This window comes from Pseudomonas sp. CCI4.2 (assembly GCF_034350045.1).
GTDB lineage: Bacteria > Pseudomonadota > Gammaproteobacteria > Pseudomonadales > Pseudomonadaceae > Aquipseudomonas.
Genome location: NZ_CP133781.1, coordinates 2,767,780 through 2,822,932 on the forward strand (window position 1 = coordinate 2,767,780; position 55,153 = coordinate 2,822,932).

The 55,153-nt window shown below is 57.8% G+C and carries 58 protein-coding genes and 1 riboswitch (2 of these 59 running past the window's edge); of the genes, 34 read left to right on the plus strand and 24 right to left on the minus strand.

Annotated elements, in window-relative coordinates:
• Positions 1-438 carry the 3' end of an ATP-binding protein gene (locus RHM65_RS12550; RefSeq protein ID WP_322165656.1) on the plus strand. The gene continues 909 nt to the left of window position 1, outside the view, so only the last 438 of its 1,347 coding nucleotides appear in the window; the start codon falls outside the window, past its left edge; its stop codon occupies positions 436-438.
• 73 nt (positions 439-511) lie between these two features.
• Here the strand turns inward: RHM65_RS12550 and RHM65_RS12555 are convergent, their stop codons facing one another.
• Positions 512-1,510: an AraC family transcriptional regulator gene (locus tag RHM65_RS12555; protein ID WP_322165655.1), complete on the minus strand. Its 999-nt coding sequence runs from the start codon at positions 1,508-1,510 to the stop codon at positions 512-514.
• Positions 1,511-1,850: 340 nt separating this feature from the next.
• Between RHM65_RS12555 and RHM65_RS12560 the strand changes: the two genes are divergently transcribed.
• Positions 1,851-3,200, plus strand: a complete 1,350-nt coding sequence (locus RHM65_RS12560) for a dicarboxylate/amino acid:cation symporter (protein WP_322185242.1) — start codon at positions 1,851-1,853, stop codon at positions 3,198-3,200.
• A 70-nt stretch (positions 3,201-3,270) separates the two neighbouring features.
• On the opposite strand, the gene RHM65_RS12565 is transcribed toward RHM65_RS12560, so the two are convergent.
• Together RHM65_RS12565 and RHM65_RS12570 are read right to left on the minus strand one after the other, a co-directional pair.
• Positions 3,271-3,765, minus strand: a complete 495-nt coding sequence (locus tag RHM65_RS12565; protein WP_322165653.1) for a SprT family zinc-dependent metalloprotease — start codon at positions 3,763-3,765, stop codon at positions 3,271-3,273.
• 142 nt (positions 3,766-3,907) lie between these two features.
• Positions 3,908-4,510, minus strand: coding sequence for a Yip1 family protein (locus RHM65_RS12570; RefSeq protein ID WP_322165652.1), 603 nt, complete (start codon positions 4,508-4,510; stop codon positions 3,908-3,910).
• Between the two features lie 347 nt (positions 4,511-4,857).
• On the opposite strand from RHM65_RS12570, the gene ttcA reads away from it, so the two are divergent.
• Together ttcA and RHM65_RS12580 are read left to right on the plus strand one after the other, a co-directional pair.
• On the plus strand, positions 4,858-5,682 hold the full coding sequence (gene ttcA / locus RHM65_RS12575) for a tRNA 2-thiocytidine(32) synthetase TtcA (RefSeq protein WP_322165651.1): 825 nt from the start codon (positions 4,858-4,860) through the stop codon (positions 5,680-5,682).
• A 7-nt stretch (positions 5,683-5,689) separates the two neighbouring features.
• Positions 5,690-6,361 (plus strand): DNA-3-methyladenine glycosylase I, encoded by a 672-nt coding sequence (locus tag RHM65_RS12580; RefSeq protein WP_322165650.1) that lies wholly within the window; start codon positions 5,690-5,692, stop codon positions 6,359-6,361.
• A 126-nt stretch (positions 6,362-6,487) separates the two neighbouring features.
• Here RHM65_RS12580 and RHM65_RS12585 read toward each other — a convergent pair whose 3' ends face one another.
• From RHM65_RS12585 to arsC, 3 genes are read right to left on the minus strand one after another with little or no spacing between them, the layout of a single operon-like run.
• Entirely contained in the window at positions 6,488-6,904 is a 417-nt protein-coding gene (locus RHM65_RS12585; RefSeq protein ID WP_322165649.1) for a DUF2069 domain-containing protein, read from the minus strand.
• The gene (gene wrbA / locus RHM65_RS12590) at positions 6,897-7,502 is read right to left on the minus strand and encodes an NAD(P)H:quinone oxidoreductase (RefSeq protein WP_322165648.1); all 606 of its coding nucleotides are present in this window, start codon (positions 7,500-7,502) and stop codon (positions 6,897-6,899) included. Before wrbA ends, RHM65_RS12585 begins: the two co-directional genes overlap by 8 nt.
• Positions 7,499-7,852: an arsenate reductase (glutaredoxin) gene (gene arsC / locus RHM65_RS12595; protein ID WP_322165647.1), complete on the minus strand. Its 354-nt coding sequence runs from the start codon at positions 7,850-7,852 to the stop codon at positions 7,499-7,501. Before arsC ends, wrbA begins: the two co-directional genes overlap by 4 nt.
• Before the next feature lie 126 nt (positions 7,853-7,978).
• On the opposite strand from arsC, the gene RHM65_RS12600 reads away from it, so the two are divergent.
• Positions 7,979-8,446: a TlpA disulfide reductase family protein gene (locus RHM65_RS12600; protein WP_322165646.1), complete on the plus strand. Its 468-nt coding sequence runs from the start codon at positions 7,979-7,981 to the stop codon at positions 8,444-8,446.
• A 151-nt stretch (positions 8,447-8,597) separates the two neighbouring features.
• Here the strand turns inward: RHM65_RS12600 and RHM65_RS12605 are convergent, their stop codons facing one another.
• The 4 genes from RHM65_RS12605 to RHM65_RS12620 all read right to left on the minus strand — a co-directional run bounded on the left by RHM65_RS12605 (position 8,598) and on the right by RHM65_RS12620 (position 13,346).
• Complete coding sequence (locus RHM65_RS12605; protein WP_322165645.1) at positions 8,598-9,002, minus strand: META domain-containing protein; 405 nt, start codon at positions 9,000-9,002, stop codon at positions 8,598-8,600.
• A complete protein-coding gene (locus tag RHM65_RS12610; protein ID WP_322165644.1) occupies positions 8,999-9,436 on the minus strand; it encodes a hypothetical protein in 438 nt (145 codons plus the stop codon). Before RHM65_RS12610 ends, RHM65_RS12605 begins: the two co-directional genes overlap by 4 nt.
• A 34-nt stretch (positions 9,437-9,470) precedes the next feature.
• Positions 9,471-10,460 (minus strand): 2-hydroxyacid dehydrogenase, encoded by a 990-nt coding sequence (locus RHM65_RS12615; protein WP_322165643.1) that lies wholly within the window; start codon positions 10,458-10,460, stop codon positions 9,471-9,473.
• 132 nt (positions 10,461-10,592) lie between these two features.
• Positions 10,593-13,346, minus strand: coding sequence for a response regulator (locus RHM65_RS12620; RefSeq protein ID WP_322165642.1), 2,754 nt, complete (start codon positions 13,344-13,346; stop codon positions 10,593-10,595).
• 199 nt (positions 13,347-13,545) lie between these two features.
• Here RHM65_RS12620 and cysM point away from each other — a divergent pair, with 199 nt between their 5' ends.
• The 5 genes from cysM to RHM65_RS12645 all read left to right on the plus strand — a co-directional run bounded on the left by cysM (position 13,546) and on the right by RHM65_RS12645 (position 20,246).
• On the plus strand, positions 13,546-14,448 hold the full coding sequence (gene cysM, locus RHM65_RS12625; RefSeq protein WP_322165641.1) for a cysteine synthase CysM: 903 nt from the start codon (positions 13,546-13,548) through the stop codon (positions 14,446-14,448).
• Positions 14,448-15,803 carry a 23S rRNA (uracil(1939)-C(5))-methyltransferase RlmD gene (gene rlmD / locus RHM65_RS12630; protein WP_322185245.1) on the plus strand — a complete coding sequence of 452 codons (1,356 nt, stop codon included), beginning with the start codon at positions 14,448-14,450 and terminating at the stop codon, positions 15,801-15,803. The genes cysM and rlmD overlap by 1 nt, the downstream gene beginning before the upstream one ends.
• 160 nt (positions 15,804-15,963) lie before the next feature.
• Positions 15,964-18,207 carry a GTP diphosphokinase gene (gene relA / locus RHM65_RS12635; protein WP_322165639.1) on the plus strand — a complete coding sequence of 748 codons (2,244 nt, stop codon included), beginning with the start codon at positions 15,964-15,966 and terminating at the stop codon, positions 18,205-18,207.
• A gap of 678 nt (positions 18,208-18,885) precedes the next feature.
• On the plus strand, positions 18,886-19,710 hold the full coding sequence (mazG, locus tag RHM65_RS12640) for a nucleoside triphosphate pyrophosphohydrolase (protein WP_322165638.1): 825 nt from the start codon (positions 18,886-18,888) through the stop codon (positions 19,708-19,710).
• Positions 19,707-20,246 (plus strand): DUF2058 domain-containing protein, encoded by a 540-nt coding sequence (locus tag RHM65_RS12645; RefSeq protein WP_322165637.1) that lies wholly within the window; start codon positions 19,707-19,709, stop codon positions 20,244-20,246. The genes mazG and RHM65_RS12645 overlap by 4 nt, the downstream gene beginning before the upstream one ends.
• Before the next feature lie 69 nt (positions 20,247-20,315).
• On the opposite strand, the gene RHM65_RS12650 is transcribed toward RHM65_RS12645, so the two are convergent.
• From RHM65_RS12650 to purM, 4 genes are all read right to left on the minus strand, one after another.
• On the minus strand, positions 20,316-20,495 hold the full coding sequence (locus tag RHM65_RS12650) for a hypothetical protein (protein ID WP_322165636.1): 180 nt from the start codon (positions 20,493-20,495) through the stop codon (positions 20,316-20,318).
• Positions 20,496-21,097: 602 nt separating this feature from the next.
• Complete coding sequence (locus RHM65_RS12655) at positions 21,098-21,814, minus strand: DUF3108 domain-containing protein (RefSeq protein WP_322165635.1); 717 nt, start codon at positions 21,812-21,814, stop codon at positions 21,098-21,100.
• A gap of 8 nt (positions 21,815-21,822) precedes the next feature.
• Complete coding sequence (gene purN, locus RHM65_RS12660; RefSeq protein WP_322171071.1) at positions 21,823-22,473, minus strand: phosphoribosylglycinamide formyltransferase; 651 nt, start codon at positions 22,471-22,473, stop codon at positions 21,823-21,825.
• Complete coding sequence (gene purM, locus RHM65_RS12665) at positions 22,470-23,528, minus strand: phosphoribosylformylglycinamidine cyclo-ligase (RefSeq protein ID WP_322165634.1); 1,059 nt, start codon at positions 23,526-23,528, stop codon at positions 22,470-22,472. The genes purN and purM overlap by 4 nt, the downstream gene beginning before the upstream one ends.
• Positions 23,529-23,876: 348 nt before the next feature.
• On the opposite strand from purM, the gene RHM65_RS12670 reads away from it, so the two are divergent.
• From RHM65_RS12670 to RHM65_RS12695, 6 genes are all read left to right on the plus strand, one after another.
• Positions 23,877-24,953 (plus strand): DUF2066 domain-containing protein, encoded by a 1,077-nt coding sequence (locus RHM65_RS12670; RefSeq protein ID WP_322165633.1) that lies wholly within the window; start codon positions 23,877-23,879, stop codon positions 24,951-24,953.
• 52 nt (positions 24,954-25,005) lie between these two features.
• Positions 25,006-26,079 carry an AI-2E family transporter gene (locus RHM65_RS12675; RefSeq protein ID WP_322183434.1) on the plus strand — a complete coding sequence of 358 codons (1,074 nt, stop codon included), beginning with the start codon at positions 25,006-25,008 and terminating at the stop codon, positions 26,077-26,079.
• Positions 26,080-26,201: 122 nt separating this feature from the next.
• A complete protein-coding gene (gene hda, locus RHM65_RS12680; RefSeq protein ID WP_322165631.1) occupies positions 26,202-26,906 on the plus strand; it encodes a DnaA regulatory inactivator Hda in 705 nt (234 codons plus the stop codon).
• Positions 26,907-26,934: 28 nt separating this feature from the next.
• Entirely contained in the window at positions 26,935-27,678 is a 744-nt protein-coding gene (locus RHM65_RS12685; protein ID WP_416194716.1) for an NAD-dependent deacylase, read from the plus strand.
• A 75-nt stretch (positions 27,679-27,753) separates the two neighbouring features.
• Complete coding sequence (locus tag RHM65_RS12690; RefSeq protein WP_322165629.1) at positions 27,754-28,419, plus strand: C40 family peptidase; 666 nt, start codon at positions 27,754-27,756, stop codon at positions 28,417-28,419.
• An 88-nt stretch (positions 28,420-28,507) separates the two neighbouring features.
• A complete protein-coding gene (locus RHM65_RS12695; protein WP_322165628.1) occupies positions 28,508-29,050 on the plus strand; it encodes a C40 family peptidase in 543 nt (180 codons plus the stop codon).
• Between the two features lie 35 nt (positions 29,051-29,085).
• Here RHM65_RS12695 and RHM65_RS12700 read toward each other — a convergent pair whose 3' ends face one another.
• Together RHM65_RS12700 and RHM65_RS12705 are read right to left on the minus strand one after the other, a co-directional pair.
• Positions 29,086-30,405: a sorbosone dehydrogenase family protein gene (locus RHM65_RS12700; RefSeq protein WP_322183436.1), complete on the minus strand. Its 1,320-nt coding sequence runs from the start codon at positions 30,403-30,405 to the stop codon at positions 29,086-29,088.
• A gap of 165 nt (positions 30,406-30,570) precedes the next feature.
• Complete coding sequence (locus tag RHM65_RS12705; protein WP_322183438.1) at positions 30,571-31,149, minus strand: hypothetical protein; 579 nt, start codon at positions 31,147-31,149, stop codon at positions 30,571-30,573.
• A gap of 147 nt (positions 31,150-31,296) precedes the next feature.
• Positions 31,297-31,518, plus strand: a riboswitch (cobalamin riboswitch).
• Positions 31,519-31,623: 105 nt separating this feature from the next.
• On the opposite strand from RHM65_RS12705, the gene cobO reads away from it, so the two are divergent.
• The 13 genes from cobO to RHM65_RS12770 all read left to right on the plus strand — a co-directional run bounded on the left by cobO (position 31,624) and on the right by RHM65_RS12770 (position 42,743).
• Positions 31,624-32,235, plus strand: coding sequence for a cob(I)yrinic acid a,c-diamide adenosyltransferase (gene cobO, locus RHM65_RS12710; protein ID WP_322183440.1), 612 nt, complete (start codon positions 31,624-31,626; stop codon positions 32,233-32,235).
• Between the two features lie 10 nt (positions 32,236-32,245).
• Positions 32,246-33,541, plus strand: coding sequence for a cobyrinate a,c-diamide synthase (locus RHM65_RS12715; protein WP_322165624.1), 1,296 nt, complete (start codon positions 32,246-32,248; stop codon positions 33,539-33,541).
• The gene (gene bluB, locus RHM65_RS12720) at positions 33,538-34,188 is read left to right on the plus strand and encodes a 5,6-dimethylbenzimidazole synthase (protein ID WP_322183442.1); all 651 of its coding nucleotides are present in this window, start codon (positions 33,538-33,540) and stop codon (positions 34,186-34,188) included. The genes RHM65_RS12715 and bluB overlap by 4 nt, the downstream gene beginning before the upstream one ends.
• Positions 34,185-35,093 carry an adenosylcobinamide-phosphate synthase CbiB gene (gene cbiB / locus RHM65_RS12725; RefSeq protein ID WP_322183444.1) on the plus strand — a complete coding sequence of 303 codons (909 nt, stop codon included), beginning with the start codon at positions 34,185-34,187 and terminating at the stop codon, positions 35,091-35,093. The genes bluB and cbiB overlap by 4 nt, the downstream gene beginning before the upstream one ends.
• Complete coding sequence (gene cobD / locus RHM65_RS12730; RefSeq protein WP_322183446.1) at positions 35,086-36,093, plus strand: threonine-phosphate decarboxylase CobD; 1,008 nt, start codon at positions 35,086-35,088, stop codon at positions 36,091-36,093. Before cbiB ends, cobD begins: the two co-directional genes overlap by 8 nt.
• The gene (locus RHM65_RS12735; RefSeq protein WP_322165618.1) at positions 36,090-37,565 is read left to right on the plus strand and encodes a cobyric acid synthase; all 1,476 of its coding nucleotides are present in this window, start codon (positions 36,090-36,092) and stop codon (positions 37,563-37,565) included. Before cobD ends, RHM65_RS12735 begins: the two co-directional genes overlap by 4 nt.
• A gap of 1 nt (position 37,566) precedes the next feature.
• The gene (gene cobU, locus RHM65_RS12740) at positions 37,567-38,088 is read left to right on the plus strand and encodes a bifunctional adenosylcobinamide kinase/adenosylcobinamide-phosphate guanylyltransferase (RefSeq protein ID WP_322165617.1); all 522 of its coding nucleotides are present in this window, start codon (positions 37,567-37,569) and stop codon (positions 38,086-38,088) included.
• Positions 38,085-39,137: a nicotinate-nucleotide--dimethylbenzimidazole phosphoribosyltransferase gene (cobT, locus tag RHM65_RS12745; protein WP_322183448.1), complete on the plus strand. Its 1,053-nt coding sequence runs from the start codon at positions 38,085-38,087 to the stop codon at positions 39,135-39,137. The genes cobU and cobT overlap by 4 nt, the downstream gene beginning before the upstream one ends.
• Positions 39,134-39,703: an alpha-ribazole phosphatase family protein gene (gene cobC / locus RHM65_RS12750; RefSeq protein ID WP_322165615.1), complete on the plus strand. Its 570-nt coding sequence runs from the start codon at positions 39,134-39,136 to the stop codon at positions 39,701-39,703. Before cobT ends, cobC begins: the two co-directional genes overlap by 4 nt.
• A 2-nt stretch (positions 39,704-39,705) precedes the next feature.
• Positions 39,706-40,437 carry an adenosylcobinamide-GDP ribazoletransferase gene (locus tag RHM65_RS12755; RefSeq protein WP_322185324.1) on the plus strand — a complete coding sequence of 244 codons (732 nt, stop codon included), beginning with the start codon at positions 39,706-39,708 and terminating at the stop codon, positions 40,435-40,437.
• Between the two features lie 358 nt (positions 40,438-40,795).
• The gene (locus RHM65_RS12760) at positions 40,796-42,004 is read left to right on the plus strand and encodes an MFS transporter (RefSeq protein WP_322183450.1); all 1,209 of its coding nucleotides are present in this window, start codon (positions 40,796-40,798) and stop codon (positions 42,002-42,004) included.
• Positions 42,001-42,123 (plus strand): hypothetical protein, encoded by a 123-nt coding sequence (locus RHM65_RS12765; RefSeq protein WP_322183452.1) that lies wholly within the window; start codon positions 42,001-42,003, stop codon positions 42,121-42,123. Before RHM65_RS12760 ends, RHM65_RS12765 begins: the two co-directional genes overlap by 4 nt.
• A 68-nt stretch (positions 42,124-42,191) precedes the next feature.
• Positions 42,192-42,743: a glutathione peroxidase gene (locus tag RHM65_RS12770; RefSeq protein ID WP_322183454.1), complete on the plus strand. Its 552-nt coding sequence runs from the start codon at positions 42,192-42,194 to the stop codon at positions 42,741-42,743.
• A gap of 99 nt (positions 42,744-42,842) precedes the next feature.
• Here RHM65_RS12770 and RHM65_RS12775 read toward each other — a convergent pair whose 3' ends face one another.
• From RHM65_RS12775 to RHM65_RS12785, 3 genes are all read right to left on the minus strand, one after another.
• Complete coding sequence (locus RHM65_RS12775; RefSeq protein ID WP_322165611.1) at positions 42,843-44,108, minus strand: OmpP1/FadL family transporter; 1,266 nt, start codon at positions 44,106-44,108, stop codon at positions 42,843-42,845.
• 150 nt (positions 44,109-44,258) lie between these two features.
• On the minus strand, positions 44,259-44,738 hold the full coding sequence (locus tag RHM65_RS12780) for a hypothetical protein (protein WP_322165610.1): 480 nt from the start codon (positions 44,736-44,738) through the stop codon (positions 44,259-44,261).
• Between the two features lie 331 nt (positions 44,739-45,069).
• A complete protein-coding gene (locus tag RHM65_RS12785; RefSeq protein WP_322165609.1) occupies positions 45,070-45,294 on the minus strand; it encodes a hypothetical protein in 225 nt (74 codons plus the stop codon).
• Between the two features lie 1,222 nt (positions 45,295-46,516).
• Here RHM65_RS12785 and rmuC point away from each other — a divergent pair.
• Both rmuC and RHM65_RS12795 read left to right on the plus strand, forming a co-directional pair.
• Positions 46,517-47,881: a DNA recombination protein RmuC gene (gene rmuC, locus RHM65_RS12790; RefSeq protein WP_322185326.1), complete on the plus strand. Its 1,365-nt coding sequence runs from the start codon at positions 46,517-46,519 to the stop codon at positions 47,879-47,881.
• A 181-nt stretch (positions 47,882-48,062) separates the two neighbouring features.
• On the plus strand, positions 48,063-48,185 hold the full coding sequence (locus tag RHM65_RS12795) for a PA1414 family protein (RefSeq protein ID WP_322165608.1): 123 nt from the start codon (positions 48,063-48,065) through the stop codon (positions 48,183-48,185).
• A gap of 11 nt (positions 48,186-48,196) precedes the next feature.
• Here RHM65_RS12795 and RHM65_RS12800 read toward each other — a convergent pair whose 3' ends face one another.
• From RHM65_RS12800 to speB, 3 genes are all read right to left on the minus strand, one after another.
• On the minus strand, positions 48,197-48,457 hold the full coding sequence (locus tag RHM65_RS12800) for a hypothetical protein (RefSeq protein ID WP_322165607.1): 261 nt from the start codon (positions 48,455-48,457) through the stop codon (positions 48,197-48,199).
• A 105-nt stretch (positions 48,458-48,562) separates the two neighbouring features.
• Positions 48,563-49,942, minus strand: a complete 1,380-nt coding sequence (locus RHM65_RS12805; protein WP_322165606.1) for a sodium:solute symporter — start codon at positions 49,940-49,942, stop codon at positions 48,563-48,565.
• Between the two features lie 143 nt (positions 49,943-50,085).
• Positions 50,086-51,036 carry an agmatinase gene (speB, locus tag RHM65_RS12810; RefSeq protein ID WP_322183456.1) on the minus strand — a complete coding sequence of 317 codons (951 nt, stop codon included), beginning with the start codon at positions 51,034-51,036 and terminating at the stop codon, positions 50,086-50,088.
• A gap of 168 nt (positions 51,037-51,204) precedes the next feature.
• Here speB and RHM65_RS12815 point away from each other — a divergent pair, with 168 nt between their 5' ends.
• On the plus strand, positions 51,205-52,104 hold the full coding sequence (locus RHM65_RS12815; protein ID WP_322165604.1) for a LysR family transcriptional regulator: 900 nt from the start codon (positions 51,205-51,207) through the stop codon (positions 52,102-52,104).
• Positions 52,105-52,113: 9 nt separating this feature from the next.
• Positions 52,114-52,719 (plus strand): tRNA-uridine aminocarboxypropyltransferase, encoded by a 606-nt coding sequence (locus tag RHM65_RS12820; protein ID WP_322183458.1) that lies wholly within the window; start codon positions 52,114-52,116, stop codon positions 52,717-52,719.
• A 2-nt stretch (positions 52,720-52,721) separates the two neighbouring features.
• On the opposite strand, the gene RHM65_RS12825 is transcribed toward RHM65_RS12820, so the two are convergent.
• Positions 52,722-52,934: a DUF6316 family protein gene (locus RHM65_RS12825; protein WP_322165602.1), complete on the minus strand. Its 213-nt coding sequence runs from the start codon at positions 52,932-52,934 to the stop codon at positions 52,722-52,724.
• Positions 52,935-53,167: 233 nt separating this feature from the next.
• Between RHM65_RS12825 and RHM65_RS12830 the strand changes: the two genes are divergently transcribed.
• Complete coding sequence (locus RHM65_RS12830) at positions 53,168-54,127, plus strand: DMT family transporter (RefSeq protein ID WP_322165601.1); 960 nt, start codon at positions 53,168-53,170, stop codon at positions 54,125-54,127.
• Positions 54,128-54,294: 167 nt separating this feature from the next.
• On the opposite strand, the gene RHM65_RS12835 is transcribed toward RHM65_RS12830, so the two are convergent.
• Positions 54,295-55,153 carry the 3' portion of a class II fumarate hydratase gene (locus tag RHM65_RS12835; RefSeq protein ID WP_322183460.1) on the minus strand. Its footprint extends 533 nt past the window's final position, so only the last 859 of its 1,392 coding nucleotides appear in the window; its start codon lies beyond the right edge, outside the window; its stop codon occupies positions 54,295-54,297.

Here is a 55,153-nt window from a genome sequence, read left to right on the forward strand (position 1 = left end):
CGGCACCACGTCAGCTTAAGACCGGTGGTGGAGAGCTTGTGTAATACCTTGGATAAGGTCTATCGCGACAAGCAGGTGAACGTCATTGTCGATCTACCAGATGATTATCTGGTGCCGATGGAGCAGGGCGCTTTGCTGGAAATGCTCGGTAATCTGCTGGAAAACGCTTATCGGCTGTGCCTCAGCCGGGTACGCATCAGCCTGCGTCCGTCGATGAGTGGCGATGAACTGTGCATCGAGGACGACGGCCCCGGTGTTCCCGAAAGCCAGCGGGCGCGCATTCTGCAACGCGGTGAACGCCTGGATCGGCAGAACCCAGGCCAAGGCATCGGTCTGGCCGTGGTCAAAGACATCATCGAGAGCTACAACGCACGCTTGACCCTCAGCGACTCATCTCTGGGCGGCGCGGCCTTTTATATTCACTTTCTTGCCAAGTAAATATTGTAGGCGATCAATGCGCAGCACCCGTAATGTGAACTGCGCCCCAAAAGTTCGACAGTGACTGACTAAGCTACGCCTCCTGCGTGCGGTATGCGCCTGGGGTCAGGCCGGTCCACTTTTTGAATGCGCGGTGAAAGGCAGAGGGCTCGGAAAAGCCAAGCTGTTCGGCGATCTGTTGCAACGACAGCTCGGCGCGGCTCAGGTGATAAATCGCCATGTCGCGGCGCAGTTGGTCCTTCAAACCCTGAAAACTGGTGCCTTCTTCCCGCAAGTGCCGACGCAAGGTCTGTGGGCTGATGTGCAGGTGTTCAGCGACGTTCTCCAGGTCCGGCCAGCGGCTGCAATCACGGCTGAGCAGGTGCCGCAATTGGTTGCTCAAACTATCGCCATCATCCGGGCGGGCCAGCAGGTCGGCGGGAGAGCGTTCGAGGAAGCGCTTAAGGGTGCGTTCGTCTTGCAGCAGCGGCAGGCTCAAGTACCTTGCATGAAACAGCAGGCTGGTGCTTTGGGCATCAAACACAATCGGGCAGGGAAACAACAGGTCGTATTCGCTGGCATGCTGCGGTTTCCCGTAGCGGAATGTCGCCTGTTCCAGACGAATCCGCTGGCCGATCAGCCAACTGCCAAGTCGATGCCAGATCACCAGCAGACACTCGCTCAAAAAGTGCTCCGGGTCCCGGAGGGTTGAGTCATCCAGACTCAATCGTGCCCAGTCGCCCTCCCGGCGCAAACTCAAACGCGGGGCGTGCGGGAATAAGCTATAAAACAATAAGCCCCGTGCGAGTGATTTCTCCAGGCTGCGGCAGTGGATCAAGGCATGGCACATCATGGCGAACGTCCCACGTTTGCTCGGACCCTGACCGAATCCCATGTACTCATCATCCATCGCCTGCCAAAGCAGCTGAATCAGGCGAGCAAACTGTTCGGGCGCGATGCGGGCACGGCGCTCGCCTAACCATTCAGGCTGGATACCGGATTGCAGCAGCAGCTGCGAACATTCCATACCTTGGCGTTGAGCACCACCGAGGGCCGCGCGGGCGAAATGACTGGCAATAGTGCGTTGGCGCATAGGTGGCTCATCCGTGGACTGGCCAGATAGTAGTCATCGTTCTGACAGTGAACAAGGCGGATATCCGCCAATGCGAGTGCTATATTTGCTTCGTTCGGCGGAAAACCGCCACGTTTTCAGTTGATAACAGCGGCCAATGGCTAGGTTTTCCCCGAGTTCATTGGCGTGTAGGGCAGTTTCAAAAGATGGCATACGCTTTGCGATAGGGCGGAGAGGTTTGCGAACGGTCTGCCCCCGCAACTCGACAAAACAAATCCCTCCAGTGCAGGAGGGTTAAGCGGTTTAAGTGTCGCGCGCATCAGATGGATGATGCCCAGCGGTGCTCTTGAGGAACTTCGCAATGACGACTCGTCAGCCCTTGTATAAATCCCTGTATTTTCAGGTAATCGTAGCCATTGTTATCGGTGTGCTGATCGGTCACTTCTACCCTCAGACCGGCGTTGCGCTCAAGCCGCTGGGTGACGGGTTCATCAAACTGATCAAAATGATCATCGCCCCAATCATCTTCTGTACGGTCGTCAGCGGTATTGCCGGCATGCAGACCATGAAGTCGGTGGGCAAAACCGGCGGTTATGCGCTGCTTTACTTCGAAGTTGTCTCCACCATCGCCCTGCTGGTGGGCCTGGTAGTGGTCAACGTCGTGCAGCCGGGTGCTGGCATGCACATCGACCCTTCCAAGCTGGATGCTTCCAAAGTTGCGGCTTATGTCGCGGCCGGTGCGGATCAAAGCGTTATCAGCTTCATCCTGAACATCATTCCAAACACCATCTTCAGTGCGTTCGCCACCGGCGACATTCTGCAGGTCCTGATGTTCTCGGTTATCTTCGGCTTCGCCCTTCACCGCTTGGGTGCCTACGGCAAACCGCTGCTGGACTTCATTGATCGCTTCGCCCACGTGATGTTCAACATCATCAACATGATCATGAAGCTCGCGCCACTGGGTGCCTTTGGTGCCATGGCCTTCACCATCGGTGCCTACGGTGTCGGTTCGTTGGTGCAGCTCGGTCAGTTGATGCTGTGCTTCTACATCACCTGCGTTCTGTTCGTACTGGTCGTGCTGGGCGCCATCGCTCGCGCACACGGCTTCAGCGTCATCAAAGTCATCCGTTACATCCGTGAAGAACTGCTGATCGTACTCGGCACCTCTTCGTCGGAATCCGCCTTGCCGCGCATGCTGGTGAAGATGGAGCGCCTGGGCGCCAAGAAGTCGGTCGTGGGCCTGGTCATTCCGACCGGTTACTCGTTCAACCTCGACGGCACCGCGATCTACCTGACCATGGCGGCCGTGTTCATCGCTCAGGCGACTGACACCCACATGGACATCACCCACCAGATCACCTTGCTGGTGGTGTTGTTGCTGTCCTCCAAAGGCGCCGCCGGTGTAACCGGTAGTGGCTTCATCGTGTTGGCCGCAACGCTGTCCGCAGTGGGCACCTTGCCAGTTGCCGGTCTGGCGCTGATTCTCGGCATCGACCGTTTCATGTCGGAAGCCCGCGCGTTGACCAACCTGGTCGGTAACGCCGTAGCGACACTGGTCGTGGCCAAGTGGGTCGGTGAGCTGGACGAAACCCAGATGCACACTGAGCTGGCTTCCGGTGGTCGTCCGATCACCAATACCGGGCCAGAAGACGATCTGGGTGTGACCGAAGGTAAGATCCCAACGCCTGCTGCATCGCGTGAAACTGTCTAACACTCAGTAGCAACGCAATAAAAACCCATCTTCGGATGGGTTTTTTTATGGGTAGAAATTAGATAAGGCTTTACTCAACGCGCATCTCGCCACTGAACACCAGCGTCTCTCGACAGCGCCGACACAAATACCGCCGGCCTTGCCGAACCAGCGAATGACGTTGCGCGGAAAACGCAAAGTCGCTGTTGATGCACGGGCAGCGATAAATGTAGCGCGTTACGCTGCGACGCTTGATGGCGTAGGTGTGGCAGCGGTTAGGCGGCAACTCATACACGCCTCGCATAATCAGTTGCCACTCTTCGCCATGGGGCTGGATACGCTCGCCGAACAACTGATGGGCGATCAAGTGCGCCACTTCGTGGGCAACCGTTTGCTTGAGAAAATCGTCGCGGTTTTCTCGGTAAAGCTGGGGGTTGAAGCGCAGCAAATTCTCATGCAGATGGGCCACGCCGGCTTTTTGACCGCGCAGTTTGAGGCTGACCACCGGGCGTTTGAAGGTGCGCTTGAAAAAAGTTTCGGCTTGCTGATAACAGACTTCAACGCGGGATGTAATGTGCTCGGGCATTCTTAAGGGCTCTCCAGAGGTGGCAAGTATGCCGCAAAGCCCCGGCTGGCCGAAAACTGAAGCCGCCCAATGGTCATCAAAAACAACTGAGCCGCCTAAAAGGGCGGCTCATCATCTCGTGTTATGCAGGCTTGCAATGTCATCAGTTGGTGTATTCGGGCCCTACCCCGATACCCCACAACACGACGGTGAACGCCATGATCGCGACCAGTACCACCAAACCAACGGCCAGTACCGAGGTAGAGAACATAAAACCTTCATCCGAGTGGATGTTCATGAATGTCGGCAAACCGACGTACAGCAGATAGACCGTGTAGCAGATTGCTGCTACACCGATGACCATTCCCAGCCACATGTGCGGATAAATTGCCGCTAATCCGCCGATAAACAGTGGTGACGCGGTGTACGTCGCAAAGGCGACGCAGCGCGCGGGGCTCGGGTTGGCGTCATAGGTACGTGCCATCCAGTGTATGAAACCACCCATCACCGCCACGCCCAAGAGCATCGCGATGTAGGACATTACCGTCATCCACAGTGCGCTTTCATGGGTCAGCATCACCGGCGCTCGACTGCCAATGACCCAACCTACCTGAGTAGTGCCTATATAAGCGGCTACAGCGGGAATCGCCGCAAGTATTAAAGTGTGAGTCAGGTACATGTGGCTGATGGTTTCTTCCTTATCGCCACGTATGTGTTGCCACTCGCGATCGGGATGGGTAAACAATCCCAAAACGTGATTTATCATGCCGTCACTCCTTTTATTATTGACCGTCGCCCCCCAGCGGAGCGCCTGTCGGGCCAAGCGCTCGGCAGGTGTAAGGCCACAGCCTTGACGCAGCAACGGATGCGACCTTATGTCGCAGTATAGGGACGCTAGTTGCATTGCTTTAGAGCAATTCGCGCTCTAAGCAGTGCTGTTAATCGCGACGCGCTATTAAGTTTGTGCGCCAAATTAGATGCGGTGCTAACGATGTTGCGCGACGTTACGGGTGGAAGCGAAGTGTCGGATAAAACAAATCCGGCATGCATCCGCTTGGGGTGTCGCGTAAAATGCCGGCCTTTTCCGAGTAACCAGTAGCGGATATCAGCACCATGGGCATCCTTTCAGTTCACCAGAATAAAGTGCAGAAGCGCCTGCGCCGCCTCGCTGGCGAAGCCGTGGCTGATTTCAAGATGATTGAACCGGGCGACAAGGTGATGGTGTGCCTGTCGGGCGGTAAAGACAGTTACACCCTGCTCGACGTGCTGATGCATTTTCAAAAAGTCGCTCCGGTGCGCTTCGATATCGTCGCGGTGAACATGGATCAAAAGCAGCCGGGCTTCCCCGAGCACGTGCTGCCTGCTTATTTTGAGGCCTTGGGCGTCGAGTACCACATCATCGAGAAAGACACCTATTCGGTGGTCAAGGAACTGATCCCGGAAGGTAAGACCACGTGTTCGCTGTGCTCACGCTTGCGCCGTGGGACGCTGTACACCTATGCCGATGAAATCGGCGCGACCAAGATGGCGCTGGGGCATCATCGCGATGACATCATTGAAACGTTCTTCCTGAACCTGTTCTTCAACGGTACGCTCAAGGCCATGCCGCCCAAGCTGCGGGCCGATGACGGGCGTAACGTGGTGATTCGGCCGTTGGCGTACTGCGCTGAAAAAGATATTCAGGCATTTGCCGACTTCAAGGGTTTCCCGATCATCCCCTGTAACTTGTGTGGCTCCCAGGAGAACCTTCAGCGCCAAGTGGTCAAGGACATGCTGGCGGACTGGGAAAGCAAAACCCCGGGCCGTACTGAAAGTATCTTTAGTGCGCTACAAAACGTCCAGCCGTCGCAACTGGCGGACCGTAACCTGTTCGACTTCACCCAACTGCGTATCGATGAAACCGCAGCTTCGCGCTTCGTCAACGTTACGAACCTTTAGGAACGGCATGCGCGACTACAAATGGCTTCTCGAATATAACCTGAACCGCTTTGGCTCGACCGCCGCCCTCGAAGCCCATTTACCCGACCCGAGATCCGCCGCGCAATTGCGCAAAATCGGCAATGACCGTTACCTGTCGGCGTTGGCACAGAGGGTGTTCCGTGCAGGGCTCAAGCACAGCCTGGTCGATGCCAAATGGCCGACGTTCGAGGAGGTATTTTTTCGTTTTGATCCGGAAAAAGTAGTGTTGATGGGCGCTGAGCACCTTGAGCGATTAATGCAAGACGCGCGGATCATTCGGCACCTGGGCAAATTGAAGAGCGTGCCGCGTAATGCTCAGATGATTCTGGACATCAGCAAAGAACATGGCAGCTTCGGTAATTTCATCGCCGATTGGCCGGTGACCGATATCGTGGGCTTGTGGAAGTACCTGTCCAAACACGGTTACCAACTGGGCGGCATGTCGGCGCCGAGTTTCTTGCGGATGGTGGGCAAAGACACCTTCATCCCGACCTACGACATGGTGGCGGGACTCAACGCTCAGGGCATCATCGACCGCGTGCCCACCAGTCTCAAAGACTTGGCTGCGGTGCAGGGCGCCTTTAACCAGTGGCACGCCGAGAGCGGGCGGCCGATGTGTCAGCTGTCGATGATGCTGGCGTATACGGTGAATCATTGATGGGCTGAGGATTGAAGATGTTTTGATTTCTGTGGGAGCGAATTTATTCGCGAAAGCGTCGGTACATTCGGCACCGTCTTCGCGAATGAATTTGCCTCAGCAGAGAGAGAGATTTGCCAGCTGCCTTCAAACCGCTCCTTCACCCGCCAACTTGCGGTTGTACTGAAAGCGCCACCTGACGTACAGCAACGCGCTGGTGAACACTGCCACGCTAACGAGCATTTCCAGGGCGCCAAATACGCTGCGGTGTGGGTCATAGACCGCCAATGCGCCTTTGATGAAGTACAGATTCACCACAAAGCACGTCCACGAATGGCCACGTGCACTGCCCGTGAGCATGCCCGGTAACAGCAGAAGCAACGGCACCAGCTCAATGGTCAGGATCACCCACGGGCGGGCGCCATGCAGGTCGGCAAAGATCAGGTAATACCCGGCCAGCAGCAGCATCAGAGCAAAAAAGCAGATCAGGCTGACAACCCGTGTCAGCCGAACCCGCGGCTCCAGCCATTCCAGCGCGGGTAAGACTTTAGGTGCTTTAGCCACGAGGCGTCTCCAGCAGTACGGCGGTTTTAGCCAAGCGTTGGCCCAAGGCCCTACACAAGGTGATTTCGTGCGGGTCCAGTGCGCGTTTGCCGTCGGCACCGGCATGGTGGCTTGCGCCATACGGCGTTCCGCCGCCGCTGGTTTCCAGTAAGGCGGCTTCGCTGTAAGGCAAGCCGGTCACGAGCATGCCGTGGTGCAGCAGCGGCAGCAGCATCGACATCAACGTGGTTTCCTGGCCGCCGTGCAGGCTGGCGGTGGAGGTGAACACGCTGGCAGGCTTACCGACCAACGCGCCGGTCAGCCACAAGGTGCTGGTGCCGTCGAGAAAGTATTTGAGCGGCGCGGCCATATTGCCGAAGCGTGTCGGGCTGCCTAACGCCAATCCGGAGCAGTTTTTCAGGTCGTCGAGGCTGGCATACAACGCGCCGGTCTCTGGGATGCTCGGTGCGACGGCTTCTATCTCCGAAGAAATCGCCGGCACGGTGCGCAGCCGCGCCTCCATGCCGCCCAGCTCGATTCCGCGGCCGATTTGCCGAGCCATCTCGCTGGTCGAGCCATTGCGGCTGTAATACAGAACCAAAATGTAGGGTGCGCTCACGAGAGAATCTCCAGCACGTTTTCTGGCGGCCGGCCAATGACGGCTTTTTCACCGACCACCAGAATCGGCCGTTCTATCAATTTGGGATGGGCTGCCATGGCCGCGATCAACTGCTCGTCTGTCAGGCTGGAATCGGCCAGGTTGAAGGTTTTATAGTCGTCTTCGCCGGTACGCAGTAACGCCCGGGCGTTGATGCCCAGCTTGCGCAGCAGATCGCGCAGTTGCGCGGCGTCCGGCGGCGTTTCCAGGTAACGGATGATGGTCGGCGTAAGGCCGCGCGCTTCGAGCAGTTCCAGCGCCCCGCGGGATTTCGAACAGCGCGGGTTGTGATAAAGCGTCATGTCGGTCATTTGCGGGTCGCATCTTGCGTAAGGTGGCGGCTATTCTACATCCGTGACGACCGCTGCTGAACCTTGAGGTGACCGGGGCGGTTATTGGTCGCAGTTAACCTGAATATTTTGGTGAAGGAGGGTCACATGGTAAGGCGATGGGTAGCAGCAGTGACGCTTCTCGGCAGTGTGTTGCTCAGCGGTTGTGGCGTGGACCTGGGGCCTGATCAGAACGGGCACAAGGTCGCCAGCGAGCAGGTCGACAAGCATTGGCTGGTTATCAACTATTGGGCAGAGTGGTGCGGTCCGTGTCGCACCGAGATCCCCGAGCTGAATGCATTGGCGAAACAGCTTAAAGACCAAAAAGTGAGCGTCTTCGGGGTTAATTTTGACGGCTTGCAAGGCGATGACTTGAAGTCAGCCAGCGCCGCGCTGGGCATTGGCTTTACCGTATTGGCCCAAGATCCGGCCGATCATTACGATTTGCCCCACAGCGAAGCGTTGCCGGTCACTTACATCATCGACGACAAGGGCAAGGTGCGCGAAACGTTACTGGGTGAGCAGACGGCAGCGGGTGTCAGCCAGCGGTTGGCGGCGTTGCGCGGAGAGGGGTGAGTGTTTGGCAGGTAAACCGCGAGATGGCCTTCGCGAACAAGTTCGCTCCCACAGAAGTATCGACATTCAGTGAGAGCCTATTTCCTGTCAGCAATTTCAGGCTGGTGGGAGCGAACGTGTTCGCGAAGGCGACAGGTCAAACGCCACTGGATCAGCTGTCTTCTAACCAAAACCGCAGCGGTTTGCCTTCTTCTGGCCATAGGCGCAGTTGTTCGATGGGGGAGATATCCCAGCGTTGGACTTTGGTCAGGGCGTCGAGGAAGCGTTGTTCCTGTTCCATCAATGCCGGCGAGCAGACCCGGCGGGTGCTGCCGACCATGCCAAAGTGAAATCTCTCGCCGTCTTGCGCATACGGCGCAAACCAATGGTTGCAGCCGGCGTTGCCATAGGCGCGGCCGTCTTTGCCTAAGGTCATGGTCAGGTGGCTACGGTCTACCAGGGGGCGTTCGCCAATCCATTCCAGCAAATAGCTGTGATCGTGCTGCACCCCCGGTGGCTCGGCGGCGCAGCCCAACAGGGTGCTGCCCAGCAGACCCAGCAGGACAGCACGCCTCATGCTGCTTGCTCTTGGCATTTGCGGCAAAAGTGCCTGTCGCCCTCAGTTTTCCACCCCAGCTCGGCAACGCGAGCGGCGGCTGCCGGCTTTTGCGCCTTGGTACCGAGCTTGGCGTCGACGGCAAATTCGAACTTCAACTCGACCTGGCATCCGTTGCAGTTGATCTGCCACTGGTGAATCGCCAGTTCTGCGAATGCCGGGCCTTGGGCCACCGCGACCCATTGGCCACGAGGGTTGATCAAGTGACGAACCTTTTCGACGGTCAGGCGCATGGACAAGTCCTTGCTGCCTTTGAGTGTGACCAAAAGCACATCATCGGCGTGAATCGAGCCGCCGTTGCCGGTGACTTGATAGCGTCCAGGCGCCAGCGCGCGGACTTCGGTCAAGGTGTGTTGTGGGTTAAGCAGGCTGTAGCGGAAATCGTGTTCGACCATGGGTCCTCCAAATCTGCGCGCATCCTACCAGTTTTTAGCCCTCTACCAGATTCTGTGGTGACCCCTGCGCCCAGCGGGCAATGTTGTCTAGGGTTGTCTGGGCAATAGCGCCCAGTGCCTCCCGGGTCAAGAACGCCTGATGTGCAGTGATGATCACATTCGGGAACGTCAACAGCCGCGCCAACACGTCATCTTGCAACGGCTGGTCAGAGCGGTCTTCGAAGAACAGTTTTGCCTCTTCTTCATAGACATCTAGCCCGAGGTAACCAAGTTGCCCGCTTTTCAGCGCTTCAATCAAGGCCGGCGTATCAACCAGCGCCCCGCGTCCGGTGTTGATCAACATTGCGCCAGGCTGCATCTGCGCCAACGTCGCGCTGTTAATAAGGTGCTTGCTTTGAGTGGTCAGCGGACAGTGCAGGCTGATGATCTGTGACTGCGCCAACAACTCTGGCAGGCTCAGATAACGTGCGCCGAGCGCTTCGACAACCGGATTTGGATAAGGGTCGTAGGCGAGCAGGCTGCAGCCAAACCCGGCCATGATTCGGGCGAAGGTCGCGCCAATCTGGCCGGTGCCGACGATGCCGACGGTCTTACCCACCAGGTCGAAACCGGTCAGTCCATGCAAGCTGAAGTCGCCATCGCGGGTGCGGTTATACGCGCGGTGCAAGTGCCGGTTCAACGCCAGAATCAAGGCCACGGCGTGTTCGGCCACGGCATGGGGAGAGTAGGCGGGGACTCGCACCACGCTGAGCCCGAGCGTGTGCGCAGCCGGCAAATCGACGTGGTTGTAACCCGCCGAGCGCAGGGCGATCAAGCGTGTACCGCCCGCCGCCAGATGCTCCAACACCGGCGCACTGAGGTCGTCATTGATAAAGGCGCACACCACCGGATGGCGGTCGGCCAGCGCAACAGTGTCGAGATTCAAGCGTGCAGGTTGGAAGTGCAGGTCTACGCCGCTGGGCAAGGTGGCGGCGAGGAAGCTTTCGCGGTCGTAGTTCTGGCTGCTGAAGACGAGGGTACGCATAACAAAACCTTATTGGCGGTGATGCTTAATGAGGTGTGCCTGAAAAACCGCCTTCGTCGGCAAGCCTACTCCCACAAGTATTCGTTCGACACAAGATATAACCGATTCATTTGAAGCCGTTATTGCTTTGGATCAAGCACTCACGCGGGCTTCCATGGCCAGCCGATTGATGGCCATGGCCAGTTCGTCTAGGGCTGCGTCGGCTTCCGGTGCGTCTTTCTTGAGCAAGGTTTCGCTGCGTTGGCAGGCCGCGCGCAATTGCGGGACGCCGCAATAGCGGGTCGCGCCGTGCAAGCGATGCACGCGTTCGATCAGTGCCGACGTGTCCCCGGCTTCCCGGGCGTTGCGGATGGCTTCGCGGTCGGTGTCCAGCGATGCAAGGAGCATGGCCAGCATGTCCGCCGCTAAATCCGCTTTGCCCGCCGCCAGACGCAAACCTTCCTCATGGTCAAGCACGTGCAGGTCGACGCTGTTTCGCGCCTGTTCGTTTTGCCGCTCGGGGGCGTGGTTGCGCAGTGCGAGGCCGGTCCACTTGAGCACCACCTGGGCCAATTGCCGCTCGCTAATCGGCTTGGTGAGGTAATCGTCCATGCCGCTTTGCAGCAGTGCGCGTTTTTCATTGGCCATGGCGTGGGCGGTGAGGGCGACGATGGGCAGCGAAGTGCTTTGGCGCTCGACTTCCCAGGCGCGAATCGCTTCAGTGGCCTGGCGCCCGTCCATGCCCGGCATCTGCACGTCCATCAGCACCAAGTCGAAGGCTTCCTTCTGCACCGCATTCACCGCGGCGTAACCGCTGTCGACTGCCACGACGTCAGCGCCCATGTCTTCGAGTAGTGTTTGCACGAGCAACAGGTTGGCGGGGTTGTCGTCGACACACAGCAGGCGCGGCGCCCGGCTCGATAACGGTTCGGCGGTATCGCTGCGTTGCTGTCTGGGCTGGATCAGTTCCGACAAGGCGCGACGTAATTTACGCGTACACGCGGGCTTGGCCTGCAACTGGCTCTGGGCGTTGGGCACGGCCAGCTGGAATTGCGCCTGTTCGGTGGTTGGGCAGAGCACCAACACCTTACAACCGAGGTTCTCCAAGTCCCAAATATGCTGACGCAAACGTTCAGGCGGCAATTCATGGGCGGTGATGCCCAGCACGGCCAAATCGATCGCTTGCGGCGTTTCGTGGGCGGCGGTGACGCCGTTGATCAGGCTTTCGAGGTTGTTGAACGTAACGGCTTCAAGGCCACAATCTTCCAATTGATGCTGCAGGGCCTGGCGCGCCAATTCGTGATTTTCCAGCACCGCGACCCGCCGGCCGAGCAGCGGCGCAGACGGTAAGTCCTCCAGGTCGCCTCGAGTTTTTGGCAGGTTCAAGCTGATCCAGAATTCCGAGCCTTCGCCCGGCGTACTGTCGACGCCGATTTCGCCGCCCATCTGTTCGATCAAGCGCTTGGAGATCACCAGCCCCAGCCCGGTGCCGCCCGGTTGCCGGGACAGCGAGTTATCCGCCTGACTGAACGCTTGAAACAGCGCGCGGACGTCCTGGCTGGAGAGGCCGATGCCGGTGTCCTGCACACTGATTCGCAGTTGCACGCTGTCTTCTTGCTCATCTTCGAGCATGGCGCGGGCGACGATGGTCCCTTCGCGGGTGAACTTGATCGCGTTGCTTACCAGGTTGGTGAGAATTTGCTTGAGCCGCAGCGGATCACCCAGCAACGCCAAGGGCGTGTCGCGGTACACCAGACTCACCAGTTCCAGCTGTTTGGCGTGGGCGGCCGGGGCGAGAATGGTCAGCGTGTCTTGGAGCAGATCCCGCAGATTGAAAGGGATGCTGTCGAGGACCAACTTGCCGGCTTCGATTTTCGAGAAGTCGAGAATCTCGTTGATGATACTCAACAGGCTGTCGGCAGACTTTTCGATGGTGCCCAGATAATCCAACTGACGCGGAGTCATTTCACTTTTTTGGAGTAAATGGGTGAACCCGAGAATTCCGTTAAGCGGCGTTCGAATCTCATGACTCATGTTGGCGAGGAATTCAGATTTGATGCGGCTGGCTTCCAACGCTTCTTTGCGCGCAAGGTCCAGTTCGATGTTCTGGATTTCGATGGTTTCCAGATTTTGCCGAACGTCTTCCGTGGCTTGATCAATGCTGTGTTGCAGTTCTTCCTGGGCATTTTGCAGGGTGGCCGCCATACGATTGATGCCCGAGGCCAGCTCGTCCAGCTCCAGGCTGCCCAAGGGTGGCAGTCGAACTTCCAAATTGCCGTCTTTCAGTTGCGCCACGGCGACTTTGACACGGCTGATGGGCACGCTGATGGTGCGACTCATGCGCAGCGCCACGATCGCCGTCAGAATCAGCCCGGTGGCGATCAGCAACAAACTGGCGAACAGGCTGCGATAGCCGCGTAGCAGCGTGCCGGTGTGGGACAGTTCAATTTCGACCCAACCCAACAGGCGGTCGGCTTCCTCGGGAATTATCTCGCCGGTCAGGTGGCGTTGACGACCAAATACCGGCAATAAAAAGCGCGTGGCGTCGTTGCCCGAGCGTTGCAGCAGGTGCGTACTGTTTCCGACAGGCTGTTGGTTGATCATGCTGGGTCCGGCATGGGACAGCATGGTGCGGTCCGCGTCCAGAAACGAGACGGATCGCACGTCACCGAACTCCAATGCTTGCCCGGCAATACGCTCGAGCAACACATGGTCATTGCGGCCCATTGCGGGGGCCGCCAGCGGTGCCAGCTCTTCGGCGATCATTTCGCCGCGCTGTAGCAACTGAGCTTGCAGGTCTGACAGTTGCATCCACGTAAAATAGCCGCCAAGAACTCCGGCCATCAGCAACGCTGGAACCAGGGTCAACAACAATACGCGGCCTTTAATACCCAGCTTGTTCAGCACGCTATCTCTCCAGCATCCAAGCCAACATGTTCAAGACCGCAGTGTAGCGAGTTGCTTACGCGCGATCACCCTCCCTGTAGGAGACGGCGTTTAAGTCCCGATATAGCCTTCAGTTATAGCCCGCGCATTTTGCGTGATATGGGGTTTTGACGTTTGCCGTTATGATAGGCGCCCCCGCAGTCTGGATTGCGAAAACGCCATGACCTTGCAGTATCAAACCATCGCCGATTGCGTCGGCAACACCCCTCTGGTGCGTTTACAACGCCTGGCCGGTGACACCACCAATACCCTGCTGTTGAAGCTTGAGGGCAACAACCCGGCTGGCTCGGTGAAAGACCGCCCGGCGCTGTCGATGATTACCCGCGCCGAGTTGCGTGGGCAAATCCACCAGGGCGACACCCTGATCGAAGCGACCTCTGGCAACACCGGCATTGCACTGGCCATGGCCGCTGCGATCAAAGGCTACCGGATGATTTTGATCATGCCGGACAACTCCAGCGCCGAGCGCAAGGCGGCGATGACTGCCTATGGCGCCGAGCTGATTCTGGTCAGCAAGGAGCAGGGCATGGAAGGCGCCCGCGACCTTGCCCAGAGGATGCAGACCGAAGGCCGCGGCAAGGTACTCGATCAATTCGCCAACGGTGATAACCCCCAAGCGCATTACACCAGCACAGGCCCGGAAATCTGGCGGCAGACCGGTGGCACCATCACGCACTTCATCAGCTCTATGGGCACCACCGGCACCATCATGGGTGTCTCGCGGTACCTCAAGGAGCAGAATTGCGCCGTACAGATCATCGGCTTGCAGCCCATGGACGGTGCGTCTATTCCGGGTATTCGGCGCTGGCCGCAAGAGTACCTGCCGAAGATCTACCAAGCAGACCGCGTGGACCGAATCGTCGACATGGCCCAGGCCGAAGCCGAAGACGTCATGCGCCGGCTGGCTCGCGAAGAAGGCATCTTCTGTGGCGTGTCCTCAGGCGGGGCGGTAGCCGGTATGTTGCGCCTATCCCAAGAAGTCGAGAACGCGGTCATGGTCGCTATCATTTGTGACCGAGGCGACCGTTACCTGTCGACCGGCGTTTACGACGAACCTAACTGATGGCCAAGCAAGAGCGTGGCCTGCGATTTCAGCCCACCGGCGGCACCAAAGCGCCGCAAGTGCCCACCGGTAAAAAACAACGTCTGACCATTGAGCGACTAGCCAATGACGGCCGGGGCATTGCCTTTGTTGAAGGCCGTACCTGGTTTGTCGCCGGCAGCCTGGCCGGTGAAGAGGTGGAAGCCCGCGTGCTGAACGCCCACGGTAAAGTTGTCGAAGCGCGCACTGAACGGATATTTCAAGCCAGCGCCATGCGTCGACCGGCACCCTGTGTGCATTTCGGTCGATGCGGTGGTTGCAGCGTTCAGCATATTTCCCATGACGATCAGCTTGCCCTGAAACAGCGCATGCTCGCCGACCAATTGACGCGTGTCGCAGGGGTCGAGCCCGATGAGTGGGCGCCGCCGTTGACCGGCCCTGAATTTGCCTACCGTCGCCGGGCGCGGGTCGCTGTACGTTGGGACGCCAAAGCCAAACGTCTGGACGTAGGGTTCCGTGCCGCGTCGAGTCAAGACATCGTGGGCGTCGATGAATGCCCGGTGCTGGTACAGGCTTTGCAGCCAATCATGGCGCAATTGCCAGCCATGTTGCGGCAGTTCAGCAAACCGCAGGTGTTGGGCCACGTTGAACTGTTCAGTGGTTCATCGACCGCCGTATTGTTACGTCATACCGCGCCGTTGACCGAGGCCGATCTGGCGTTGCTGCAAGGATTTTGCGCTGCGCACCATGCGCAACTGTGGCTGCACGGTGAGGGTGAACCGCAACCGGTGGACCCGACGCAGGCCTTGGGTTATCGACTTGAGCAGTGGAACTTGCAGTTGGCGTACCGACCTGGCGATTTCATACAGGTCAACGCCGCCGTCAACGCGGCGATGATTGGCCAGGCAATGGAATGGCTGGCGCCGCAGGCCGATGAGCGTATTCTCGATCTGTTCTGCGGGCTCGGTAATTTTGCGTTGCCGCTGGCCAAGCAGGCCCGCGAAGTGGTGGCGGTGGAGGGTGTTGCGACCATGGTCGAACGTGCCTCGGCCAATGCAATGAGTAATGATCTGCATAATGTGAAGTTCGTTCAGGCGGATTTGTCACAGCCCTTGGCAGACGTGGGCTGGGCCGCAGAGCGTTTTTCTGCGGTGCTCTTGGACCCGCCACGCGACGGTGCTTTTGAGGTTGTACGCAAGGTTTCTGCGTTAGGTGCCGAACGGTTGCTGTATGTGTCATGCAACCCGGCAACTTTAGCGCGCGACACTGTCGAATTGATCAAACAGGGCTACCGATTAAAACGTGCCGGTATCCTCGATATGTTTCCGCAGACGGCGCATGTCGAGGCTATGGCGTTATTTGAGGCGAGTAAGTAAGCAGTACGGCTCAAGAAATGAGCCGGCCGTTTACAGGGAATCTCGTTTAATCCGACTGGCCCGCGAACGCACAGCCCTTGCCTGCCCAGCAAGAGGCGTTTGCTCAAGAAGGCCAGCGACTGAAGGCGCTTTTTATCGCGCCGTAGGGAAGGTAAGCAACATGGTACAGGTGAGAGCGCACCAGCCGATCAACACCGATGGCAGTATCAATCTCGATGCATGGCTCGATCATGTCGTCAGTGTCGACCTCGTATTAGACCGACAAGCATTGAAAGAAGCGTGCGAATTTGCCCGCCACGCTGAGCAACAAGACAATGCCTCAAAGAATTTATGGGCAGAAGGGACCTCAAGTTTCCAGGCTGGCCTGGAAATCGCCGAGATCCTTGCTGACCTCAAGCTCGATCAAGACTCCTTGGTGGCGGCGGTTATTTACCGGGGCGTACGCGAAGGCAAGATTCAGCTTCCAGAGGTCACCCAACGCTTCGGCCCGACGGTCTCCAAACTGATCGACGGCGTGCTGCGTATGGCCGCGATCAGCGCCAGTCTCAGCCCGCGCCAGTCGTTGGTGCTGGGCAGCCAGGCGCAGGTGGAAAACCTGCGCAAGATGCTCGTGGCCATGGTCGATGACGTACGCGTCGCCCTGATCAAACTGGCGGAACGCACCTGCGCGATCCGTGCGGTGAAGAACGCCGCAGAGGAAAAGCGCAACCGGGTCGCCCGGGAAGTGTTCGACATCTACGCGCCACTGGCTCATCGCCTAGGTATTGGTCATATCAAATGGGAATTGGAGGACCTGTCCTTCCGCTACCTAGAGCCCGATCAGTACAAGCAAATCGCCAAATTGCTCCATGAACGTCGCCTCGACCGAGAGCGGTTTATCAGCGATGTCATGGGGCAGTTGGAGCACGAACTGCTGGCCACCGGTGTGAAATCCAACATCAGCGGCCGCGCCAAACACATCTATTCGATCTGGCGCAAAATGCAGCGCAAAGGTCTGGAATTCAGCCAGATCTATGACGTGCGTGCGTTGCGCGTGCTGGTTCCCGAAGTCCGCGACTGCTACACCGCGCTGGGTATCGTGCATACCTTATGGCGGCACATTCCCAAGGAATTCGACGACTACATCGCTAACCCCAAGGAAAACGGCTACCGCTCGCTGCACACGGCGGTCATCGGTCCCGAAGGCAAAGTGCTGGAAGTGCAGATCCGTACCCACGCCATGCACGAAGAGGCGGAGCTGGGGGTGTGCGCGCACTGGCGCTATAAAGGCACTGACGTCAAATCTGGCTCGAATCACTACGAAGAGAAAATCTCTTGGCTGCGTCAGGTGCTCGAGTGGCATGAAGAGCTGGGCGACATCGGTGGGCTGGCGGATCAGTTGCGGGTCGATATCGAGCCGGATCGGGTTTACGTGTTCACCCCGGATGGTCACGCCATTGACTTGCCCAGAGGCTCGACGCCGCTGGATTTCGCCTATCGCGTGCACACCGAGATTGGCCACAACTGCCGTGGGGCGAAGATCAACGGGCGCATCGTGCCGCTCAACTACAGCCTGCAGACCGGTGAACAGGTCGAGATCATCACCAGCAAGCACGGCACGCCAAGCCGCGACTGGCTGAACTCGAACCTGGGTTACATCACCACGTCACGGGCGCGGGCGAAGATCGTCCATTGGTTCAAATTGCAGGCCCGCGATCAAAACGTCGCCGCCGGTAAAACCTTGCTGGAACGTGAACTCGCACGGTTGGCACTGCCGCAGGTGGACTTTGATAAGTTGGCGGAAAAAGCCAACCTCAAAATTGCCGATGACATGTTTGCCGCTCTTGGCGCTGGCGACCTGCGTTTGGCGCAACTGGTGAACCTGGCGCAGCAACTGGTCGAGCCGGAGCGTGGTAACGAACAACTGGAACTGATCCCGCGCAAAGCCACGGGGTACAAGCCGGGCAAGCGCGGCGATATTCAGATTCAGGGCGTCGGCAACCTGATGACGCAAATGGCTGGCTGTTGCCAACCGCTGCCGGGCGACGCGATTGTCGGCTACATCACCCAGGGCCGAGGCGTCAGTATCCACCGTCAGGATTGCGCGTCAGTGCTGCAGTTGGGTGGTCGCGAACCAGAGCGAATCATTCAGGTCAGTTGGGGGCCGGTACCGGTGCTCACTTACCCGGTGGATATCGTGATCCGAGCCTACGACCGCTCCGGCTTGTTGCGTGACGTTTCCCAGGTCCTGCTCAACGAGCGGATCAACGTACTGGCGGTCAACACCCGCTCGAACAAAGAAGACAACACCGCGCTCATGTCGCTGACCATCGAGATTCCGGGGCTGGATGCATTGGGGCGTTTGTTGGGACGAATTTCCCAGCTGCCGAACATCATCGAAACCCGGCGTAATAGAACGCCTTGAGTACCTGTAGGAGGGTCCGCCACGTCTTCGACGCCGCGCTGTCTCGCAGCAAACTGGGCGGTACTTTGTATGGCTTGAGGTTGCAGCGTGTCAGGACTGGCGCCTTCCCGAATAAATTCGGTCCCACAGTTTTTCGCGCAATGCACACATTTGTAGACGCTGCCGAAGGCTGCGACAAGGGCCGAAGGACCTTCGCCAACAAGTTGGCTCTACAGATGGCCGCCTCCCTGTAGATCGCCGGTGAATTGAATATCAAATTACGGAAAGAGGCCCCGTGAAACCATGCGGCCGAACGTAGGCGTTGCGCAGGGGGGAACGAGGCATGGACGCCGAGTTAGCCGCACGGGGCCAGGGACGGCCCCTTGCGGCGACCCCCGGAGCAACGCCGGAGTGAGGGAAGACCGAGCCTAAGCGAGGTCCTGCATGGTGGGGCAAGCGTTTTGGGTTACCTTTTTGGCGGTTGAAAAAGGTGACTCGCTGTAAAAGCGAAACCATAAGCTCAGCAACTACAAAGGCCGGATAAACACACGTAACCTAGCGCCAACCCGTTGTTTTTAAAAGATTAAAAAGTAGTTTGATAAGAGCCAACGTGTTGGCGAAGGTTGGAGGCGGTGTCATTTTTACAACCGCTTCGCCAACACGTTGGCTCCTACAAAGTAATGTTTAACGAGACTTCCCATGCATACTCTCCAAGACCTACTGCACCTCATGGCCCGGCTGCGCGATCCGCAGTTCGGCTGCCCGTGGGATATCAAACAGACCTACGCCAGCATCGTTCCGCATACCCTGGAAGAAGCGTATGAAGTCGCCGATGCCATTGAGCGCGGTGACTTTGATCATCTACAGGGCGAGTTGGGTGATTTGCTGTTTCAAGTGGTGTATTACAGCCAACTGGCCCGTGAAGAAGGCCGCTTCGAATTCGACGGTGTGGTCGACAGCATCACTCGCAAACTGATACGTCGTCACCCGCATGTGTTTCCGACGGGCGATTTATACGCGCCGTTGGAAACCCCGCGTTTGGACGAGGCCCAGGTCAAGCAGCGCTGGGAAGAAATCAAGGCTGAAGAACGCGCGGAAAAGGCCGAGGCGCCGGAGCAGTTGTCGCTGCTCGATGACGTGCCAAACGCCTTGCCGGCCTTGTCTCGGTCGGTAAAACTGCAAAAGCGTGCGGCGCAGGTCGGATTCGATTGGCCCGATGCCCTTCCGGTGCTCGACAAGGTTCGCGAAGAACTCGACGAAGTGCTGGAGTCCATGGCCGATGACGATGCTGAGGCGGTTGCCGAAGAGATCGGCGACTTGCTGTTCTCGGTGGTCAATCTGGCCCGCCACCTTAAAGTTGATCCAGAAACGGCTTTGCGCGCCGCCAATGCTAAATTCGAAAGACGCTTTCGATTCATCGAACAGGTATTGCGCGAAACCCACCGTCCCATAGAAAATTGCACCCTCGAAGAATTGGACGCTCTGTGGGGCGAAGCCAAACGTCAGGAAAAGAACGCGCCATGAGTATTTCCCTCCGCGACCAGTTGCTCAAAGCAGGCTTGGTCAATCAAAAGCAGGCCAAGCAGGTCGGCAAAGACAAGCAGAAAGAACAGCGTCTGGTGCACAAGGGCCAGATAGAAGCTGATGATTCCCAGAAGCGCGCTGCCCAAGAGGTCATGGCCGAGAAGGCTAAGCGTGATCAGGAGCTCAATCGTCAGCAGCAGGAGAAGGTCGAGCAGAAAGCCCGCGCCGCGCAGGTCAAGCAATTGATCGAAGTGTCGCGCTTGCCCAAGCTGACGACCGAGGATTACTACAATTTCGTCGACGACAAGAAGGTCAAGCGTATCTCGGTCAACGCGTTGATGCGTAACAAGCTCAGCGCCGGGTCGTTAGCCATTGTTAACCACGCGGGCGGCTACGAGATCATTCCCCGTGAAGCAGCACTGAAGATCCAGGAGCGCGACCCGCGCCGGATCGTGTTGCTTAACGTGCCAACTGAAGCGCCGGATGCTGATGACCCGTACGCGGCGTATCAGGTGCCTGATGACCTGATGTGGTAAACCTCTGCGCCAGATAAACAAAACCCGCCGAGGCGGGTTTTGTTTTTACTGCGATTCCGAAATGACGTCTTACGAGGTGCGCTGGCTTTCCAGGTCTTCAAGCTCAGCTTTGTATTGGTGAGCTTCCGTCTCGTTATGGAACATCCCGACCAACAAGTCCTGTTGATGTACATCCCAAACTTGCTGACCAGAAGCCTGGCTTTCATGGGAGAGGTGGGAAAAGTCGCGTTCAGTAACTTTTACGGTCATCTAGAAGACTCCTGACACTGGTGTCTGCGACAACGCGTCGCAGGCGTCTTTTATAATTTTGTTAGCAGACTAAGTAAATAGCTTTTATTTGCAATTCACCTTTACTAGAACCGAAAAAATGGCTCTGGGTCACGGGTTGTAAGGGCGCGAGCCAGAACGGATCAATATGAAGAATAATTTACCCAGACAGCTCGCGTTCAGCTTGCCTTGTAGGAGGGTCCGCCACGTCATCGATGCCGCGCTGTCGCGCAGCACATTCTGCGGGAGCAGGCTTGCCTGCGAAGAGGCCCGTACTCGCGCAGCTGATGTCGACTTGAAACCTGGGTCGCCTACGATGACGCTTTCGTTGGCAAGCCAATCTCCCACAAGGACTTCGGCAGATTTGGAATAGTAAGCACCAATATTCTTCGCGGCCTTCGGCAGTCCTTAAAATTATCTTCTGAATTCAAAAAGGTTATCCGGTGTTTGATAAGAGCCAACGTATTGGCGAAGCGCTGTGTCAGTGATGCCGTCTCGCCAATAGCTTGGCTCCTAGGAGAGTTACGGGCGTAAAAAAGCCCCGCTAAAAAGCGGGGCCTTGGGGTTTCGCGTCATCAGGCCAATCAGCTTCCTTTCACGGTCCGGCCGTTGACGGTGCCGTCTTGCAGCATGATGTTGTATTCCTTGCCGTCGTTCTCAACCTGTTGCAGGCGAACCAGCAGGTAGTCCCAATCTTTGGCGAACCACATCACGGTGATGCGTTTGCTTTGGGTTGGATCACGGACGCGTTCAACTTTGATGGCTTCGACTTGGCCCGCTTTAGTGGAAACCTTTTCCAGGCCCAGAACGCGGAAGTCATAAGTGTCGACCTCATCGCCATCGACAACTTGGTAGCTCATGCTTTTTTTGCCAGCGGCAACGTCGTTCTGCAATGCCAGCTGATACGTCGATTTGTCGAGGATGCCGCGATTCAGTGGCACGGTGAACGCGGTGCCGCGGTCAGAACCATTGATGATTTTGGCTGCCCAGTCGAAGGTCATGTCGACTTTCTTGGATTTACCCAAACCACCACGTTCGAAGTTGTAGGTCTGTGGCAGCAGGGCGTCTTTGTCGACTTTCAGCGTACTGACTTCGGTCAGGCTGGCGATCATCATGGAAGCCTTGAAACTCAGGGTCCAGGTGTCGTTGGCATCTTTTACGAGGCTGCGTTGAGCTGTGCCGCCGCTGATGGGCAGTTGCTTCCAGTCAGCGGTATATGAAGCAGAATAGGGTTGCAGGTCAGCGGCCTGAACAGCAGGCAGTGCGAGCAAAGCGAAAGCGAACAGCAAAGCGCGACGCATAGTATCTCCTAGGTTCGAATCAAGTGGCCACGGGCCCCAAGTAACTGGCCGTCCAGCGAAGCGCCGTGTTCGTCAAGGCTCAATCGTCCTTCGGCAAACCAGCGAATCGCCAGCGGATAAATCTGGTGTTCCTGAGCATGAACGCGTTGCGCCAGGCTGCTTGGCGAATCATCTGACTCAACCGAAACGACTGCCTGTACGACCAGAGGACCTCCATCGAGTTCCTCGGTCACGAAATGCACGCTGCAACCATGCTCACTGTCACCAGCTTCCAGTACCCGTTGGTGAGTGTGCAAGCCTTTATATCGCGGCAGCAGGGAAGGGTGGATGTTGATCAAGCGTCCCTGATAATGCCGAACGAACGCCGCACTCAAGATTCGCATGAATCCGGCGAGCACCACCAGCCTGGGTTTGAACGTATCGATCAGCTCGATCAGCGCAGCATCGAAGGCCTCGCGGCCTTCAAACGCGGTATGGTCCAACACCCGGGTTTCGATGCCGGCAGCCTTGGCCCGCTGGAGGCCGAAAGCATCGGCGCGGTTGGAAATTACCGCGCAGATCCGGGCCGGTTGATCGACGCCGTGGAGGCGCTCGATCATGGCTTGCAAATTACTACCGGTACCGGACAGCAGCACCACTACATCACACGCTGACATCAGTGTGCCTTGAGGTTTTTCAGCTCGACCTGCGCATCGCCTTCAACGGCTTTCGCGATCCGACCAATAACCCACGGCTGCTCGCCGGCTTCACGCAGCACGTTCAGCGCGATGTCGACGTGTTCCTGAGCAACGCAAATAACCATGCCGACGCCGCAGTTGAGGACACGGTGCATTTCTGTTTCGGCAACGTTGCCTTGCTGCTGTAACCAATCGAACACTGCCGGGCGCTGCCAACTGGCGACGTCGACCACGGCTTGAGTGCCTGCGGGCAGTACGCGCGGAATGTTGTCCACCAGGCCGCCGCCGGTGATGTGCGCCATGGCCTTGACCGCGCCGGTGTCCTTGATCAGCTTGAGCACCTGCTTGACGTAGATACGGGTCGGTGCCATCAGCAGGTCGGTCAACGGCTTGCCGTCGAGCTGGATGGTTTCGATATCGGCGCCAGCGACTTCGATGATTTTGCGGATCAGCGAGTAACCGTTTGAGTGCGGGCCAGAAGACGGCAGGGCTAGCAGTGCGTCACCGACCGCGACTTTCGAGCCGTCGATGATGTCGGCTTTTTCCACAACGCCGACGCAGAAGCCCGCCAGGTCGTAGTCTTCGCCTTCGTACATGCCCGGCATTTCAGCTGTTTCGCCGCCTACCAGCGAGCACCCTGCCAGTTCACAGCCTGCGCCAATGCCGGTCACGACCTGGGTCGCGGTTTCGACGTTGAGCTTGCCGGTGGCGTAGTAGTCGAGAAAGAACAGCGGCTCTGCACCACACACGATCAGGTCGTTGACGCACATGGCCACCAAATCGATGCCGATGGTGTCGTGCTTGTTCAGGTTCAGCGCCAGACGCAGCTTGGTGCCCACGCCGTCGGTGCCGGAAACCAGCACGGGTTGCTTGTAGCCAGCCGGGATTTCGCAAAGGGCGCCGAAGCCACCCAGGCCGCCCATGACTTCCGGACGCTTGGTGCGCTTGGCAACGCTTTTAATGCGTTCAACCAATGCTTCACCGGCGTCGATGTCTACACCGGCGTCTTTGTAGCTCAGGGAGGGTTGCTTGCTCATAATCCAGGCCTTTAGGGGGGATTCGGGGGATCGACTGCTAAAGCAGGGCCGTTCAAAAAACATCGCGAGGGTAATAACGCGTCGTTTCAGGGGCCGCTGCCATCGTCAGTCTGTGAAGGCGCGCGATTTTATCAGGCTTACAGGGCAGCGGCCATCCTTAGGCCGACCGGTAGGCTGTTGAGGAGAAAATAATTCACCAGTGTGCTCGCGCTGGCTCGTTCGTCGGCGCCTGTATAAGGTGTAGCTCTGATTATTTGTGAATGATTCGACCCGATGTGTGGTCTCAACCGCATCAGTTGTGTCATGCGTTCTTTTTTTTGTGTCATTTTTGGCCTTCGGGAATCCTTAATGCGTCTTTCTACCCAGCGTTTTTCTAAATTATTATTCGTGGGCTGCCTCTCACTTGTCAGCTTGCCCAGCTTCGCGGAAACCGTCAGCAACCTGTACCAAGTGCGTGAGCCCGTTACTGGGCAATCGCCTGACGAGCGTACGCAGGCGACCCAGCGCGCCCTCGAAACCTTGGTCCTGCGTCTGACCGGTGATCCAAAGGCTATGCAAAGCGCGGGCTTGTCTGAGGTGCGCAAAGACCCGCAGCAGATCATCAGTAAATATGGCTACGAGGCTGGTCCGCCGGAAACCTTGCTGGTGGATTTCGACCCGGTCAGCGCCGACAACTCGTTGCGAAAGGCCGGCCTGCCGTTGTGGGGCACCAATCGCCCGGCCATTTTGGGCTGGTGGTTGAACGATGCTACTGACGGTTCAAATCTGGTGGGCGACGGTCAGGCGCTGGCCGAACCGTTGCGCCGCGCGGCTCAGCACCGTGGCTTGCCGTTACGGTTGCCGCTGGCGGACTTAAGTGAGCAAATCGTCGCCACCGCGAAGAATCTAGAAGGCTCGGACCCTGCGCCCTTAAAAGAGGCCTCTGATCGATATGGCGCCGATGCTTTGCTGGCCGTGCATGCCCATCAAGACGGCGGACAATGGCAAGCCACGTGGCGTTTATGGCTCGGTGCTCAGCGTGAGCAGGGCACCGCCACTGGCACGGATACTGCGGCATTGGCTGATGCGGTGATGTTGGCAGTCAGCGAGCGCCTGGCGCCGCATTTCGTGGTCAGGCCCGGCGCGTCCACCGGTCTGGTATTGCACGTGCAAGGCATGACCTTGGAGCGCTACGCGCAGTTGGGTCGTTTGCTTGATCCGTTTGGCGCAAAATTGAAAAGCGTGGAAGGGGATTCCATCACTTATGACCTCAGTGGCAGCGCTGACCAATTGCGGTCGCAGTTGTCCCTGGCCAAGTTGCAGGAAGTTCCGGTCAGCGAGGTAGCGCCTGAGGCGCCGACCCAGCCAGCCGCCGTTGGCGGGGTGGCGCCTGTTGCGCCAGCACGGCAAACGCCTTCGTCGCCGCAGTTGAATTTCCGCTGGTAGACATGGAATGCTTGTATACGGTTTTTAATTTTCGGGTGTTAAAGGGGCAGTAATGGCTGGTTCACGTCGTTTGTTCTGGATTGGCGGGGTTGCCCTGCTGTGCGTGTTCGTGTTTTTGCTGCACCCGATCCTGACACCGTTTTTGATTGCATTGCTGTTGGCGTACATGGCCGACCCGTTGGTTGACCGGCTGGAGGCCGTCGGGTCATCGCGCACGCTGGGCGTGGTTGTGGTGTTCGGTATGTTCACACTGGTATTCATGACTTTGTTATTGGTGTTGGTGCCGATGCTCGCCAAGCAATTGTTCCGCTTGTATGAGCTTGCACCGCAAATACTCGATTGGTTGCAACACACGGCATTGCCGTGGACCCAGGCAAAGCTGGGCCTGGCAGAAGGTTTCTGGAAGTTTGACAAGGTCAAGGCCGCTATTTCTGAGCACATGGGCCAGACCAGCGACATCGTTGGCATCGTATTGGCCCAGGCCACGGCCTCAAGCCTGGCGCTGATTGGTTTGCTGACCAATCTGATATTGATCCCGGTGGTGTGCTTCTACCTGCTGCGTGACTGGGACGTGATGATGGCGAAGGTGCGTAACCTCTTGCCGCGCCATCGCGAAGGACAAATCGTCAAGTTGGCTGGCGAATGCCACGAAGTGTTAGGCGCATTTATTCGCGGGCAGTTGTTGGTCATGGTCGCCCTGGGGTTCATCTACGCGGCGGGCCTGATGTTGGTGGGTCTGGAGCTGGGCCTGTTGATCGGAGTAATTGCCGGTCTCGCCGCCATCGTTCCGTACATGGGGTTTGTGATAGGCATTGGCGCGGCGATTATTGCCGGCCTGTTTCAGTTTGGTGGTGATCTGTACCCGATGATGGGCATTGTCGCGGTGTTCATGATTGGTCAGGCGCTGGAAGGCATGGTGCTGACGCCATTGCTGGTGGGCGACCGAATCGGCTTGCACCCGGTGGCAGTGATTTTTGCAATTCTGGCCGGGGGTGAGCTCTTTGGCTTCACCGGCGTGTTGTTGGCGCTCCCGGTAGCAGCCGTGATCATGGTGGTCCTGCGCCATGCCCATGACGTCTATAAAGAGTCAGATATCTATGGCGGAACGGAAGATCCTGATTTGTAGCTTCTACAGGCCGTCTCAAACCTTTGATTTTGCTACCGCATTGTGTGCCCAGCGCCACCGGTATAAACTTTGCACACTTTACACAGAGGCCCCTAGCGGTTCGCCTGAACCGCTCAGCCAGCATGAAACCGATTCAGCTGCCCTTGGGTGTGCGTCTGCGCGATGACGCCACTTTCATCAATTACTATCCCGGCGCTAATGCTGCAGCACTCGGCTATGTCGAGCGGCTGTGTGAGGCCGATGCTGGCTGGACCGAAAGCCTGATTTATCTCTGGGGCAAGGACGGCGTCGGTCGCACTCATCTGTTGCAAGCTGCTTGCTTGCGCTTGGAGCAAATGGGTGAGCCTGCGGTATACCTGCCGCTGGCCGATCTCTTAAGTGAAGGGGTCAAACTCCTCGACAATCTTGAGCGGTACGAACTGGTGTGCCTGGACGACCTGCAAGCGGTGGTCGGTAAGCCGGAGTGGGAAGAAGCCTTATTTCATCTATTCAATCGCCTGCGCGACAGCGGTCGCCGTTTATTGATTGCGGCGTCGCAATCGCCCCGGGAGTTGCCGGTCAAGCTGCTCGATCTTAAATCGCGCCTGACCATGGCCTTGGTGTTCCAGATGCGCGGGCTGTCTGACGAAGACAAGCTGCGCGCCCTCCAACTTCGGGCTTCACGCCGTGGCTTGCACCTGACCGATGAAGTCGGCCATTTTATTCTGACCCGTGGCACCCGCAGCATGAGCGCATTGTTCGAGCTGTTGGAGCGCCTCGACCAAGCGTCGTTGCAGGCACAACGCAAGCTGACCATTCCGTTTTTGAAAGAGACGCTGGGTTGGTAATTCCGTCGTGATAGCCCCGGATCTGCTGATGCAAACGGCGGCGGCGCTACGCCACGCTCAGCGCATTTTAGTGATTACCGGTGCTGGCCTGTCGGCCGATTCAGGTTTGCCCACCTATCGCGGGGTCGGCGGTCTCTATAACGGCACAACGGTGGACGGTCTGCCCATCGAAATGGCGTTGTCAGGGCCGATGCTGCGCCGCGATCCCGCACTGTGCTGGAAATACATCGCCGAGTTGGGAAAAGCGTGTCTGGGGGCGCAACCGAATGCAGCGCATTACGCCATCGCTCAATTGCAGCGAATCAAGCCTGACTGTTGGGTGTTGACGCAGAACGTCGATGGCTATCACCGAGCAGCGGGCAGTCCACCTGAGCGCTTGATCGAAATTCACGGGCAGCTGTCACCTTTGTTCTGTCAGTCCTGCGGCGCGGTTGATCCGCAGTTGAGCGAGCATCTGCAGCGGCCATTACCGCCACTGTGCAAAACATGCCAGGGGATATTGCGCCCGCCGGTGGTGTTGTTTCAGGAAATGCTGCCCGAGCGGGCGATGGAGACGCTGCACGAGGAGATGGCCAAGGGTTTTGATGCCGTATTGACGATCGGCACCACGGCCAGTTTTCCGTACATTCATGAGCCCGTGCTGCGTGCGCGTGTGGCTGGGGGCTTTACCGCAGAGATAAATCCGCAGCGCACCGATCATAGCGCGGCGATGGATGTGTTTCTGGGCTGTAGAGCCTTAGAGGTTATGGAGTTGCTGATAAGTCACATCTAGATCGATTGAATTTGCAAATGAGGATGATAGAGGGCATAGTCTCGACTTCTTTACATATCAGCCACGGTCGTGCACATGTTCACTCGGTTCGCACCCCTCGTGCCTCTCGCACTGGTTACATTCCTTTTTGGTTGCGCGGCACAGATGCCCGTCTCGCAACAACAGCAACACTCTCCGGTTTTTCAGAACTCCATGACGGCGCAATCTGCGCGTATCTCGCAGATAACCGATGGGTCTGATGATGCTGACGCTCTGTTCTCGGATGAGCTGATCACCGAGAAAGAGTTGGCCGATTTTGGAAGCAGCAAGCCGTATCGCATGCCCGTTCTCGCAGACAGCATCCTTGAGCGCGGCATGTCCTTGATCGGTACCCGGTACCGTGCAGGCGGCACCTCCGAATCTGGTTTCGATTGCAGCGGTTTCATCGGCTACCTGTTCCGCGAGCAAGCGGGCATGACTCTGCCGCGTTCCACGCGTGAAATGATCAACGTAGACGCACCCCTGGTGGCGCGTAACGACCTCAAGCCCGGTGATCTTTTGTTCTTCAGCACCAAGGGCCGTGGTCGTGTGAGCCATGCGGGTATCTATCTGGGCGATGATCAATTCATCCACTCCAGCAGTACGCGCAGCGGCGGTGTTCGGGTTGATAGCCTGGACGACAGCTACTGGAAAAAGACCTTTATCGAAGCCAAACGTGCATTAGCGATGGCTCCGACTACAATTCAGACTCAACACCAGTAAATAGCCGGGGCGTGTAAGCCGTCATCGGCTTATACGTGCTTGCGGCTCTCGGCACAGTAAGCCGCATCCAGATCAGGTTGTTGTGTTTATGTCGATTACGTTACGTCTTGGCTCAATAGGCATGCTGGTCGCGTTGCTCAGTGCATGCGCCGGCCATACTCCCTCGCCTCAAAGCTCTCGGGTTATTCAACCCGTGGTTTATGCTCCCTCCGATTATTCCTCACCGGCTGCCGAAGATGTGCTTATTCGTGCGCTGGGATTGGTCGGCACGCCCTATCATTGGGGCGGCAACACGCCGGACTCCGGGTTTGATTGCAGTGGTCTGATTGGCTACGTTTACCGAAACTCGGCCGGCATCGCGCTGCCGCGTTCGACCCACGACATGCTGAGCATGCGTGCGCCCAATGTGGATCGCGACGCGTTGCAGTCGGGAGATTTGCTGTTTTTCGCTACTGGTGGTGGTTCAACCGTGAGCCACGCCGGCATCTACGTCGGAGAAGGGCGCTTCGTTCACGCCCCCGCCACAGGCGGCACCGTGCGGCTGGACAGTCTATCCAAACCGTATTGGCAAAAGGCCTACCTCAACGCCAAGCGCGTTATTCAACCAGAGCACTTGGCGCGCAATCCGTAGCAGTATTACCGACGGATTCTGTAGGAGCGGGCCCATCAAGGCGCCGCTGTCACCCGCCAGATTTTGTTACCCACATCGTCAGCCACCAATAACCCGCCGTGTTGATCATTGATCACGCCGACCGGGCGGCCTTGGGCATTGTCGTCAGCATTCAAAAAGCCGCTCAAAAGGTCTATTGGCGTCCCGGTCGGTACGCCGTTGGCGAACGGCACGAACAGCACTTTATAACCGCTGTGCGGATTGCGATTCCATGAGCCATGTTGGCCAATGAACATCCCTTGGTTGAAAGGTGCCGGCAAGGATTTTCCATCGGCGAAGGTCATGCCCAGCGACGCGGTGTGTGGACCCACTGCATAATCCGGGGGAATGGCCTCGGCCACCCGTTGCGGGTTCTGTGGTTTAACCCGCACGTCCACATGCTGGCCGTAGTAGCTGAACGGCCAGCCATAGAAGGCGCCATCTTTGACTGAGGTCACGTAGTCGGGCACCAAGTCGCTGCCAATCTCATCGCGCTCATTGACGGCGGTCCATAGCTTCCCGGTTTGTGGCTCCCAATCCATGCCGTTGGGGTTGCGCAGGCCGGAGGCAAAGATTCGATGCGCACCGGTGGCGGCATCAACCTCCCAGATCGACGCCCGACCTTGCTCTTTGTCGAGACCGTTTTCCCCAACGTTACTGTTGGACCCCACCGTGACGTAAAGCTTCTTGCCGTCTTTGCTGGCAATGACGTTTTTGGTCCAGTGGTGATTGATCGTGCCCGCTGGCAAATCGGTCACGGTGGTCGGTTCACCGCTGATAGAAGTCTGTCCGTTTTCATAGTGATAACGCAGTAACTTATCGGTGTCGGCGACATAAAAATCGTTGCCGACCAGCGCCATGCCAAACGGTGAATTGAGGTTTTTCAGAAAGACTGTGCGAGTTTCAGCAATGCCATCGTGATTGCTGTCTCGCAGTAGGGTAATCCGGTTGGCGCTGGGTACACCCGCCCCCGCTCGGCCCATGACTTTTCTCATGATCCAGCCGCGGATGCCTGGAGAATCATCGGGCTTGGCGGGTGAGTTGGTTTCGGCGACCAATACGTCGCCGTTGGGCAGCACGTACAACCAGCGCGGATGGTCCAGGTCTTCGGCAAACGCTGACACTTGAGTGCCCGGCGCGGCAATCGGTTTCGCGCCCTGAGGCCAGCCTACGGCCGGGGCAATATTGACCGTCGGAATCAGCGTTTTATTGGGCTCTGGCAGCATCGGCGTTGGCCCCATGCCATCTGCCACTCTCAGCCTGGACGTTTCGCCGCAGGCAGCAAGGCCGACGGCCAATACCAAAAGGACAGCCATCTGGGGTCTGAAAGTGGGCATGCTGATCTCCATGAAAACAAAGGGGCGAGTAAGGAGATAGAGGCAGCTACACGGTCGAGGTTCAACATTTATTGCTGCGTCGGCTGAAATGAGAAGCGGGTCAAGGTGTACGCCACGGATCGGAGCGTTCCGATCCGTTCGCGCATCACGCGGGGTAGGTGCTAATCAGGCTGTTCTCAGTAACAGTGCGAGACCGGGAAAATACTGGCCCTCTTCGTTGTGTAGCTTGCGATAACCATAAGGGAAGTACCAGGCGATGGCACAGGCGTTTTGTTTTTGCAAATCGTCGACGAAATCTTCCAGTTCTTCGGGCGTGGCGCTTTGCAGGGTTTTGCGCGGCGTGACAAACAGGCAGCCCAACTTAAGATGGTTGGCGTAGCTGGTTTTTTTGGCATCACCAACGATGTCCAGCAGCGCCGGGGTCAAGTTGATTTCGCCGAAAGTTGGCCAGCGTTGCGTGGCCTGAATATAAGCGTTGTCTTCCGAGGTGGCGATGAACAGGCCGGTGCGGGCGCTTCGATCGCCATCATCCTGCTGTTTTTTACTGGGCGCGTGTTCCAGCGTCACCATGTCCGCCATCCACGCGGCGTTGGAAAGCACGCCGAGGTTGGTACGTTCGTCGAACCAATGCGTGCATTCACCTTCTCCCATGACCTGACTGTAACGGTCGATGCAATCGAACCAGCGTTCTAACGCTGGACGAAGGAATTCCACTCTTGGGTTGCTGATGATCAAGCCGCGCATGGCGTCTCTCCGTTGTTATTTTATTGGCGTCACGATTATGGCCTTTTGATATCAAATTAAACAATAGCTGCGTTTTACGTGGTTTTTGACCTCCTGGAAGACAAACCACAGGGCGCTTTGATTGACGCTCTACCCCCAACCCTCTACCCTTCGCGACGTGTTTCAGGTGCTTCGCAATCCACGATTGGCGGAGTGAAACAGGGAAGCCGGTGAGGGCGCGTCAAGCGGTCGATCCCGGCGCTGCCCCCGCAACGGTAAATGAGTCGACGCTGTGCACTCTGCCACTGTGTCCAAAAGGACATGGGAAGGCGCATGGCAGGGAATTCCCACTCATGAGCCCGGAGACCGGCCTGATCCATCCAACAGCATCACGGCGGGCGATGCTCTGCGCACGGCTTTTCTTTGGCCGTGCTGGCAGTCAATTTCTGTGCCTTCCGTTTGCTATCGCGTGACCTGCTCAAGCGGAGAGCTGACATGAACGAATCCCCCGAACGCGATGAACGCCATCTGGCGCGCATGCAGCGCAAAAAAGCCGTGATCGACGAACGCATCGCCAGCTCGCCGGATGAGTGCGGACTGTTGCTGGTGCTCACCGGTAATGGCAAAGGCAAAAGCAGTTCTGCGTTCGGCATGCTCGCCCGGGCCATGGGCCATGGCATGCAATGCGGTGTTGTACAGTTCATCAAAGGCCGCAACAGCACGGGCGAAGAGTTGTTTTTTCGGCGCTTCCCCGAGCAAGTGCGGTACCACGTGATGGGGGAAGGTTTCACTTGGGAAACCCAGGATCGTCAGCGTGACATCGCCGCCGCGCAAGCCGCTTGGGCCGTGTCCCAAGACATGCTCCGCGACCCGAGTATTGGTCTGATCGTGCTCGATGAACTGAACATTGCCCTCAAACACGGTTACCTGGACCTGGAAAAAGTACTCAGCGATCTGCAAGCCCGTCCGCCCATGCAGCACGTGCTGGTGACCGGCCGCGGTGCCAAACCCGAAATGATTGACCTGGCCGATACCGTTTCCGACATTACCGTGGTCAAGCATGCTTTTCAGGCCGGGATTCGTGCGCAGAAAGGCATTGAGTTATGAGTAACCGTTCATGAGCGCACCGCGTCATTGCCCGGCTGTATTAATCGCGGCGCCAGCCTCCGGTCAGGGTAAAACCACCGTCACGGCTGCGTTGGCGCGTCTGCACCGCAACCAAGGGCGGACCGTGCGCGTGTTCAAATGCGGCCCGGACTTTCTCGACCCGATGATTCTTGAGCGGGCCAGTGGCGCGCCGGTTTATCAGCTGGACTTATGGATGGTCGGTGCCGATGAAAGTCGTCGTCTGTTGTGGGAAGCCGCCGGCGAAGCTGACCTGATTCTGATTGAAGGCGTCATGGGACTGTTCGATGGCACACCCTCAAGTGCCGACCTGGCCCGTCATTTCGGAGTGCCGGTATTAGCGGTGATTGATGGCACGGCCATGGCGCAGACATTTGGCGCATTGGCGTTGGGTTTGGCGCGTTATCAACCGGACCTGCCGTTTGCCGGGGTGTTGGCCAATCGCGTCGGCACCGTGCGCCATGCGCAATTGCTGGAAGGCAGCCTCACCGAAGGATTGCGTTGGTACGGCGCGTTGTCGCGGGAAACCGGGATCGAACTGCCGAGCCGTCATTTGGGCTTGGTCCAGGCCAGCGAACTGAATGATCTGGATGCCCGCCTTGATGCCGCCGCTGCTGCACTGGCCAGCACCTGCGAAGTGGCTTTGCCGCCGCCGGTCGAATTCGCGGCCCCCGATCTGGTCGTGACTGAGTCTTCGTTGGCGGGCGTCAGGATTGCCGTCGCCCATGACGAGGCGTTTGCCTTCCTCTATGGTGCCAACCTTGATCTACTGCGAGCCATGGGCGCCGAGTTGTCGTTTTTCTCGCCCATCCACGACACGCAGATTCCGCCTGCCGACAGCCTGTACTTACCCGGCGGCTACCCTGAATTGCACCACGTGACGCTGGGACAAAACCGGCCCATGCTGGCGGCCATTCGTGCGCACCACGTCGCTGGCAAACCCATGCTGGCGGAATGTGGCGGTATGCTTTACCTGCTCGACGCCTTGACCGATGTCGACGGCCAGCGTGCCGAGTTGGTCGGTTTGCTGAGTGGCGAAGCGGTGATGCAGAAACGTTTGGCAGCCTTGGCCTTACAAACCGTCGAATTGCCCGAAGGTGTTCTGCGCGGCCACACGTATCACCATTCGCTGACCAGCACCGAGTTGCAACCCATCGCCCGTGGTGTGAGCCCTAACGGTGGGCGCGGTGCCGAGGCGGTTTATCGTGACGGTCGGATGACTGCGTCTTACGTGCACTTCTATTTCCCTTCCAATCCCCACGCGGTTGCGGCGCTTTTCAAACCATGAATGATCTGGCTTTCAGCCCTGACGAACGTGCAGCGGTGTACCGCGCAATTGCCGAACGCCGAGACATGCGGCACTTCATCGGCGGCGAAGTGGCCCCGCAATTGTTGGCGCGTCTGTTGGAGGCGGCCCATCAGGCGCCCAGCGTTGGCTTGATGCAGCCGTGGCGTTTCATTCGAATCAGCGACCCGCAGTTGCGCACGCGTATTCAGGCGCAAGTCGAGGAAGAACGAATTCGTACCGCTCAAGCCCTGGGCGAGCGCTCGGACGACTTCATGAAGCTCAAAGTCGAAGGCATCAATGAATGCGCGGAAGTCTTGGTCGCCGCGTTGATGGACGACCGCGAACGGCATATTTTTGGTCGACGTACCTTGCCGGAAATGGACATGGCGTCTTTGTCCTGCGCGATTCAAAACCTTTGGCTGGCTTCTCGCGCTGAAGGGTTGGGCATGGGCTGGGTGTCACTGTTCGAGCCACAGGCGTTGGCTGGCTTGCTGGGCATGCCGGCTGGGGCCAAGCCGCTGGCGGTTCTGTGCCTGGGGCCGGTGGCCGAATTCTACCCGGCGCCGATGCTGGTCTTGGAAGGTTGGGCGCAGGTACGGCCATTAAGCGAGTTGCTGTATGAAAATCAGTGGGGCGTGACCCAATGAGTGTTGCGTTATTGAGCCTCGCCGGCGTCGCATTGGATGCGCTGCTGGGTGAGCCGAAACGAGCACATCCATTGGTAGCCTTCGGGCGCTTTGCCGATCGGATCGAGCAACGCTTCAATTCGGCTGGACGGGGCTGGCGCAGCCATGGCGTCACCGCCTGGTTTATCGCGGTGGTTCCACTGACCCTGCTGGCGACAGCGTTAAGTTGGCTGCCTTACGTCGGCTGGCTGGTAAATATTGCAGCGTTGTATTGCGCGCTGGGTTTGCGCAGCCTCGGTGAACATGTCGAGCCGGTGGCCCAGGCCTTGCGCGGCGGCGATCTGGATGAAGCGCGGCATCGGGTTTCGTATTTGGTCAGTCGTCAGACGGCCGAGCTGGATTCAACCGAAGTTGCGCGTGCGGCCACTGAGTCGGTATTGGAAAATGGCAGCGATGCGGTCTTCGCCGCCTTGTTCTGGTTTTTGATCGCGGGTGTGCCGGGCGTGGTGCTGTACCGCTTGAGCAATACCCTGGACGCCATGTGGGGGTATCGCAATGAACGCTTTGAGCGTTTCGGTTGGGCGGCGGCGAAAATCGATGACCTTTTAAATTACGTTCCAGCACGCTTGGTGGCGTTAACCTACGCCATATTGGGCAACACCCGACTGGCATTGCGGTGTTGGCGCGAGCAAGCGCCACACTGGGATAGCCCTAACGCTGGTCCGGTAATGGCCGCTGGCGCCGGAGCGTTAGGCGTAGAGTTAGGCGGGCCAGCGATTTATCACGGTGAGTTACACACGCGTCCGCAGCTGGGCAAGGGTGCTCCCGCCGACGCCCAATCAATTGACCGTGGCTGGCAACTGGTCCAGCGCGGGGTCTGGTTATGGTTGTTGATCGTGTGTGTAGGGGCTCAATTGTATGCTTGAACACGGTGGCCGCTTGAAGCAAGCGGCCGTGCGTTATGGCATCGCCGAAGACAACTGGCTGGACTTGTCCAGTGGCATTGCGCCTTGGCCATGGCCCGTTCCACAAATTCCGACGCGTGCCTGGGCGCGCTTGCCAGAAATCAACGACGGTCTGGAAGCGGCCGCCTGCGCCTATTACGGCGCAGAACAGGTGTTGCCGGTGCCGGGGTCGCAAGCCGCGATTCAGGCGCTGCCGCGTCTGCGTCGTGCGGGCAAAGTCGGCGTGTTGTCACCGTGTTACGCCGAACATGCCGAAGCCTGGCGCAGCAGCGGTTTCTTAGTCCGCGAAATGCTCGAAGACGAGGTGGACTACTTTCTCGACAGTCTTCACGTGCTGGTGGTCGTCAATCCCAATAACCCCACGGGCTTGACCATTGCCCCTGAGCGCTTGTTGGATTGGCATGCACGGCTGGCTCAGCGAGGAGGCTGGCTAGTGGTTGATGAAGCTTTTATGGACAACACGCCGGAGTTGAGTTTGAGCGCCGAGACTTGGCGTGTCGGGCTGATTGTATTGCGTTCGTTTGGGAAGTTTTTCGGTTTGGCAGGGGCGCGTCTCGGGTTTGTGATTGCCGAACCGCAACTGCTGAAATTGCTTGAGCGCCACATCGGCCCCTGGGCCATCAACGGACCGACCCGGGTGCTTGGACAGGCGTGTCTCAACGATGTCGAGGGACACCGTCAGCAACGGTTGCGCACCCAGCAGGCCAGTGAACGGCTGGCCGCGCTGATGACGCAACACGGCCTAGAACCACAAGGCGGTTGTGCGTTGTTTCAGTGGCTCGTGACTCCGCTGGCGGTTTCGGTGCATGAATTCTGCGCAAGCCACGGTGTGCTGTTGCGATTGTTTTTGAACAGTCAAACCCCGCAACACAGCAGCTTACGATTCGGGCTGCCTGCAGACGAAGCGCAATGGCAGCGGCTTGAGCAAGTGTTGAGTGACTACAACAAGGATGGGCAATGACTACGCTGATGGTCCAAGGCACAACGTCTGATGCCGGCAAAAGCACGCTAGTAACGGCGTTGTGCCGCTGGCTGACCCGCCAGGGTGTCAGGGTGGTGCCGTTCAAGCCGCAGAACATGGCGCTCAACAGCGCAGTGACCGCCGACGGCGGCGAGATTGGCCGCGCCCAAGCGGTGCAGGCGCAAGCGGCAGGCCTTGAGCCGCACACCGACATGAATCCGGTGCTGCTCAAACCTAACAGCGACACCGGCGCACAGGTAATCATTCACGGGCGAGTGGTCACCACCATGAACGCGGTGGCGTACCACGGCTATAAAGAGATTGCGATGCAAGCGGTGCTGGCCTCCCATCAACGGTTGAGTGCAGCTTATCCCGTGGTCATGGTCGAAGGCGCCGGGTCGCCTGCGGAAATCAATTTGCGTGCCGGTGATATCGCCAACATGGGCTTTGCCGAGGCGGTGGATTGCCCGGTGCTATTGATCGCCGACATCAATCGCGGCGGAGTGTTTGCCCATCTGGTGGGCACGCTGGAACTGCTGTCCCCCAGCGAACAAGCACGGGTGAAAGGGTTCATCATCAACCGCTTTCGCGGCGACATTGCGTTGCTGCAGCCGGGTCTTGACTGGCTCCAAGCGCGTACCGGAAAACCGGTAGTGGGGGTTTTGCCGTACATCATGGACCTGCATCTGGAGGCCGAAGACGGCCTCGACCAGCGCCAGACCGAGAAAGCCGAGCAGGTGCTCAATGTGGTGGTGCCGGTGTTACCGCGCATTAGTAACCACACTGATTTCGATCCGTTGCGCCTGCACCCACAGGTCAATTTGCAATTTATCGGTCCCGGCCAAGCCATCCCCCCTGCGGATTTGATCATCCTGCCGGGCTCAAAAAGTGTGCGCAGCGATCTGGCTTATCTGCGCAGCCAGGGTTGGGACACCGCCATCGCTCGTCATTTGCGTTACGGCGGCAAAGTGATGGGTATTTGCGGCGGGCTGCAAATGCTGGGTCAGGACATACAGGATCCGCTGGGTCTGGAAGGTGCGGCAGGGACCAGCGCCGGTTTTGCCCTGCTGGACATCAGCACGGTATTAGAAGAAGAGAAACAACTGCGAAACGTGCAGGGTCGGCTTGTGTTGGAAGACGCGCCGGTCAGCGGTTACGAGATTCATGCCGGGGTGACCCGTGGCACTGCGTTGGAGAATGCGGCGGTGCATCTGGATGACGGCCGTCCTGACGGCGCACAGAGCGCAGACGGGCAAATTCTCGGCACATACTTGCACGGCCTGTTCGAATCGCCGCCCGCGTGCAGCGCGTTGTTGCGCTGGGCCGGTTTGCAGAATGTGCAGCAGGTCGATTACCACGCCTTGCGCGAGCGCGATATCGAGCGCTTGGCGGATCTGGTGGAAAACCACCTGGATGGCACGCTGTTACGCCAGTTGTGCGGTCTGACCCATTCTGTTGAGGAGGTCAGCTGACATGCTGCAGTTGATACTCGGTGGCGCACGTTCCGGCAAAAGCCGTCTGGCGGAAGGGTTAGCGGCTGACAGCGGCCTGGAAGTTACGTACATCGCCACCAGCCAACCGCTGGACGGCGAGATGAACCAGCGCATCGCCCTTCATCGTCAGCGCCGCCCCGAACAATGGCTGTTGATAGAAGAGCCTGTCGAGCTGGCTCGGGTGTTGCGAAATAACGCCAGTACCGACCGGGTGTTGTTAGTCGATTGTCTGACCCTGTGGTTGACCAACCTGTTGATGCTCGAAGATTACGAACGTCTGGCCGTTGAGCGTGAGGCGCTGTTGAACTGCCTCGCCGAACTGCCAGGCGACATCATTTTTGTCAGTAACGAAACCGGGCTCGGCGTTGTGCCCCTCGGTGAACTGACCCGGCGTTATGTCGACGAAGCCGGCTGGCTGCATCAAGCCTTGGCCCAGCGTTGTCAACGCGTGGTGTTGACCGTTGCTGGCTTGCCCCTGACGTTGAAAGGATCCGCATTATGACTATCTCCTGGTGGCTCAAGCCGGCACAGGCAATCAATGTTCAGGCGCGCGAACACGCCCTGGCACGTCAACAGCAACTGACCAAGCCGGCCGGTTCTCTCGGTCAACTGGAGCGCGTCGCGGTGCAACTGGCCGGTCTGCAAGGACGAGCCAAGCCTGCCGTCGATAATCTGTGGATCGCCATTTTTGCTGGCGATCATGGCGTCGTGGCTGAAGGCGTGTCTGCGTTCCCCCAAGAAGTCACTGGGCAGATGCTGCACAACTTTGTCACCGGCGGCGCGGCAATCAGCGTGCTGGCGAAACAGTTGTCAGCGCAGCTGGAAGTCGTGGATTTGGGTACGGTTGCTCCGATGAACCTGCCCGGTGTTCGCCACCTGAACCTGGGTGCGGGCACCGCAAACTTTGTTGAAGGTCCGGCCATGACTGAGGCCCAAGGCCTGCTGGCATTGGAGGCCGGACGCGACAGCGTGCGCCGAGCGGTGGCGTCCGGCGCTGAGCTGTTTATCGGCGGCGAGATGGGCATCGGCAACACCACGGCGGCCAGTGCGTTGGCGTGCCTGTTGTTAGAAAACCCGGCCAGTCTGTTGGTCGGCCCCGGTACCGGTTTAAACGCGGCGGGCGTCACCCATAAATCATTGGTGATTGAGCGTGCGCTGGCCTTGCATGCCGAGCACGCCAGTGACCCGCTGTACGGTCTGTTTTGTGTGGGCGGTTTTGAAATTGCTGCGTTGGTCGGCGCGTATCTGGCGAGTGCCCAAGAGGGTGTTGCGGTATTAGTGGACGGCTTTATTTGCAGCGTCGCGGCGCTGGTCGCCGCGCGTTTGAATCCGTCGTGCCGCGATTGGTTGTTTTTTGCTCACCGCGGCGCCGAGCCCGGCCACCGCCATGTGTTGGAAGTCTTACAGGCCGAACCGATGCTTGACCTCGGCTTGCGCTTGGGCGAAGGCAGCGGTGCAGCGGTGGCGGTGCCGTTGCTGCGTTTGGCCTGTGCACTGCACAACGGCATGGCGACTTTCGCCGAAGCGGCAGTGGCAGACCGCCCGGCATGACACTGCACCTGGATGTGCTGCGACATGGTGAAACCGAGTTGGGTGGCGGCCTGCGCGGCAGTCTGGATGACGCCCTGACCGACACTGGTTGGGCGCAGATGCGCTCGGCGGTAATCGCAGGTGGGCCTTGGGATCGGGTGGTGAGTTCGCCCTTGCAACGCTGCGCACGCTTTGCCGAAGAGCTGGTTGAAACCTTGTGCGTGCCACTTCAACTGGAAGCCGATCTGCAAGAGCTGCATTTTGGCGAGTGGGAAGGGCGCAGCGCAGCGCAGTTGATGGAAACCGACCCAGAAGGGTTGGGATTGTTTTGGGCCGATCCCTACGCCTTCACGCCGCCGAGCGGTGAACCTTTGCTGGCGTTCTCTGCGCGGGTGCTCGGGGCTGTAAGCCGTTTGCATCAAGCTTACGCCGGCGAGCGTGTATTGCTGATCAGTCACGGCGGCGTCATGCGCCTGTTATTGGCCCAAGCGCGGGGGCTACCGCGCGAGCAGTTGCTGCAAGTCGAGGTGGGTCACGGTGCGCTACTGACGATTCAAGTACATGCTCAAGGCGTGCTGAGCGAATGAATTTGTTGCCGCTGTGGATCGCCCTACAATTTCTTAGCAGCCTGCCAATTAGCTTGCCCGGCATGCCGAAACCTGAGGAATTAGGCCGTTCATTGTTGTTCTATCCGCTGGTGGGTGTCCTGTTCGGTCTGTTGCTGATGGCCCTAAACAGTCTCTTGGCCGGTACGCCGCTGATGTTGCACGCCGCACTGCTACTGACCGTTTGGGTCCTGCTCAGCGGCGGCTTGCACCTCGACGGCCTAGCTGACAGCGCGGACGCCTGGCTAGGCGGTTTCGGTGACCGTGAACGCACCTTGAGCATCATGAAGGACCCTCGCAGCGGACCGATTGCCGTGATCACGCTGGTGCTGGTGCTCCTGCTGAAATTCTGCGCACTGTTGGCGTTGATCGAAAACCATCACAGCGCGGGCCTGTTGCTGGCTCCGGTTATCGGCCGCAGCGCCATGCTCGGTTTATTCCTCGGCACGCCGTATGTGCGGGCGGGCGGACTAGGGCAAGCATTGGCCGATCTCCTTCCCCGCACGCTGGGCAAACAGGTGCTGTTGATCGCAGCGGTGGGCTGCGTATTGGTGGCGGGGATGAGTGGCGCTATTGCACTGCTGACGGCGGGCGTCTGCTTCTTCTGGCTGCGGCACCTGATGCTGCGTCGGCTCGGTGGCAGCACGGGCGACACCGCCGGCGCGCTGCTGGAATTGCTGGAAATGGCGGTTCTGGTGGCGCTGGCGTTGGTTTGACATCCTTGCCTCGTTACCCCCTGCGCAACGCCTGCGTTAGGCCGCATGGTTTCACGGGGCCTCTTTGCGCAATTTGATATTCAATTCACAGGCGGTCTATAAGCGGACGACTATCTGAGCCAACTTGTTGGGGGCAGTTCAAAACCGTGGGACCGAATTTATTCGGGAAGGCTTCAGTCCTGAAACCCTGCAACCTCAAACCACACAAAGTGCCACCCAGTTTGCTGCGCGAGACAGCGTGGCGTCGAAGACGTGGCGGAGCCTCCTACAGGAGTTATTGACACCCCCCTACAACCACCGGTAATTTCTCGCGCTTGTCTTGCGGGCATATGAGCCTAGTTAGTTGCGGAGAATAAAAATGACATCGGTCTGGCGTAACAGTGGGTGGATTTTGCTCGGGAGCGCGCTGATTCTTGCGTTGTCCTTGGGCGTGCGGCACGGTTTTGGTTTGTTTCTGGCACCAATGAGTGCGCAGTTCGGCTGGGGTCGCGAGGTTTTTGCGTTCGCCATCGCGTTTCAAAACTTGATATGGGGCTTGGCCCAACCCTTTGCCGGTGCGCTTGCCGACCGTTTCGGCGCGTCGAAAGTGGTATTTGTCGGGGGCGTGCTCTACGCGTTGGGATTGGCCTGCATGGGTATGGCCGATTCGCCACTGTCGTTATCGTTGAGCGCAGGTTTACTGATCGGTATCGGTTTGTCCGGCACCTCGTTCTCGGTGATCCTCGGGGTGGTTGGTCGAGCGCTACCCGCCGAAAAACGCAGCATGGGCATGGGCCTCGCCAGCGCGGCAGGTTCGTTTGGTCAATTCGCCATGCTCCCTGGAACCCTTGGCCTGATTGGTTGGCTCGGGTGGTCCACGGCGCTGTTGGCGCTGGGCCTGCTGGTGGCCTTGATCCTGCCGTTGGTGACCATGCTCAAGGATGTCCCATTGCCCAAGACCGGTGGCGAGCAGACCCTGCGCGAAGCGTTGCACGAAGCCTGCACCCATTCAGGCTTTTGGCTCTTGGCCCTGGGATTTTTCGTCTGCGGCTTCCAAGTGGTATTTATCGGCGTGCATTTGCCGTCTTACCTGGTTGACCAACACTTGCCCGCCAAAGTTGGCACCACGGTGCTGGCGCTGATTGGCTTGTTCAATGTGTTCGGCACCTACCTTGCCGGTTGGCTCGGAGGCCGCCTATCCAAGCCGCGATTGCTGACGGCTCTTTACCTGCTCCGGGCCGTGGTGATCACGGCGTTTGTGTCGGTGCCGGTGACCGAAACCACTGCGTACTTGTTCGGTGTCGCCATGGGGCTTCTTTGGTTGTCCACGGTGCCGCTGACGAACGGTACCGTTGCGACCTTGTTCGGCGTGCGTAATTTGTCGATGCTCGGCGGTATCGTCTTCTTATTCCACCAACTGGGTGCCTTCCTTGGCGGCTGGTTGGGTGGCGTCGTGTATGACCGCACCGGGAGCTACGATTTGATTTGGCAGGTCTCGATTCTGCTTAGTGTGTTGGCCGCTGCCTTGAACTGGCCGGTGCGCGAGCGCCCCGTGGCGCGGTTGCAAGCAATGGGCACTCCGGCGTGAACGGCGTCTGGCCGTGGATCGGTGGCATGAGCCTTGGGGTTTTGCTGCTGGCGTTAGTGTGGTGGGGTTGGCAGCGTGTAGGCTTGGGCGCGCTGCAACTGGGGATGAGCCTGTGCTAGGCAGGTAGGGCGCCGAGGAGTATTTTGTTTTTCGAGCACATTGACCCTACGATGCACGGGATGCCGTCATGACAATTCGTTGGTTTTCAGTTCCTGTATTGCTGTTGGCCATTGCTGGAACAGCGCTGGCTGCCGAATGCCCGCCGCTGTTGCAGGGTGAGTTACCGAAGCTGCGCGCTAAAGAAAATATCGACCTGTGCAAGCGTTTTGAGGGCAAGCCGCTGGTGGTGGTGAACACTGCAAGCTTTTGTGGTTTTGCGCCTCAGTTTAAAAGCCTTGAGGCGTTGAATCAGCGCTACAAATCCCAGGGTCTCGAAGTGATTGGCGTGCCATCAAACGACTTCAAGCAGGAGTCTAAGGACGGCGCCGAGACCGCCAAGGTTTGCTACGTGAATTACGGCGTGACCTTCACCATGACCGATCCGCAAACGGTCAAAGGGCCTGACGCTACGCACCTCTTCAAAGTGCTGGCTGAACAAAGCAGCGCGCCGCGTTGGAATTTTTATAAATACGTCATCGACCGTCAGGGCCGGGTTATCGCGAATTTTTCCAGCCTGACCAAGCCGGATGACCCCGCGATGATTACCGCTGTCGAGCAGGCCATCGCTTCCAAGCCGTGAGCCAAATCGAAGCGATAAAAAAGCCCCACTGCCATCGCTGGCGGTAGGGCTTTTTCGTATTCGTCTGGCAGGCTTTTCAGCCTGCCGCGAACGGGCGCATCAGAAGCGGTAGGTTACAGACGAACCGAAGCCGTTGGCGCTGTTGTGGTACGTGGCGTTGTAGGGCGCGCCCTTACCGGTGTCGTTGACCGACACGCTTTCTTCTTTCAAGTAAGAATAAGCGACGTCGATAGTGATGTGATCGGTTGGGCTCCAGCCAGCGCCCAAGCTGAATATGCGGCGGTCGCCCGTTGGAATCCGCACCGAACGATTAAGGTTGTTGGTAGGCGATTGGTCAACCGAGAAACCGGCACGCAGCACGATCTCTTTGTTCAACTGGTACGAAGCACCGATGGCGTGAGCCCAGGTGTTATGCCAGTTTTCTGGCTCGCTAATCGTTCCAAGAGGACCGCCGTTGCCGCCCAGCTGTGCTGGAACACCTTCGTTATTGACGGTGATGTCTTTGAGGCGGCTCCAACGTGTCCAGGTGCTGCCCGCGTACACGGTCCAGTCTTGGTTAAGCTTCTGGGTGATCGAGAAGTCAACCGATTCTGGCGTGGTCAGATCCAGGCCGCCGTCGAACTTTAGGCCGTTAGGGCCGAAATTGGCGCCAGAGTACTTGGTGTTACCTTCCAGGCCGTAGCTAACCTTGGAGTGATAGGTCAAGCCCAGGTTCGTGGTCGCAGTCGGCGTGACGAGGATACCGACGTTGTAACCCCAGGCGTTGTCGTCACCATTGATGCGCGCTTTGCCATCGTTGGTGCCGGCAGGATTCAATTGTATGGCCGAGGTCAACTCACCTTTGATGTGGTTGAAGGTCGGACCTATACCGATCGACACGTAGTCGTTGAATGCATAGCTGACGGTGGGTTGAACCGTGATGACCGAGACCTTGCTCTTGTCACCGTAGTAGCGACCCTGGAAGCTTTTTTCGTAGTCGGTGACTAGGCCAAACGGTGCATAGATGCCCAGACCAAAGGCCCAGTGCTCGTCGATGGGTTTGACGTAGTAACCAAAAGGCACAACGGTGACTGGAACCATGTCACCATTGTTCGTGCTGCCAGGTTGGCCGCTGGTGTGTTTGAGGTCGGTGCTGGCATCGATAGCAGCCGCTCCCACGCTGATTTGTTCGCGCTTGATCTTCGACATACCGGCCGGGTTACCGACAACGGTGCTCGCATCCTCGGCGGAGGACGAGCGTCCAGCGAAGCCGGTTCCCATCCCGCTAACGCTTTGTTCGTTGAGTGCAAAGCCGCTTGCGAAGAGCTGGGTGGAGATAAGGCCTACAGCGAGGCTAAGTGTGGTCTTGAGCATTACTTTTTTCATTATTAGAACTCCGTGTTGATCACCGAGCGGAAATTACCAAGATTTTCGCCGTAGCGCCATAGCCTGAATTGCCCGAGATAGAGCCTTTTTGTAGGACAATTTGCCCAAACTGCATTGATCTGCAGTGAATCCGTGCAGTCGACCGAGATTTCAAGCAAGTTGCTGACGTCTAGTTACACAATTTTGCCAAGCCGCTGCAAAGTCGCGCAAACGACCTTGGGGTTGGAAGGTTTGCCGCCAGATTCTGGCCATGCCCAATACATCGCTGGTGGCGGGCAGCGGCGACCCTTGGGCCTCGATGAGTAACCAAGCGATGGCGGTGGCATAACGCAGATTGACGGTGAGTTCGAGGTGGGGACCTTTGAGAAACGCGTGTTGGCTGGCAAGGCCGCGAACCAGGCTGGCGCGGTCCGGGTCTAGCGCCAAGTAATTGTCCCAAAGCTGTTGATGGCGTAACTCGGTGATGCGGTAGAGCCCGTGACCTCGACGGCTGTCCAGCGCGTCGCCCAGCGCGGATTGGCTGGCGGCGATTCCAAGTAACAAGTATTCGGCAGTGGGGCTATGGCAACCGAGATAGATCAACGTCGGACGGATAACATGGCGGCTTAACTCACTGGCAGCGATTCCCATAAAGCCCTCTTGGCATCCCTGGAATACGTGATGACCGGCGCGGCTCAGGTGCTTGGCAGCGGTGAATCGGATAGAGCCCGCCGGAAGCAGCTAGGGGCCGCTTAGTTGAAGTGTAGTGTCATATTTCGCGTGTAACGGACTGTTTTTAAAATATTTGTTGCCACCAAAATCCCTTGATATATCCCTTGGGACTTAACCAGCACCGTTGTGCCCATAGAAACGCAAGGGCGGCAGTTGGAATTGCCCTGGAAGATCGCGGCCAATAAAAAGCCCCGCTTTGAGGGCGAGGCTTTGTAAATGAGCGCTTCAAACAGCGAAGGGCATCACTCCATCAGGCAACCAGTGCCTGACGAGTGCGGTCGATCACGGCTTGCAGCGGTTCGGCGCTGGAATACTGATCGGGGTACAGGCGTTCGCTGTGACGAGCGATACCGTGTTCGTTGACGATGGTGAAGCTGAAGCAGCCTTTGCGAGCGGCCATGATTAGGCAATTCATCGGAGCAAAAGCGTTAGTCAGGGTGCGGATGGCGTCCTGGGTCTGGGTATGAGTGGTCATGGTTGGGTGTTTCCTAACAAGCGACACAGCATAAAGCCGTGTAAAAATAAAACGTTCCAGTAAACGCGGGCCCGTGCTTCAAATGCAACGTGGCTGGGCGAGTAACCTGACTGGAACAACGCAGACAGTTGGAGCGCGCTCAATCGTATGGCGCTCGGGCTGACCGGTAGGTACTTAGGAGGGCAGGCGGCACAACAATGGCAAAGGTTCGACGCCAGAGGTGGAGATCCTGATCAATTTGCAGGCTGGTTCAATCAGTGCATCAGAGCTGCTAACACCCTTCCCGTTATTGAGGAAGGCAGTGTATCGAGTTCATGCCTGGAAACCATCGAGGTGGTCGATCCCTTTTTTTCGGCAATGTTTTTCGCATTCTAAATGCGTTTGCCGGGGGATTTGTTCGACCAGAATTGACTTTCAGCTTGGTACTAACGGCGGCAATGCTAACGGATTGAATCGTTAAAGGGAAGGGCAACCGTACAAATAATGCGAATGAGGTTTTCCGTGCCTTCCTGCACTCAATAGAATCCGAGACGTCGCCAAGCAGGCAGAGGAACCTTCCTGGCTATAAAACTGCGTCTTTATAACTATCCGTAATTGACTTGTACACATGGCCGCTTCCCTCGGTCTGGTCGTCATGACGCGAAAGGGCCGACGTGTGATTTTTTCGCGTGAATAATTAAGTCAATGAAAAATATCGTTTTTTTTCACTGGTGAAAAAATCGTCAGTTTGAACGCAGGCCCCATTCCACTTGCGTTTGCGACAGTTCAAGGTGGGTTGTCCACTGAGTTATCCACAGCTTCTGTGGATTGTCCCAAGCGCTTGCTCTAGCTCGGGGGTGCGGCGATTATTTTTGGCAAAATGGCATTATTCGAATTGAGAAATTCTTTCTTACTCAAGAAATAGCTATAACTTTCCGCTATTAATCTGTTGGCATATTTACGTGCGCACGCCCTGTGCGGGCTGGTCGGGATGCGCGCTTCACTCCGTTGAAAAATAGGGTAGAGTCGCGCGCCTTTATTAGCGCCCGTTACGGGTATGGATCTGCCACTTCTGCGACCGACGGGTATCATTACCGGGTTTGTTCGATGATGGTGTTTGGGAGTTCTTATGGCATTGGACCTGACCAGCGTATTGCTTGGCCTTGGTGTGGCGGCGTTGCCGTTGTTGGCACTTGTGTGGCAACTGCAACGGCGGCTGGCGCAACAGCGTGCGCAGGCCGCCCTGCTCGACGAGCGCTTGAGCACTGCGCAAATGGCGCAGGATGGCCTCAATGCTCAGCTTGATGCTGCTCGTGACGAAATCAGCGATCTGAGCCACGCCAACGCCGCCAAGCAAGCGGAACTTGCCGCCACGCGTCGCGAAGTTGAGCTGTTGCAACAGGAGCGCCTCGCCGCCCACGATGCTGCCCAGCTCTGGAATCTGGAGCGGGCGAGTAAAGAGTCTGAACTGCGGCATCTCGATGCGCGGTGTGCATCGCTGGGTGCTGAGTTGCGAGAGCAGCAAGAAAGCCATCAACAGCGCCTGAGTGATCTTCAGGGGTCCAGGGATGAATTGCGTGCGCAATTTGCTGAACTGGCCAGCAAAATATTCGACGAACGGGAGCAGCGGTTCGCTGAAACCAGTCAGCAGCAGCTCGGACAACTCCTGAATCCGTTGAAAGAACGTATTCAATCGTTTGAAAAGCGCGTGGAGGAAAGTTATCAACAAGAAGCCCGGGAGCGGTTCTCGCTGGGTAAAGAGCTGGAGCGTCTGCAACAGTTGAACCAGCGTCTAAGCGACGAAGCCACCAATTTGACCCGTGCGCTCAAGGGGCAAAAGACCCAAGGTAACTGGGGTGAGCTGATCCTTGAGCGAGTGCTGGAACACGCGGGCCTGGAAAAAGGCCGCGAATACCAGACTCAGGTCAGCCTGAAAGGGCCGGACGGTGAGCGCTTCCAGCCGGACGTATTGATTATGTTGCCCGGCGATAAGCAAGTAGTGGTCGACGCCAAAGTCAGCCTGACTGCTTACCAGCAGTACGTGTCTGCCGACGATGAGCTAATTGGCCAAGTCGCGCTGAAACAACATGTGCTGTCGTTGCGCAATCACGTCAAAGGCTTGTCAGGCAAGGATTACAAGCGTCTTGAAGGGTTGCATAGCCTTGATTTTGTCCTGTTGTTTGTGCCCATCGAGGCGGCCTTTTCCGCCGCGCTGCAAGCGGAACCGAACCTGTTTCAAGAAGCATTCGACCGCAACATTGTTATCGTCAGCCCCACCACGTTGCTCGCGACATTGCGGGTGATCGACAGCCTGTGGAAGCAAGAGCGGCAAAGCCAGAACGCCAGGGAAATCGCCGAACGTGCGGGCTGGCTGTACGACAAGTTTGTACTGTTTATTCAGGACCTCGACGAGGTGGGCAATCGCTTGCAGCAACTTGATAAAGCCTACGGTGCAGCCCGCAACAAGCTGACTGAAGGCCGTGGCAATCTGGTCAGCCGCAGCGAGCAATTGAAGTTGCTGGGCGCCAGAGCGAGTAAAAACCTGCCAGCCGAGTTGCTCGAACGGGCCATGACCGATGAAGACGGTGTGCTGCAACTGCCAGAGTGAAATGAAAACCGTTACTCTTAGGTCCGTATTACTCGACGAGTGGTTTGTGTCTTGAGACTTAATGTCACAAATTCTTCCCGCGACATTCGGAAGCAGGCGTAAAGTACGACATCGCACTATGATCAGTAAGACGCGGCAAGGCGTATGTCAGTCGCGGAGTATTTCCCTGAAGGGGGGCGTTATGAACAGTAAATTGCAAGAATGGCTCCATGATTTCGGCGTTGCCCTTGGCCTGATCGAACGACCAAAGCTGCAACCTATTCCGGTTCGTACGGATGAAGAGCGTCGTCGCCCTCGTCGATAAGTGCTCGGTATTTAATCGTTTTCAGTCAGTACCAGAATCACATCCACTAGAATTTGCAGCGTCAGATGTTCGGGCGCTTTGTGGATCCGGTCTCTGATTCGGGTGGGGAAGACGATGCCAAATTCAAATTCCAGCTGATCGAGCAATCCCTCGATCTCTGGCGCCTCCAACGCCAAGTCCTTGAGCGTTGCGTCTTCGCGGATTTGTGCTTTATCAATCAGCATCACGCCAAGCGTATTGTGAAGCTGTTGCTGAATATCTAGCCGCTCCATGACAAACCTGCATCCGTCACTAACAGAAATGGGCCCTGTACTCTCGCAACCAAGGCCCTAGTCAATAAGGCTAGCTCACTCCGGTATTCCGCGCTGTCGCCCTCCTTAAACTGGCTGTGCGATTACTACCGGGCGCGGCGACAGCAGGCTGACTAACACGAAGCTGATCAAACCCACCGACAAGCTGTAATAAATCGGTGTGTTGGCATCGAAACCGTCCTTGAGCATAAAAGTGAGCGCGGTCAGGAATCCGAGCACCATGCTGGTGATCGCGCCTGCGGTGGTTGCGCGTTTCCAGTAGATCGCACCGATCAGTGGAACCAACATACCGCCAACCAACACGTTGTAAGCCAAGGTTAATGCGCTGATCACGTCATGTACCAGCAGCGCGATGGCGAGTACTACCAATCCGGTCAACGCGGTAAACAGACGATTGATGCCCAAGCTTGATTGCTTGCCGCCGCGCAGGCGTGGCAACAGGTCTTCGGTCAAGGTGGTCGAGGCCGCCAGCAGGCCGGCGCTGGCGGTGGACATCATGGCCGCCAAGGCAGCAGCGATCACCAGCCCACGCAATCCATCGGGCAGTGAGACTTTGACGATGGCCGCGAAGGCGTTGTTAACGTTGTCCAGATTCGGCAGCAGCACATGGGCGGTCATGCCGATGAGTGCGCAGGCCAAACCGTAGAAAATGCAATACACCCCGGCGACAGTTCCTGCGTACTTGGCAATTTTGTCCGTGCGAGCGGTGAATACGCGCTGCCAGATGTCTTGGCCAATCAAGATGCCGAAAAAGTAGATCAGGAAGTAGGTGATGATCGTGTCCCAGCCGATGGTCGTCCAACTGAAGCTCGACGCCGGAAGCTTGGCCACCAACTGGTCCCAGCCGCCGACGCGGTACAGGCAGATCGGCAGCAGGATGAACATCAGGCCGACGGTTTTGATCACGAACTGGACGATATCGGTCAGGGTCAATGACCACATCCCGCCAATCGCCGAGTACACCACTACCACGCCACCGCCGAGCAATACCGACACCCAGAATGGCAACCCGAATAGCACTTGCATCACGGTGCCGATGGCCAGAATCGAGGTCACGCCGATCATCAGTGCGTAGGCCAGCATAATCACCGCACTGGCTTGACGGGCCATCGGGTTGTAGCGCTTTTCCAGCACTTGGGTGACGGTAAAAATCCGCAACTTGAGCAGTGGTTTAGCCAGAAACAGGTTCAACGCGATAATGCCCAAGCCCAAGGCGGCGCACAGCCAAAAGCCGGAAATCCCGTGGACATAGCCCAACCGAACAGTGCCGACTGTGGAGGCGCCACCCAGTACCGTGGCGGCCATCGTGCCCATGTATAAAGTTGGGCCCAGGTTACGTCCGGCAACCAGGTAGTCTTCGTGGGTTTTTGCCTTGCGCATACCGTACCAGCCAAGCACTAGCATGCCGGCGGCATAAATGAGGACAACGAAAATATCTAAAGCCATGGCAGGGTGTCTCCAATCATTATTTTTATAGTGGTTCGTCGACTGTCGAGCGCAGTCGTTTATTCAGGCACACCCATCGGCCATTGCGTGCGTCCGGGTGAGCCAAATCGATCGTGTAGCGGGTTTGGGGTAGGCAGCAATGTTCAGCGGTGCGCTACGCCAGGCAAGACGCAAAGCATTTCATACAACAAGTTAGCGCCCAGTAATGAGGTATTGCCGGTGGTGTCGTACGGCGGCGAGACTTCTACCAGGTCGCAGCCGACCAGTTCAAGGCCTTGGCAGCCCCGGATGATTTCGATGGCCTGAATCGTGGTCAAACCGCCGATTTCAGGCGTGCCAGTACCCGGAGCCCACGCCGGATCGATTCCGTCGATATCAAAGCTAAGGTACACCGGGCCGCCGCCGACTTTTTCGCGGACTTCTTCCATCAGTTGGGAAAGGGATTTGTGCCAGCACTCTTCGGCCTGGACCACACGGAAACCTTGTTTACGGCTCCAGTTGAAGTCTTCGGCGGTATACCCCTGAGCGCGCAGGCCAATCTGAACCACGCGCTGGCAGTCGAGCAGGCCTTCTTCTACAGCGCGGCGAAAGGTGGTGCCGTGGGCGATTTTCTCGCCGAACATATGGTCGTTGACGTCAGCGTGAGCATCGATATGCACCAGCCCGACTTTGCCATGTTTTTTATGAATCGCCCGCAGGATCGGCAGGGTAATGGTGTGATCGCCGCCTAGGGTCAGCGGGATGACGTCGTGTTCGAGGATCTGGTCATAGGACTCCTCAATAATCCGCACAGCGTCCAACAGATTGAAGGTGTTGATCGCTACGTCGCCAATATCGGCTACTGACAGCGAATCAAAAGGAGCAGCGCCGGTAGCCATGTTGTACGGGCGAATCATCACCGATTCGGCACGAATTTCACGTGGCCCGAAGCGGGTGCCAGGGCGCAGCGATGTGCCGATGTCCAGCGGGACGCCTACAAAGGCGGCATCTAGGCCAACCGCTGATTGCAAGTGGGGCAAACGCATCATGGTAGCGATGCCGGCGAAACGCGGCATTTCATTGCCGCCCAGTGGTTGGTGAAAAATTTTTTCCACGGGATTGCCTCATCGTCGTTGTGGTGTGAGTGGATTCTGCAAAGCGCGGCCAGTGGAAAGAATCGCTGGGGCAAAATACTTAGTTCAGAGAAATCTGAACTAACGCTAGACTGAGCGTCTTTTGACCACCTGTAGGGTTGTTTATTTGTTATCTCTTCGGAACCCTTAATGGCCAGCACCTTACCCGACCTGAAACTCCTGCGGATCTTCGCCAGCGTGGTGCGCCATCAGGGTTTTGCCAGTGCTCAGCAAGAACTCAATCTTTCGACCTCGGCCATCAGTACCTACATGAGCCAGCTCGAAGCGGCCTTGGGTTTGGTGCTTTGCCATCGTGGGCGCGGCGGATTCAGCTTGACCAGCAAGGGCGAGCTGTTTCATCAGGAAACCCTGCGCCTACTGGGTGAGCTGGAAGGTTTCGAACAGTACGCGGCGGCCCTTAAAGGCGAACTGCGCGGAACGCTTAACCTCGGTGTGATCGATTCTACGGTGAGTGACCGGGCGCTGCCGTTCGCCGAAGCCATTGGCGCCTACAGCCAAGAACACCCCGCCGTGCATCTGCACCTGTCGGTCATGAGTCCGTATGAACTGCAGCTCGGCGTGCAGGACAACCGACTCGATCTGGCGATTGGCGCGTTCTCGACGCGCATGAGCGGCTTGGTCTATCAGCCGCTGTATCGCGAGCAACATTGGCTGTATTGCAGCAACCGCCATCCCCTGTTTGACGAGCGCCGTATTCCCGAGCCGGTTATCGCGCAGCAGCGCATGGTCGGTCGGGGTTACTGGAGCCAGGCGGAATTGGCGCGCCACGGTTTCAAGCACAGCGCGGCCACCGTGGAAAGCATGGAGGCGCAGCTGATCTTGGTGCTGTCAGGGGCGTACATCGGTTATTTGCCAGAGCACTACGCTCAGGCGTGGGCCGACTCCGGTCATCTGCGCGTGTTGCTGCCCGCGACCTTTGGCTATCAGGCACCGTTTTCGATGATCGTGCGCCGTGGTCGCAGCCGAGAACCGTTGATTCAGACCTTCCGTGACCTGCTGAAAACGCAGCTCAACCAACACCAGAGCTGAGAGCCGCCCATGTCCCGCGCCCAATGCGCCCGTTGCCTGCGTCCCGAGACTCATTGCCTGTGCGCCTTGATCCCGCAGCTCGATAGCCGCACTCGGGTATTGGTTATTCAGCATCCAAGCGAAGTCGGTCATGCCCTCAATACCGCCCGCTTGGCGGTGTTGGGGCTAACCAATGCCGAACTGCTGGTGGGCGAGGTATTCGACGAGCTACCAAGATTGTTGAATCGCCCCGGTTACCGCGCCCGGCTGTTGTTCCCAGGGGAAGATGCACAGGCAGTGGTCGGCTATCAGAACGTCGTTACAGGGGAAGCCGATCAGCCGCTATTGCTGGTCGTGCCGGATGGTACCTGGCGTAAGGCGCGTAAGTTACTGCACCTGAACCCGGCGTTGGCCGCGTTGCCGAGGGTCACACTCGGACAGACCACTACCTCGCGCTATCGGCTGCGCAAAGCGCCGGGTCCGGACGCGTTATCGACCATCGAAGCCATCGCGCAAGCCCTTGAAATGCTGGAGGCGCCGATGACCTTTGAGTCGCTATTACGTCCGTTCGATGCGTTGATCGAAGGGCAAATCGCAGCGATGGGCGAAGACACGTATCAGCGCAACCACCAATAGCCTCAGCCGTTCAGCGATGATTGCTGTCTGGCCTTGGCCTGGATCATCCGGTTGATATACGCCTCAGTCTCGCGTACCGCGTCGGTCCGCGTGAAATAAGGCCCTTCCAGGGTGTTTTCCCGGGTGCTGAAAAAGTACTGCCCATTAACCAACGAAACGCGATCACTGCGGTAGTGAACGGTCGGGGCTGGATCTTGCGAGCGCTTTCCGAACATGGTCGTTTTCCTGAGTCTGGACCTGACGAGAAATACGGTGAGTGGGTAAAACTGTAGCGCGAAACTCCTCAGCGGTGGCGCAAAACATCAAAACACAGCCGGCTGTTGGGGGCGCGCACACAGTTTCCGGGAATCTGCCCCCTCAACTGTCACTGTGTCGCGCATTCATCCGCGCCTAGAATAGCGACCCTCGCTGCACCTTTTTTGTTTCTGCCTTTACAGAGAGCCCGTCCATGCATGTTTCATCTGGCCGCTGGTTATATGGCTTGTCCCTGGCGCTGGTAACGGCGGTGCTGTGGGGAATCTTGCCGGTCAAGCTCAAACAAGTGCTTCAAGTGATGGACCCTGTCACGGTGACGTGGTTCCGGCTATTGGTCTCAGGGTCGTTGCTGTTCATCTGGCTGGCGTCGGTGCGACGTTTGCCCAGTTTTAAAGTCTTGGGCCGCAAGGGCAAGATTTTAGTGGCATTGTCGGTATTTGGATTGGTCGGCAACTATGTGCTGTACCTGATCGGTCTAAGAATGCTCAGCCCCGGGACGACCCAGTTGGTTATCCAGGTCGGGCCGATATTGTTGTTGATCAGCAGCATTTTCCTGTTCAAGGAACGGTTCAGCATCGGCCAGGGGGTGGGGCTGCTTGTGTTGTTGATGGGCTTTGGTCTGTTCTTCAACCAACGCCTGGAGGAACTGCTGACCTCGCTGGGTGATTACACGGCGGGAATTCTCACGGTATTGCTGGCGTCTGCGGTCTGGACGTTTTATGGCCTGAGCCAGAAGCAGTTGCTTACCGTCTGGAATTCACTGCAGGTGATGATGGTGATTTACCTGTTTTGTGCGCTGTTGGTCACGCCATGGGCACACCCGTCCGAAGCTTTGCACCTCAGTCCGTTACAAGGTTGGTTATTGTTGGCGTGTTGCTTGAATACGCTGGTGGCGTATGGGGCATTTGCTGAAGCGCTGGCGCATTGGGAGGCTTCGCGAGTCAGCGCGACCCTGGCACTCACGCCGTTGGTAACCCTGGCGACAGTGGCGATTGCGGCGTGGTTATGGCCCGATTATGTGCAGGCCGAAGACCTCAACGGCTTGGGCTACAGCGGCGCCGTGTTGGTGGTGCTTGGATCGGCCCTCACCGCCCTCGGCCCGTCGTTGATCGCGGGTTTACGCGCACGGCGGGCGAGGTTGGCTGCGGTCTGATTCAACTATCTGTAGGAGCCAACGTGTTGGCGAAGGTCCTTCGGCCCTTATCGCAGCCTTCGGCAGCTCCTACAAAATGTGTGTATTGCCCGAAAAACGGTGGGACCGAATTTATTCGGGAAGGCTTGCGTCCTGACACCCTCCTACAGAGAAAATCCCACAGAGCGTTAGCCGTTACCCGCTTCTAGCATCTTCTCGGGGCGGACCCAGGCGTCGAACTCTTCCTCCGTCAGATACCCCAACGCCAATGAGGCTTCGCGCAAGGTCAAACCTTCGCTGTAGGCTTTTTTGGCGATTTGCGCTGACTTGTCGTAACCGATGTGCGGGTTAAGCGCTGTCACCAGCATCAAACCTCGCTCCAGGTGTTCGGCCATCTTCGCCGCATCAGGCTCCATGCCCGCGACGCAGTGTTCCTGGAAGTTGCTGCAACCATCGGCCAATAAACGAATGGATTGCAGCAGGTTGTGGATAATCACCGGCTTGAACACGTTCAGCTGCAAATGGCCCTGACTGGCAGCGAAACCAATCGTGACGTCATTGCCCAGCACTTGGCAGGCCAGCATCGACAGGGCTTCACATTGGGTCGGGTTAACCTTGCCCGGCATGATCGAACTGCCCGGTTCGTTGGCTGGCAATTTAACTTCAGCCAGACCCGCACGTGGACCAGAACCCAGCAGGCGCAGGTCGTTGGCGATTTTCATCAGGGTCACGGCCAGGGTTTTCAGCGCGCCAGACAATGCGGTCAGGGGCTCATGGCCTGCCAGTGCGGCGAACTTGTTCGGTGCAGTGACGAACGGTAAGCCCGAGAGGGCTGCCAGTTCAGCGGCAACCGCCTCGGCGAAACCGTGCGGTGCGTTCAGGCCAGTGCCAACGGCGGTGCCGCCTTGCGCCAGCTCATAGACGGCGGGCAGCGTATGACGAATGGCTTTGGCCGAATAATCGAGCTGGGCGACATACGCCGACAACTCTTGGCCAAACGTGATCGGCGTCGCGTCCATCATGTGCGTGCGGCCGGTCTTTACCAGC

What these genes read in the sequence shown, in the direction of transcription:
- cobT (WP_322183448.1), top strand. Translation starts at nt 38,085, where the DNA reads ATGACTATCTCCTGGTGGCTCAAGCCGGCACAGGCAATCAATGTTCAG.
- RHM65_RS12650 (WP_322165636.1), bottom strand. Translation starts at nt 20,495, where the DNA reads ATGACCGTAAAAGTTACTGAACGCGACTTTTCCCACCTCTCCCATGAA.
- RHM65_RS12825 (WP_322165602.1), bottom strand. Translation starts at nt 52,934, where the DNA reads ATGTTCGGAAAGCGCTCGCAAGATCCAGCCCCGACCGTTCACTACCGC.
- arsC (WP_322165647.1), bottom strand. Translation starts at nt 7,852, where the DNA reads ATGACCGACATGACGCTTTATCACAACCCGCGCTGTTCGAAATCCCGC.
- RHM65_RS12580 (WP_322165650.1), top strand. Translation starts at nt 5,690, where the DNA reads ATGCGCGACTACAAATGGCTTCTCGAATATAACCTGAACCGCTTTGGC.
- RHM65_RS12560 (WP_322185242.1), top strand. Translation starts at nt 1,851, where the DNA reads ATGACGACTCGTCAGCCCTTGTATAAATCCCTGTATTTTCAGGTAATC.
- RHM65_RS12615 (WP_322165643.1), bottom strand. Translation starts at nt 10,460, where the DNA reads ATGCGTACCCTCGTCTTCAGCAGCCAGAACTACGACCGCGAAAGCTTC.
- cysM (WP_322165641.1), top strand. Translation starts at nt 13,546, where the DNA reads ATGACCTTGCAGTATCAAACCATCGCCGATTGCGTCGGCAACACCCCT.
- relA (WP_322165639.1), top strand. Translation starts at nt 15,964, where the DNA reads ATGGTACAGGTGAGAGCGCACCAGCCGATCAACACCGATGGCAGTATC.
- cobO (WP_322183440.1), top strand. Translation starts at nt 31,624, where the DNA reads ATGAACGAATCCCCCGAACGCGATGAACGCCATCTGGCGCGCATGCAG.
- cobD (WP_322183446.1), top strand. Translation starts at nt 35,086, where the DNA reads ATGCTTGAACACGGTGGCCGCTTGAAGCAAGCGGCCGTGCGTTATGGC.
- RHM65_RS12645 (WP_322165637.1), top strand. Translation starts at nt 19,707, where the DNA reads ATGAGTATTTCCCTCCGCGACCAGTTGCTCAAAGCAGGCTTGGTCAAT.
- RHM65_RS12795 (WP_322165608.1), top strand. Translation starts at nt 48,063, where the DNA reads ATGAACAGTAAATTGCAAGAATGGCTCCATGATTTCGGCGTTGCCCTT.
- RHM65_RS12610 (WP_322165644.1), bottom strand. Translation starts at nt 9,436, where the DNA reads ATGGTCGAACACGATTTCCGCTACAGCCTGCTTAACCCACAACACACC.
- RHM65_RS12770 (WP_322183454.1), top strand. Translation starts at nt 42,192, where the DNA reads ATGACAATTCGTTGGTTTTCAGTTCCTGTATTGCTGTTGGCCATTGCT.
- RHM65_RS12700 (WP_322183436.1), bottom strand. Translation starts at nt 30,405, where the DNA reads ATGCCCACTTTCAGACCCCAGATGGCTGTCCTTTTGGTATTGGCCGTC.
- RHM65_RS12690 (WP_322165629.1), top strand. Translation starts at nt 27,754, where the DNA reads ATGTTCACTCGGTTCGCACCCCTCGTGCCTCTCGCACTGGTTACATTC.
- RHM65_RS12760 (WP_322183450.1), top strand. Translation starts at nt 40,796, where the DNA reads ATGACATCGGTCTGGCGTAACAGTGGGTGGATTTTGCTCGGGAGCGCG.
- cobU (WP_322165617.1), top strand. Translation starts at nt 37,567, where the DNA reads ATGCTGCAGTTGATACTCGGTGGCGCACGTTCCGGCAAAAGCCGTCTG.
- RHM65_RS12805 (WP_322165606.1), bottom strand. Translation starts at nt 49,942, where the DNA reads ATGGCTTTAGATATTTTCGTTGTCCTCATTTATGCCGCCGGCATGCTA.
- RHM65_RS12705 (WP_322183438.1), bottom strand. Translation starts at nt 31,149, where the DNA reads ATGCGCGGCTTGATCATCAGCAACCCAAGAGTGGAATTCCTTCGTCCA.
- RHM65_RS12830 (WP_322165601.1), top strand. Translation starts at nt 53,168, where the DNA reads ATGCATGTTTCATCTGGCCGCTGGTTATATGGCTTGTCCCTGGCGCTG.
- RHM65_RS12670 (WP_322165633.1), top strand. Translation starts at nt 23,877, where the DNA reads ATGCGTCTTTCTACCCAGCGTTTTTCTAAATTATTATTCGTGGGCTGC.
- RHM65_RS12555 (WP_322165655.1), bottom strand. Translation starts at nt 1,510, where the DNA reads ATGCGCCAACGCACTATTGCCAGTCATTTCGCCCGCGCGGCCCTCGGT.
- RHM65_RS12815 (WP_322165604.1), top strand. Translation starts at nt 51,205, where the DNA reads ATGGCCAGCACCTTACCCGACCTGAAACTCCTGCGGATCTTCGCCAGC.
- cbiB (WP_322183444.1), top strand. Translation starts at nt 34,185, where the DNA reads ATGAGTGTTGCGTTATTGAGCCTCGCCGGCGTCGCATTGGATGCGCTG.
- RHM65_RS12820 (WP_322183458.1), top strand. Translation starts at nt 52,114, where the DNA reads ATGTCCCGCGCCCAATGCGCCCGTTGCCTGCGTCCCGAGACTCATTGC.
- RHM65_RS12600 (WP_322165646.1), top strand. Translation starts at nt 7,979, where the DNA reads ATGGTAAGGCGATGGGTAGCAGCAGTGACGCTTCTCGGCAGTGTGTTG.
- cobC (WP_322165615.1), top strand. Translation starts at nt 39,134, where the DNA reads ATGACACTGCACCTGGATGTGCTGCGACATGGTGAAACCGAGTTGGGT.
- RHM65_RS12685 (WP_416194716.1), top strand. Translation starts at nt 26,935, where the DNA reads ATGCAAACGGCGGCGGCGCTACGCCACGCTCAGCGCATTTTAGTGATT.
- RHM65_RS12800 (WP_322165607.1), bottom strand. Translation starts at nt 48,457, where the DNA reads ATGGAGCGGCTAGATATTCAGCAACAGCTTCACAATACGCTTGGCGTG.
- purM (WP_322165634.1), bottom strand. Translation starts at nt 23,528, where the DNA reads ATGAGCAAGCAACCCTCCCTGAGCTACAAAGACGCCGGTGTAGACATC.
- RHM65_RS12570 (WP_322165652.1), bottom strand. Translation starts at nt 4,510, where the DNA reads ATGATAAATCACGTTTTGGGATTGTTTACCCATCCCGATCGCGAGTGG.
- RHM65_RS12775 (WP_322165611.1), bottom strand. Translation starts at nt 44,108, where the DNA reads ATGAAAAAAGTAATGCTCAAGACCACACTTAGCCTCGCTGTAGGCCTT.
- RHM65_RS12715 (WP_322165624.1), top strand. Translation starts at nt 32,246, where the DNA reads ATGAGCGCACCGCGTCATTGCCCGGCTGTATTAATCGCGGCGCCAGCC.
- mazG (WP_322165638.1), top strand. Translation starts at nt 18,886, where the DNA reads ATGCATACTCTCCAAGACCTACTGCACCTCATGGCCCGGCTGCGCGAT.
- bluB (WP_322183442.1), top strand. Translation starts at nt 33,538, where the DNA reads ATGAATGATCTGGCTTTCAGCCCTGACGAACGTGCAGCGGTGTACCGC.
- ttcA (WP_322165651.1), top strand. Translation starts at nt 4,858, where the DNA reads ATGGGCATCCTTTCAGTTCACCAGAATAAAGTGCAGAAGCGCCTGCGC.
- hda (WP_322165631.1), top strand. Translation starts at nt 26,202, where the DNA reads ATGAAACCGATTCAGCTGCCCTTGGGTGTGCGTCTGCGCGATGACGCC.
- RHM65_RS12605 (WP_322165645.1), bottom strand. Translation starts at nt 9,002, where the DNA reads ATGAGGCGTGCTGTCCTGCTGGGTCTGCTGGGCAGCACCCTGTTGGGC.
- RHM65_RS12675 (WP_322183434.1), top strand. Translation starts at nt 25,006, where the DNA reads ATGGCTGGTTCACGTCGTTTGTTCTGGATTGGCGGGGTTGCCCTGCTG.
- RHM65_RS12785 (WP_322165609.1), bottom strand. Translation starts at nt 45,294, where the DNA reads ATGACCACTCATACCCAGACCCAGGACGCCATCCGCACCCTGACTAAC.
- RHM65_RS12780 (WP_322165610.1), bottom strand. Translation starts at nt 44,738, where the DNA reads ATGGGAATCGCTGCCAGTGAGTTAAGCCGCCATGTTATCCGTCCGACG.
- RHM65_RS12565 (WP_322165653.1), bottom strand. Translation starts at nt 3,765, where the DNA reads ATGCCCGAGCACATTACATCCCGCGTTGAAGTCTGTTATCAGCAAGCC.
- RHM65_RS12655 (WP_322165635.1), bottom strand. Translation starts at nt 21,814, where the DNA reads ATGCGTCGCGCTTTGCTGTTCGCTTTCGCTTTGCTCGCACTGCCTGCT.
- RHM65_RS12695 (WP_322165628.1), top strand. Translation starts at nt 28,508, where the DNA reads ATGTCGATTACGTTACGTCTTGGCTCAATAGGCATGCTGGTCGCGTTG.
- rlmD (WP_322185245.1), top strand. Translation starts at nt 14,448, where the DNA reads ATGGCCAAGCAAGAGCGTGGCCTGCGATTTCAGCCCACCGGCGGCACC.
- RHM65_RS12735 (WP_322165618.1), top strand. Translation starts at nt 36,090, where the DNA reads ATGACTACGCTGATGGTCCAAGGCACAACGTCTGATGCCGGCAAAAGC.